Origin of the sequence: Blautia sp. Marseille-P3087, assembly GCF_900120195.1 — a bacterium.
In the GTDB taxonomy this organism is placed as follows: domain Bacteria; phylum Bacillota; class Clostridia; order Lachnospirales; family Lachnospiraceae; genus Blautia_A.
In genome coordinates, this window is the sequence record NZ_LT635539.1 from 403,701 (window position 1) to 461,371 (window position 57,671).

Here is a 57,671-nt window from a genome sequence, read left to right on the forward strand (position 1 = left end):
TCGATCTTCATGCGAAGCGCGATGAGTTCGTGCTTCAGTTCGTACATTTCCTGATCTTTCTGCTGGAGATCCTGTTCGAAGATCTCAGCCTGTTTTTTTGCTTTGAAATAGTCATCTGTGACATTCAGACTCAGTAATGTATGTTTTGTTTCGGCGGACTGACGGGAATATCCCGGCATTTCGCTTAATTCTGCCATTTTATTATTTATATAAGATGCAACTTTCTGGAAATACTCCTCAGATTCGTAACCTCCCAGAGTGAAGATCTTGCCTCCGATTACTACCTGCGCCGTATTTTTGACTGCCATAACAAGCCTCCCGTAAATTTGTAGTTTCTTCCAACCATTATAATCGAATTTTGTAGAAATGTATAGGAATTTTTACGAATTGTTTTCAAAAATGTATTCTGTATTAATCCTGAACGGGTTTCTCAAATCCGAGATGCTCGTAAGCCAGTGCAGACGCGGTACGGCCACGCGGCGTACGGTTCAGAAATCCATTCTGCAAAAGATACGGTTCATACACATCTTCCAGAGTTCCGGCATCCTCTCCGATGGCGGCTGCCAGTGTCTCCAGACCGACAGGGCCACCCTGAAAATTGACGATCAGAGTTTGCAGAATGCGGCGGTCAATCTTGTCGAGACCGTATTGATCTACTTCCAGAAGATCGAGTGCAAATACAGCTACTTCGTAAGTGATCCGTCCATCGTATTTTACCTGTGCGAAATCACGCACTCTCTTGAGAAGGCGATTTGCAAGACGAGGGGTACCTCTGGAGCGTTTGGCGATTTCGGCAGCTCCCCGTGTATCAATTTCCACTCCGAGAACCTCCGCAGAACGAAGTATGATCGTCTGTAGCTCTTTTTGATCATAAAATTCCAGATGATGCATGACACCAAAACGGTCACGCAGAGGCGCTGATAACAAACCGGCCCTTGTCGTGGCACCGACCAGCGTAAATTTCGGGAGATCGAGACGGATGGATCTGGCAGAAGCGCCCTTGCCGATCATAATATCAATTGCAAAGTCCTCCATCGCAGGGTAAAGAACTTCTTCTACCTGGCGGTTCAGACGGTGAATTTCATCGACAAACAAAATGTCACCTTCCTGAAGGTTGTTCAGAATAGCTGCCATTTCACCGGGCTTTTCGATTGCAGGACCGGAAGTGACCTTCATGTGTGTACCCATCTCATTGGCAATGATGCCGGATAAGGTGGTTTTACCAAGTCCGGGAGGACCGTAAAACAGTACATGATCCAGCGCATCGTGCCGTTGTTTTGCTGCTTCTATATAAATTTTAAGTGTTTTTTTAGTTTTTTCCTGACCGATGTATTCATCTAGTGTCTGAGGTCGAAGATTTCCCTCTAGAGGAAGATCTTCTTCGGTCACATCGGTGGTGATCATTCTTTTATCCATTGCTAATCTTTACTCCAATCAGAAGAGTTTCAGGGCGGCTTTCAAAAGACCTTCTACGTCGTCAGGTGAGACATCCGTGACTTTACGGACGGCTTTCATAGCTTCTGTACTGCTGTAACCGAGAGCAACCAGAGCTTCTACTGCTTCTTGTCTGCCATCATGAAGGACAGAACCGGAAAGGTTCGTAGCTTCCTGTTCGTGGGCAAGCTTTTTCTCGAAAGCATCTTCAAGTTTCAGCTTGTCTTTCAGTTCCAGAATCAGTTTCTGGGCGGTTTTCTTACCAATGCCAGGTGCCCGGGAAATTGTCTTAATGTCATCGGAAAGGACAGCAAAACGAAGTTCATCTGCAGTGAGCCCGGCAAGTACTCCGAGAGCTGCCTTAGGGCCGATACCGTTGACGTTCAGAAGCAGCCGGAACATTTCCAGATCATCTCTGGAAAGAAAACCATATAACTGCATGGCATCCTCTCTTACATGAAAATATGTATGAATCTTAACTTCCCCCTCTGAACGTGAGGCCTGTTCGATAGATGAACCTGTCATAAAAATCTCATATCCAATTCCGCCGGCTTCCAGAATAACAGAATTTTCGGTGGTATCGGCTACAAGACCGCGAATAAATGAAATCATGCTGTCTCTCCTGTGATTTATAAAATCCGTAAAACTTACTCTTCCAATGATAACATAGGAAACTGTAAAAAGCAAACATCTATTCGAATAAATCGGTGGACGCGCCAGCATGCAAAAATCCGGCGAAGGGAAAACTCCTCCGCCGGATCATCCAAACTGTATTTAAAGAATAACGTGTCTTGGGCATGCTTCTTTACATGCACCGCAATTTGTACATTTGTCATAATCAATATGTGCACAGAAGTCAGTAACAGTGATCGCACCGTTTGGACAGGTCTTCTCACATTTTTTACATCCGATACATCCGATCTCACAGGCGGTAGTTACTGCTTTGCCCTTTGCATGGGAACTGCATCCTACGAATGTCTGCTGTTCGTATGGCACAAGTTCGATCAGGTGATGCGGACATTTGGCAATACATTTACCACAGGCTTTGCAGGCTTCTCGGTTAACGACTGCAACACCATTTACGATATGGATCGCATCAAACGGACAGGCTTTTACACAGCTTCCGAATCCCATACAACCGTAATTACAGGCTTTGGATCCGCCGCCTGGGATAAATGCCATCATTTCACAGTCTTCTACACCGGTATAAGTGTAATTATCGTTTGTCTTTTCGCAGGTACCGGTACATTTTACAAATGCAGCCATACGGGTGGATTCTACAACTTCCTGTCCCATGATTCCTGCAATCACTTTGCCGACTGCTTCTCCGCCTACCGGACAGGCATTGACAGGTGCTTCGCCTTTTGCGATTGCAGCTGCCAGACCGTCACAGCCGGGATATCCGCAGCCACCGCAGTTGTTTCCCGGAAGGGCTTCACGAACTGCAACTTCACGTTCATCTGTTTCAACAGCAAATTTCTTGCCGGCAACGCTCAGGAAAATACCGATAAAGAGGCCGACGGCTGCAACAACTACGGTTGCGGTAATAATTGCTCCAATATTCATAACGATGCCTCCTTAAATTAATCCTGAAAATCCGAAGAATGCAATCGCCATCAGACCTGCTGTAAGAAGTACAGTAGGGAATCCTTTGAAAGCTTCCGGAATATCATTATACTGAATTTTTTCGCGGATACCGGCCATGAGTGTAATGGAAATCGTAAAACCTACAGCGGTGGCAAATCCGTTGACGGTACCCTGAAGAATATTGTATTCGTCCTGTACGTTTGTAAGTGCAACACCAAGAACTGCACAGTTTGTTGTAATCAGAGGAAGGTATACACCAAGTGCCTTATAAAGAGATGGAACACATTTTTTGAGGAACATCTCTACAAACTGAACCAGTGCGGCAATGATCAGGATAAATACGATTGTCTGCAAATACTCCATACCTGAAGGAACAAGGATGAATTTGTAGATCAGTCCGGTAACGAAGGAAGACAATGTAATAACGAATACAAGGGCTCCACCCATTCCGACTGCAGTCTCGGTCTTTTTGGAAACACCAAAGAAAGGACAGAGACCAAGGAACTGGCTCAGTACTACGTTATGGACAATGGCAGAGCTGACAAGGATAATCAATAATTCTTTCATGCCTGTTTGCCTCCTTTACACATGGTATTGTTGCAGGAATCACAGCCTGAACAGCAGCCACATCCTTCACTTGGATCAATTCCGCGTTTTGCTGCACCGACTTTGAATTTGTTCTGAAGTGCAGCAAGCATGGCAAGTACGAAGAATGCGCCAGGAGCAAGGATAAAAATTGTGATCGGCTCATATCCCATTTTGCCGTCAGCGGCAAGCGGAAGAATCTGCTGTCCGAAGAGCTGGCCTGCGCCGAGAAGTTCGCGGACTGCACCGATACAGGTGATACTTAAGGTGAATCCGAGACCCATTCCAATACCATCAAAGAGCGATGGGATCGGAGGATTTTTGGAAGCATATGCTTCGGCACGGCCAAGGATGATACAGTTTACTACGATCAGCGGGATGTAAATACCGAGTGCGGAATACAGACTCGGAATAAAGCCCTGCAGGAGCATCTGTACGATGGTAACAAAAGATGCTACGACAACGATAAATGCAGGCATACGTACGCCGTCCGGAATGAATTTTCTAAGAAGAGAGATCATCAGGTTGGACATTGCCAGAACTACCGTAGTGGTAAGTCCCATTCCGATACCGTTGATTGCAGATGTTGTAACAGCCAGTGTAGGACACATGCCCAATACCAGCACAAAAGTAGGATTTTCTTTAATAATACCGTTTACAAGACGTTCGGCAGGTGTGTTTGCTTTCATGACTCTGCTCCTCCTTCCACATACCGAAATGCACAGAGACCGGCGTTCACACCGTTTGTCATGGCATTTGTTGTAATGGTTGCGCCGCTGATGGCATCAATCTCGTCATCAGAAGAAGCGCCTGTTTTTGTGTAGGTGAATTTTTCTACGTTTTTGTCTTTAAACTGATTCTTGAAATCATCTGTGGTAGCTTTCATACCAAGACCGGCGGTTTCACTGATGGATAAGATGGAAATTCCATTCAGTGTTCCATCATTCTGAACACCCATTGCGAACTGAATGTCACCGCCGTAGCCTTCAGAATCAGTAATTGTAAATGCATATCCGAGAGTTTCGCCGGAAGCATCTTCTGCTACCATGATCTCATCGATCGTCTGAGCAGAGAATCCGTTATCATTAAGATATCCAACAAGATCTTCTGCCTGACCTTTGTCATCAAGAGAATATTCGCTGAAACCGGAAGCATCTTCGAAAACAGTCTTGTAAGCTTCCTCTTTGGATTTTTCGGCCTGAGCCGCAATCGGTCCGGCTGTGATGTCCTGTACGACACCAAGGGCAAGACCTGCAACCAGAGTGATCACGGTAATGGAAATGGTGTTTTTTAAGATTGTATTCATGCTTTTTTACCTCCTTTTCCAAAGGCAACCGGCTTAGTTGCTTTTTCAATGATCGGAACCAGAAGGTTGCAGAAAATGATCGCATAGGAAACACCTTCTGCGGAACCGCCGAAGAGACGGAAAACGGCAGTTACAATACCAAGGCAGCAGCCATATACGAGCTGGCCCTTTGGCGTGATCGGTGTGGTGACATAATCAGTTGCCATGAACCATGCACCGAGCATCAGACCGCCTCCGAAAAGATGGCTGAGCAGGTAATTTATGTCAAAGCCCATTCCGGAGCCGAGCATGTAAAGGATTACAAATACAGCAAAGCTTCCGATGTATGTAAGCGGTACTTTAAAATCGATTACTTTAAAAGCAAGAAGGATCACTGCACCGATCAGGATCGCAATTGCAGAAGTTTCACCAATTGTTCCGTGAATATTACCAATAAACAGATTTTTGACAGGAATAGAATCTGCTGTAAATCCGCTGTTTTTGAGTTCGGCAAGTGCGGTCGCACCTGTAACGGTATCAATACAGTGATATCCGCTGAGCTTGTCCACTGCGAAATTGGTCATTTTGCCTGCAAAAGAAATCATCAGGAAACATCTTGCAGCAAGTGCCGGGTTCATGAAATTCTGACCGAGACCGCCGAAAAGCTGTTTTACTACGATGATTGCAAAAGCACTGCCAAGTACCGGCATCCACAGCGGAATCTGCGGTGGCATGTTGAGTGCAAGCAGAAGGCCTGTTACTACTGCACTGAAATCGTTGATGGTGTTCTTTTTATGCATCAGACGGTTATACAGCCATTCAAAGAAAACGCTGGATGCAACCGTCACAAGTACAACAAGAAGTGCACGGAAGCCGAAGTTCCAGATACCAAACAGTGTGGTTGGAAGCAGCGCAATCACAACGAGCTGCATGATTCGGCTGGTTGTCATTTTGTCCCTGACATGGGGATTAGATGATACGTTATACATTTGTTCCATTTCTTTTCCTCCCCCTTATTTCTTCCTGCGGCTGGCAAGAACCATTTTACGCATGGATTTGATGCTCTGGGTCAGCGGTCTCTTTGCCGGACAGATATAACTGCAGCAGCCGCATTCGCAGCATTCCATACCATCCATTGCTTCAAAACCTGCCATATCACCACGCTCTGCCAGTTTGGCAAGACGGGCTGGAAGAACGTGGCCGGGACAGACACTTACACAGCGTCCGCAGTTGATGCAGGCTGTCTGGATTTCCTGTGCTTCGGATACAGCATCATGTTCAAGGAACAGGAATGCAGAAGTTGTTTTTGTACATGGTACATGAAGGTCATATAAAGCAAATCCCATCATAGGACCACCGGAAATTGCTTTTGCAATTTTTGCTTTCAGTCCACCGGCAGCATCTACCAGTTCGGACATATCGGTGCCGGAAAGAACGAGAAGGTTCTTTGGCTCTTTGATGCCATCACCGGACATGGTAACAACACGGCTGTTGACCGGTCTTCCGAGAATAACAGCCTTATATACGGAGATTACAGTTTCAACATTGTCTACTACGCATCCTACATCGGCAGGAAGCATGCTGGAGTTGATCTCACGTCCTGTTGCTGCATAGATCAGGGTACGCTCACCACCCTGTGGGTATTTGGTCATGACTTCTTTTACTTCGATACGGTCGATGTCTTTGACCAGTTCTTTCATTTTTGCGATGCAGTCCGGTTTGTTGTCTTCGATACAGATATAACCTTTTGCGGAATCAAAAAGAGTCAGGATAACCTGAAGTCCTTTTACGACTTTTTCCGGTTCTTCGATCATACGGCGATAGTCGCTGGTGATATAAGGTTCGCACTCTGCTCCGTTTACAAGAATATATTCGATCTTGGAAGGATCCTTCGGTGCAAGTTTAACGTGTGTCGGGAAGCCGGCACCACCCATACCTACAACACCGCCTTCTTTGATACGGTTCAGGATTTCTTCCTTTGTCAGATCTTCCAGACGAGTCTCCTGGTACTCAACTTCCTGATACTGCTGGTCGTTTTCGATTACGATACAGTCGACCATAGATCCGGTAGCATTCAGATGCTTCTCAATGCCTTTTACGGTACCGGATACAGATGCATGCAGCGGTACAGAAACAAATCCGCCTGCATCCGCAATTTTCTGTCCGGCAAGAACTGTGTCACCCTTTTTTACACATGGAACCGATGGAGCACCAATGTGCTGAGAAAGTGGATAGACCAGATCACCCTTTGGGAGATACTTCTCAATCGGATGGTCTTTGGATAGTTCCTTACCTTCGTAAGGATGGATTCCGCCCCTAAAGGTCAGTTTTCCCATATATTTTTCCTCCTTATTTTATAAGCATCAGTTCTGCTTATATTCTTTTTCTTTTTCATGTCCGGTCACTGTCAGTTTTGTTCATATTAACAGTAACTCTGACTATACTATACATCTTTTTGGAGAAAAATTCACTATCGAATTTTCAAAATATTGTGTATAATTAAATACAATCACGAAAGGGATAAAAGACTATGATTGTTAAAAAAATACCTATTTTACAAGGATTTCCAGCTCCTGATACCGTTAATTATTTGTCGAATGTCAAAAATGAATTATCAGACAATAATGCGATTTTTTACGATATTGAGACAACAGGACTATCAAGATATACTGCTTCTGTTTATCTGATCGGTGCGGTCCATTATGAGAAAAATCAGTGGATGCTTTACCAGTGGATGGCTGAAAATGAAGAGGAAGAAGCTGCTGTTTTACAGGAATTTTCTGTATTTTTGGAAAATGTGGGGTATACGATACAGTATAATGGAAATCGTTTTGACCAGCCTTTTCTGGAAGAACGCTATCGGAAATACAAAATGGACTCTCCGTTTGTAGAAAAACCATCTGTAGATATCTATCAGTTGTTAAAACCATGTCAGAGTTTACTCAAACTGACCAGAATGAAACAGCCAGACCTGGAAAAAATTGTAGGAATTCATAACAGAAAATACGTAGATGGAGGCCAATGTATCCGTCTTTACAGGAATTTCATAAAAAAAAGGCAGTCGAAAATCGCTGAGGAAGTTATGGGACATAATGAAGAAGATCTTTTGGGGCTTGGAAAAATCTTTCCGATGCTCTCCTTTCGGAAGCTTTATGATGGTGAATATCATCCGAAGCATTGTGAAGTAATCGATCAGGAACTGAAAATGACGCTGGAACTTCCTGTGGCAGTTCCGATAAGTGTTTCATGCGGAAATACTTCCTTTTATTTGACGGTATCTGAGCAGGAGGCAAAAATCCTTGTACATCTGAATCACGGAAAACTGCGTCAGTATTATCGGAATTATAAAGATTATGAATATATTCCGGGCGAAGATACGGCAATGCCAAAATCCATCAGCAAATATATGGATAAAAGTCTTCGCTTTGCAGCAACACCACAGACTTGCTATACCTGGTTCCGATGTGACGAAAGTTTTTTAAACGATCCAGCAAAACAAATGCACTATCTGACACACACGCTCTCGTTTTTTCTTGATAATTTTAATAAATAATCAGAGGACACGCCTCCGGCGTCTCCTTAATCTGCAATGTGAAAAAGCCCCGGCAATTCTGCCGGGGCTTCAAAATTCTTAAATTATTCTTCTGTAGCTTCTTCAGTCGGAGCTTCCAGAGCTTTCATGCTAAGGCTGATCTTCTTGTCTTCGCTGTTGAAGTCAACAACTTTAGCCTGAATTTCCTGTCCGATGGAAAGTACATCAGATGGTTTTGCAACATGTTCTCTGGAAATCTGAGATACATGAAGAAGTGCATCGATTCCAGGTGCAAGTTCAACAAAAGCACCGAAATCTGTCATACGAGCAACTTTACCAGTAACAACATTACCTACAGCAAAATCTTCAGCTGCGGAAAGCCATGGATTCTCTTCCGGGAATTTCATGGAAAGTGCAATCTTGTCACCATTGATTTCTTTGATGAGCACTTTTACTTCATCACCTACATTGAAGACCTTCTTCGGGTTTTCAACTCTGCCCCAGGACATTTCGGAGATATGAAGAAGTCCGTCTGCTCCACCAAGATCGATGAAAGCACCAAAATCTGTAACATTCTTTACAGTACCGGTTACAGTATCACCAACATGGATTTTCTCCATAAGTTCTTTCTGCTTTTCTGCTTTTTCTGCAAGAAGAAGCTGTTTACGGTTACCGATGATACGGCGTCTTCTTGGGTTGAATTCTGTGATAACGAATTCGATTTCTTTATCTGCATATTTAGAAAGGTCTTTTTCATATGTGTCGGAAACAAGGCTTGCAGGAATGAACACTCTTGCTTCTTCTACGTTTACACAAAGTCCGCCATCCAGTACCTGTGTTACAGGTGCTTTCAGTACTTCCTGTGATTCGAAAGCAGCTTCCAGACGTTTGTTGCCTTTTTCTGCAGCGAGTCTCTTGTAAGTCAGGATAACCTGTCCTTCACCGTCATTGACTTTCAGTACTTTTGCTTCCATGCTGTCACCAACATGAACTGCATCTGTGAGTACAAGTGAAGCATCATTGGAATATTCACTCTTAGTGATAATACCGTCTGCTTTATAACCGATATTCAGGATGATCTCATCATCTTTAACATCAATGACTGTACCCTGTACGATCTCTCCATTTCTGATTGTTTTTACGGAATCCTCCAGCATCTGTTCAAAACTCAATTCTGACATGTTCTTGAACCTCCTCAATAATTTTCTTTGGGGTGGATGCCCCTGCTGTGATACCTACATAACTACTGTGATGGAACATTTCAGAATCCAAGTCTACAGGTGTTTGTATATAGTAAGTATTTCCACATTCCTCTTTGCATATTTCAAACAGCTTTTGAGTATTGGAACTATGTCTGCCACCAATGACAAGCATAGTGTCTACCTCTCCGGCTATGTTTTGCGCTTCTTTCTGCCGTTCTTCAGTAGCATTACAAATAGTGTTTAAAATATCGCCCATATTTAAAACACTATTATCATACCTCTTTTTGCATAGAATTTCAACTAATTCTTGAAATTTGTTGTAATTAAATGTCGTCTGTGAAACAACACAGATTTCTTTGCCTTCCGGTGGAAGAAACTGCTCTGTGTCCTCTTTGTTTTTCAGAACGGTGTATGCGCCCTCACACCAGCCGCAGATTCCCTTGACTTCGGGGTGGCCCGGATCACCGAAAATAACGATGTGTTTTCCGACCTGGCTCTGCTTTTCGACAATTCGGTGTATCTTGAGTACGAAAGGACAGGTAACATCAACATAGTCCAGATGATTTGTTTCCAGTTTATCGTAAACTTCCCTGCCTACACCGTGGGAACGAATCACAACTGTTCCTTCGGAAAGAGTATCAAGGTCCTTTTCTTCGATTACCTGAACACCTCTTGCGGCAAGATCAGATACGACTTCTTCGTTGTGGATGATCGGACCGAGTGTATAGATCGGCTGTATACCCTGCTCGATAAGCTGATATACTTTATCTACTGCTCTTTTGACACCGAAACAGAAACCGGCAGTTCTGGCAACTTTAACTTTCATGAGAATCTTCTCCTGTTGTTTTTGATCTGAAAATCTGAAGGATACGGTCTACGACCTGCTGGATTGTAAGATCGGAAGAATCTACAAGCACAGCATCTTCGGCCTGGCGCAGAGGGGAAATCTCACGGCTCATATCACGCTGATCTCTTTCTTCGATATCTTTCTGAATGTCATCCAGATTACAGACAGTTCCTTTTTCCTGAAGTTCGAGATAACGTCTCCTGGCACGGGTAAGGGAACTTGCGGTCAGATAGATCTTTACATCTGCGTCCGGAAGAATCGTTGTACCGATATCGCGGCCATCCATAACAACACTCATATCTTTTGCAAGTTTGCGCTGCAAACTGAGCAGTTTTTCGCGTACACGCGGAACTGCAGAACTTACAGATGCCATATTTCCGACTTCTTCTGTACGCAGGTATGAATTTACATTCTCTCCGTTCAGAAGCACGATCTGCTCTCCATTCTGATATTCGATAGAAATTTCTGCGTCCTGACAGATGTTTCCGATCTGCTCTGTGTCGTCTCTATTGACTTTTCTGCGCAGAAGATAAAGTGCCATGGCACGATACATGGCTCCTGTATCTACATAAATAAATGATAGTTCTCTTGCCACACGTCGGGCAATCGTACTTTTGCCGGCACCTGCCGGTCCGTCAATTGCAATATTGTAGATCATTGTGTATCCTCCTGTTTATTCCTGCATACATCTGTTGCTGCGAGATATGCGGTTGACCATGCAATCTGAAGATTATAACCGCCGGTCACAGCATCAAGATCAAGCACTTCTCCGATAAAATACAGGTTTTTTATTTTTTTTGATTCCATAGTTCCGGGCTGGATCTCTCTGACAGATACTCCGCCACGGGTGATGACCGCTTCCGAAAAGCCGCCAAGACCGGTAATGGTAAATGGAAAAGCTTTTATCAGGGCACCGAAGGCCAAGCGCTCTTCTCTTGAAATGTCGTGAATGACTTTATCTTCCGGAATCGGACCGAGTCCGATGATCACAGGTGTGAGTGACGATGGGAAAAGTACACCGATCACATTTTTGAACTGTTTATTCTGTGCAGAAGAAAACTCGCGGAGAATGCGATCGTCAAGCTGTTCGTGTGATAATGCCGGTTTGAGGTCCAGATAAGCACTCAGTTCCTCTCCTTTTTGGAGAAATTTACCGATTTTGGCACTGGCTGACAGAACAAGCGGTCCGGTAATTCCGAAATGAGTGAACATCATTTCACCAAAATCCTGATAAACTGTCTTTTTGCCACGTTTGATAGTAAGTTCTACATTTCGCAGAGAAAGGCCTTTCATCAGAGGAATATATGCTTCTTTTGTGGTGAGTGGTACAAGAGACGGCATACATTCTGTAACTGTATGTCCTGTTTCAACAGCAAAACGATATCCGTCTCCGGTCGAGCCGGTAGTCGGATAAGATAGACCTCCGGTTGCAACGATCACTGCATCGGCAGTATATACTTTATTATCCGTAAGCTGTATTCCGGTTACTATTCCATTTTCTGTAAGAAGATTTTTAACTTCGCTTCGAAGATGGATCTGTACACTGTATTTTTTCATCAACTGTTCCAGTCCATGAATAATATCCGAAGAATGGTCAGATACCGGAAAAACACGGTTGCCCCGCTCTGTCTTAAGGGAAACCCCGGCATCTTCCAGTAATTGCATCATATCCTGACTGGTAAAAGAATAAAATGCACTGTAAAGAAATTTTGGATTACTCATAACAGCCTGAAGTAATTCTTCGGGATCACAGTTATTTGTAACATTACATCTTCCCTTACCTGTAATATATACTTTCTTTCCGAGCTTTTCGTTTTTTTCGAATAGAGTAACTGCACAGCCGTTTTTTGCTGATATGATGGAAGCCAGCATTCCGGCTGCGCCGCCACCTACAATGATTACTTTGTTCATAAATGCCCTTTCTGCAAAACAGACCCGTCAGATAATCTGACGGGCCTGTACCTTTGTTTTATACCGGATATGCTCCGTTCTTTGTATCTGCTGCTTTTTCGTCTACTTTTTTCTCCTGTGCCTGACGATACTTGAAGAAATCCGTAGCTACCTGTGGGAACAGTGCATAGGATAATACGTCCTCATCCTGCTCTTTGTAAGGAGCAACTTCTTTTTCGAGTTTGTCCAACTCATTGTCAATAAGATCAGCCGGACGGCATGTGATCGGTTCAGCATCACCGATGCATTTTTTCTGTACTTCCGGATTGAATGGCTTAACAGTTGCACCGTATTTTCCTAAGAGAATGTCTTTTGTCTCTTTGGTGACCATTTTGTATCTTTCGCCCATGAGTACGTTGAATACAGCCTGTGTACCAACGATCTGGGAAGACGGAGTAACGAGCGGTGGCTCACCAAGGTCTTTACGTACCTTCGGAACTTCTTCCAGAACATTATAGAATTTATCTTCTGCATGCTGTTCTTTCAGCTGAGATGTCAGGTTGGAAAGCATACCGCCTGGTACCTGATACAGAAGAGTCTTGATGTTTACACCAAGGTTTTTCGGATTGAGAAGTCCGCTGTCAAGTGCATCATCACGGATCGGACGGAAGTAATCAGCAATCTCAGCGAGGAGTTTCTGATCAAATCCTGTGTCATATGGTGTGCCTTTGAAGGTCTCAACCATAACCTCTGTTGCCGGCTGTGATGTACCGAGAGCAAATGGAGACATTGCTGTATCGATGATATCAACGCCTGCTTCTACTGCTTTCAGGTATGTCATGGAAGCAACACCGGATGTGTAATGTGTATGAAGATCGATCGGGATGCTGACAGCATCTTTGAGTGCTCCTACAAGCTCAGTTGCTTTGTATGGAAGCAGAAGACCTGCCATATCTTTGATACAGATAGAATCTGCACCCATCTCTTCGATACGCTTTGCGATGTTTACCCAGTAATCAAGTGTGTATGCATCACCTAATGTATAAGAAAGAGCAACCTGTGCATGTGCTTTTTCTTTGTTGGCAGCTTTTACAGCTGTCTGAAGGTTACGCATATCGTTAAGGCAGTCAAAAATACGGATGATGTCGATTCCGTTTGCAGCAGATTTCTGTACAAAGTACTCTACTACATCGTCTGCGTATGGACGATATCCAAGGATATTCTGTCCACGGAACAGCATCTGAAGTTTGGTGTTTTTGAAGCCGTCACGTAATTTACGAAGTCTTTCCCATGGGTCTTCCTTGAGGAAACGAAGTGAAGCATCGAAAGTAGCTCCACCCCAGCACTCTACTGCATGGTAGCCGACTTTATCCATTTTATCAACGATTGGGAGCATCTGCTCTGTGGTAAGTCTTGTTGCGATCAGAGACTGATGCGCATCACGGAGAACAGTTTCCACAATTTTTACAGGTTTTTTTTCTAATTCAGCCATTATGTTTTCTCCTTATATTTATTATACGGAAGTTCGAATCACTAAATTCAGATTTTGCCAGAGGCTCGTCTTCATCAAGTTCCTCAAATTAAACTCCAAAGATTGCCATAAATGTTCCGGCCGCAACGGCTGTACCGATTACACCGGCTACGTTTGGTCCCATGGCATGCATCAGCAGGAAGTTTGTAGGATCTGCTTCTGCACCGACTTTCTGAGAAACTCGTGCTGCCATAGGAACGGCAGATACACCTGCGGAACCAATCAGAGGATTGATCTTTCCACCGGAGAGTTTGCACATCAGTTTACCAAGCATACATCCACCGAATGTACCGAACGCGAATGCTACAAGTCCGAGAACAACGATTTTCAGAGTATCAACATTAAGGAATGCTTCTGCACTTGTGGAAGCGCCTACAGATGTACCAAGCAGGATAACTACGATGTACATCAGGGCATTGGATGCAGTCTCTGTAAGCTGTTTAACAACACCTGATTCACGGAACAGGTTACCGAGCATCAGCATACCTACCAGCGGAGCTGTTGTAGGAAGAAGTAAGCATACGACGATAGTGATTACGATCGGGAAAAGAATTTTTTCCAGTTTGCTTACCGGACGAAGCTGATCCATTTTGATTTTACGTTCTTTCTCTGTAGTACAGAGTTTCATGATCGGTGGCTGAATGATTGGAACCAGTGACATATAAGAGTATGCCGCCACCGCGATCGGTCCCATTAATGTGGTTTGTCCGAGTTTTCCGGCAAGGAAAATGGAGGTAGGACCATCTGCACCGCCGATAATGGAAATTGCCGCTGCTGCTTTTCCGTTGAATCCAAGGAAGATTGCAAGGAAGTAAGCAACGTAGATACCAAGCTGTGCAGCTGCTCCGAGAAGGAAACTCTTCGGATTGGCAATCAGCGGACCGAAGTCTGTCATCGCACCAACACCCATGAAGATCAGGGATGGAAGGATACTCCACTCATCAAGCAGGTAGAAGTAATGCAGAAGACCACCAACACCGTTGGACATGTCTTCCGGATTTGCCATAATGTCCGGGTAGATGTTTACCAGAAGCATACCAAAAGCGATCGGAACCAGAAGAAGCGGTTCAAATCCTTTCTTGATAGCAAGGAATAAGAATACACACGCCACCGCAATCATCAGGTAGTTTCCCCATGTAAGGTTGAAGAATGCTGTCTGATGGATCAGGTTGGACAAGGTTTCTGTTACATAAGACATTTGATTACCTCCCGTCCTAGTTCATTGTAGCCAGAGTATCTCCGTTTTCTACGGATGCACCTTCGGATGTATCGATGCTGGCTACTGTACCATCCTGTGGAGCAACAACCGGGATTTCCATTTTCATGGATTCCAGAATGATGATATTGTCACCGGCTTTTACTGCCTGGCCGGCAGATGCTACGATTTTGAGAACTTTGCCCGGTACGGAAGCGGTAACTTTGACTGCGCCTGCACCTGCTGCCGGAGCTGCTGCTTTTGGTGCTGCTGCCGGAGCGGCCTTAGGAGCTGCAACTGGTGCTGCTGCCGGAGCGGAAACGCTGCCTGTTTCTTCTACAGTAACTTCATATGCTGTTCCGTTTACAGTGATTGTATAACTTTTCATTTTAAATCCTCCTAATTGTCAATTACCTTTTTTTGCGGTTGATTTTGCGGATGGAACGAACAACAAATCCGTCTGTTGAAGTTCCTTCGGATGCTGCGATAGCTGCTGCGATCACGGCAATCAGTTCTGAATTGTCAGCTTCCTGTACAGGATCTGCTGCAACCGTAGCCGGTGTCGGAGCTGCTGCTGCCTCTTCTGCCGCTTTTTTCTTTGCTTTCGCTTCCTGTGCTCCGGATCCCGGAATAAACTGGAACAGGGAGATCAGGAAAATCAGCATAATAAGAATTACAAATACGGTTCCAAGTCCCATAACTGTATTCAGCGCTGCATTTTTCATAGTAGTAGCAAAAGAATATTTAACATCTACAGAAAGTGATGTAGGTGTCAGGTTCTTGTCGAATACGTAAATGAATTCAGCATCTTCTTTTTCAAAAGTAACAGGTACGGTTGCTGTATATTCATCATTGGAATATTCAATTTCAACAGAGCCTGTCTCTTTCATATCGCCGAGTTCTTCTTTTGCACCATTCCATGCAGTCATAGCATTTTCTGTAAAGTCGTCACCGGATTCCATGTATGCTTCAATCTGCTCATCAGTCAGCGGAATAATGGTTTCGGTCAGTCCCTCAGCGGTTGTTTCGATAGTTGTTTTTGTCTGATCGTCAATTTCACCGTCTGCCAGAACCAGTGATGCACCGGAAAATGTAATGGATGCGGCACATACAACTGCTGTCAGGACGGAGGAAGCTTTTTTAAACATCTGATTCATATGCTCACCTCACTTAGACTGTGCCATGTTTTTTGGATGGACGGTCTTCTCTCTTTGTGAAAAGCATTTCAAAAGCTCCGATTACGTATTTACGTGTATCAGCAGGAGCGATCACTGTGTCAACATAGCCTCTTGCTGCTGCGGATTCTACATTGGACTGAAGTTCTCTGTATGCAGCTGTTTTTTCATTCAGAACGGAAGCTTCTTCACCCGGATACATGATCTTTGCTGCGAGAGAAGCATCCATCATACCGATTTCTGCGTTGTCCCATGCATATACAAGATCTGCACCTACGGATTTGCTGTTCATTGCTACATATGCTGTACCATATGCTTTACCGATCACAACATTTACTTTCGGAACGGTTGCATCAGCAAATGCATGGATCATTTCACCAACTGCTTTTGCAATCATTTTTTCGCTGCAGAGAGTTGCTTTGAATCCTGTAACATTGGTAAGTGTCAGAACAGGGATATCAAATGCATCACAGAATTTTACAAATCCGGCTGCTTTTCTTGCGCCTCTTGCAGAGATGGTTCCGTCGAATTCTTCGGCTTTGTTGCCCTCTGCATCATACACTTCTGTTCTGTTTGCTACTGCACCAACAGTTGCTCCGTTCAGGCGAAGGAAACCTGTAACAACGTCTTTGCCGTAATCTTTCTTTGTCTCGAAAAAGATACCATTATCAGCAATTCTGGAAAGTGCAATGGATGTATCTCCGGCACATGCTGCGATGTCATCGCATGTACGGTTGAGATCATCTGTGCATTCTACGAAAGAATCATTGTCTTCAAAGTTTGAAGGAAGAAGGCCAATCAGCTGGCGGATCTGTCCGAGGATTTCTTCTTCAGAACCTGTGCCGTCGATAAGACCTGTCTCTTCGCTCTGGAATGCTGCTGCGGCTGTATCACATTTTTCAGTGTAGTTGCCGTCCAGTGCGTTCGGGCTGTTTACAAACATTTTGCCATTCTTGGATTCGATGAATGTAAAGTCTGTAAGTGCCGGGATGATTGCCATACCGCCACCGCATGTACCGAAAACTGCTGTGATCTGCGGAATCATTCCGGAAGCCAGTGTCTGTTTCAGGTAAATGGAACCAAATGCCTCAAGAGCATCAGTTGCTTCCTGAAGACGCATACCTGCACAGTCAACAAGACCGATTACAGGAGCTCCTGTCTTCATTGCAAGATCATACAGAGCGGTAATCTTTCTGGCATGCATTTCGCCGACGGTTCCGTTTAATACGGAAGCATCCTGGCTGTATACATATACAAGATTTCCGTCAATTACACCATATCCGGTGATAACACCGTCTGAAGGCGCTTTTGTTTCAGTTAAATTGAAATCAGTGGCTCTGGCTGTTACACTTTTTCCGATTTCAACAAAACTGTTTGCGTCAAGCAAAGAAGTGATTCTTGTGCCTGCTAAGCTTTGTGTTGCATTACTCATTCTTTCTTGCCCTCCATTTTATAAAATTTTAAATATAACCAAAATTTTAGCCGATTATAATTGTAACCTTTTTTGAAGTGGATTTCAACATTTTTCATGTTTTTTTGTTAAAACTTTAACTTCCTGTGTCGTTTAATGTACAGTGTTTGCTTTTCTGCCGATATATTTACAAAAAAACTTCTCCCGGTAAAGGAGAAGTTTTCGATGCTCTATTCTGGATTTCGGATGTTCATTAATGAAAGAAATTTCTGAAAACAAGTTCTGCGCAATACAAAAACGTGATTCTGTCAACGTTCTGTACGGCAAGTATCGGAAAAGATGTAATCTTCTGCCCGTTGAGCATATAAACAACTCTGCCTATCTGCTCTCCTTTTCTGACCGGTGCCTGCAATTCGTTTTTCAGACGTACCTGATATTGCAGGCGGTCATCATTATTCAGAAGAATCTTCTGCTGTTTCTCATCTTCAGTAGCTTTGACCTGACCTCTGATGTAGATGGTGCCATCCGGTAAAAAATCATCTGTATGGGAATCACTCTCCGGGATGCCGCCTTTTACCGGGATATAGGACAGATCTGGCTCCTGCCAGAAACTGCGGTAGTAAAAATTATTTTTGCCGTAATCCAGAAGTTTTAGTGTATCGTGCCATTTGTAAGTTTTGTGTCCGGGCCATCCGGCGGCAAGAAGTGCAATGATAAATGTACGGTCATCTTTTTGAACGGCACAGACATAACAGTATCCGGCATCACCGGTAAATCCGGTTTTTCCGGCGAGCACTCCGTCTGTCATGGAAAATAGTGCATTTGTATTATGAACAGAAAAAGTCCGTTTTTTACTCAGGTCAGAAAAAGAATACTCTTTTGTCTGTGCAATTTTTAAGAATATCTTATTTTTGATGGCATAACGCATGATCAGGGCAAGATCCGATGCAGTTGTGTGATGTGTCCCATCACTGTCTTCGGCATCCAGTCCGTTGGGCGTAATGAAATGTGTATCCATGCATCCGATCTCACGTGCTTTGGCATTCATCATGTCGGAAAATCCCTCTACGGAACCGCCGATATGTTCAGCAATTGCTACGGCAGAATCATTGTGGCTCTGAAGGAGCAGAGAATACAAAAGGTCTTCCAGATAATACTGCTCACCTTTTTGGAGTCCGAGTTTTACCTGTGGCTGGGAAGCTGCATTGGCAGATACCTGCACGTAATCATCACCATCGCTGTTCTCCAGTGCAAGAATGCAGGTGAGTATTTTTGTTGTGCTGGCATTCGGACGGGGCGTTTCCCCCTCTTTTTCATAAAGGATTCTGCCTGAGTCTGCATCCATCAGAACGGCAGACAGTGCATACAGATCATCCGAAAGCTGTGGCACCATCAGAATTGCATGATCCAGAGCCACGGCATGAACCGGGAGCTGACAACACAGATTACATATAAGAATTACATAGATAAACACACTGCATCTGAATTTCATAGTCCACCTCACTTATATGGACTATTTTATGCAGACAGGCAGGCTTTATTCTCAGAGACTGTTATCCGTTATAAGTATGATACCAGCGGTCTGACAGTGGCTGATCGTGTATGGAAAGCTGATACAGTTCAGTAAGCTCTTCCGATGCGGCAAGAAGTGCCTTATCAAACAGTGTGTGTAATTTATGAACCGGTACAGCGCTGCCGGGAAAGGGATCTTTTTCCATAAAGTATTCCATCATTTCAGCAGAAAGTTTTTTGCCCGTGATACGGGATAAAAAGGTAAGAAATTTTTTCCTTCTGCCGTGATTATCATAGACAAGGCAGTTCGTAATCAGTTTCATAAACTTCAGGGATGTATGGATTTCACGGGTACGGATCTTCGGAATTGCACGATGTATTACGCGTGCATAGGTCATACGTGGTATGACACCGCATGACGGATAATAATGATATGGATTTTTGCCTGTCTCAAGCATCAGGGTACGGTCGAACTCCTTTTCAAGGAGAGTATGTGAGATCACTTCTTTTTCTGCCATTTCGTATACATATGGATGACAGGTGCTGTCCAGCAGGTAATGGCATGCAAATCCAAGAAGATATGCCAACAGTTTTTCATCTTTTTTCTGTCGTACAATCGTCATGCCTCTTTCGAAAAAAGGAGCTGCTGCTTCGCGGTGCATAGCAATTCCGGTACCGGTGACTCTGGCATTTGGAATGTCATAAAAAAGAATATCCGGTCCGTGCAGGCCGATTCGAAAAAGATTTTTGTTTTTTCGGATGATCTGTTTAATTTCAGGATTCAGAAAGGCATATGCTTTCTGACCGAATAAATCATGGGCATAGGTAGTGGGCATAGGATACATCCTTTCTTTTTTATGGGTTTGTCGGTTTTATAAAGTAATTTGCCTGTGAAGGTTCAGACATCCAGACGAAGCTGAATCTCCTCTTCAGCTTCTGCCTTAAAATCTTCCAGGCGTACCGGATCTACAGAAGGCAGTTCCTCAAGGCCCTGTACTCCGAAGCAACGTAAAAACTCTTCAGTGGTACCAAAAAGGATCGGACGCCCCGGAGCATCCAGACGTCCAAGTTCTTTGACAAGTTCGTATTCGACCAGTTTGTTGATCGCATGGTCACATTTTACGCCTCGGATCTTTTCGATTTCAGCTTTTGTAACAGGCTGTTTATATGCAATGATAGACAATGTCTCCAGCATGACGTCAGTAAGTGCGGGCTTTTTTGGGTGCATTGCAAGACGTATCAGACACTCATAGTATTCTTTTTTGCTGCACATCTGGTAAGACTGCTCAAGTTCTATGATCTGAATGCCACGATCCTCCTGCTGGTAACGGTCCATCATATTCTGCAGGATTTTCCGTGTTGTTTCTTTGTCCTGCTGGATCGCGTCTGCAATCTGTGCAAGTTCAACGGAATTTCCCATTGTAAATAAGATGGCCTCGATCGCGGCTTCCAATTTCTTTATTTCCATATATTTATCCTCAATTTCTTCTTATTCGTCGGCAAATTCTGTCAGATGCATCCAGGTATCCGGCTCCTGTACGACATCTACCTGAATATCATCAAAAAGTTCTTCCTGACGAATATGAATATATCCCATTTTCATAAGTTCCAGAATGGACAGGAAGGTTACAATCACCTGCACACGGGAAGACTGTTTGGTCAGAAGCTGGCGAAAACTAAATTTACGATGCTGTGCGGCGTAAGTTTTCATGGAGAGCATTTTGTCTGAAAGACTGACTTCTTCCTTTTCAATGGTGCCGAATTTGCTTCGGATCGGGTCTATTTTAGCCTCCTGTCGTTTCAGGATAGACTGATAAATGCTGTTCAGTTTTTGGAGGGTCAGACCTTCAAGAAGCTCTGAAGGATCCACCGGTTCTTTGTATTTCAGTACTTCATCCGGAAGATCGGGAGTTCTGAAATACACACCGGCTGCATTGTCCATATAATCTTTAAGTTCATAGGACATGTACTTGTACATCTTATATTCAAGAAGCTTCTGGACAAGTTCTTCTCGCGGATCTTCCTCTTCTCCCTCATCATTGATTTCCTTCGGAAGGAGCATTTTGCATTTGATGTCAAGCAGGGTTGCTGCCATGACCATAAATTCACTCATGGTGCCAAGGTCTTCTTTTTCCATGGAGTGCAGATACTCCATATACTGATCGGTGATTTCTACGATCGGGATGTCATATATATCAATTTTGTTTTTTTCGATGAGGTGAAGGAGAAGGTCAAGCGGTCCTTCAAATACATTGATTTTAACGGGAATTGCCATTTCCGTGTACCTTTCTGTTTTTGTGTGGATGCCCGGTGTGCTTCCGGGCAGGAACAAGATCAACAAGAATCAGTTCCCGTGGGTTATGGATGCGGACCGGAATCGTGTGTTCTCCAAGTCCGGCACTGACTATCATGTGCTGACTGCCTCTGGTAAATTTACCGCAGCAGTAAGGCGGAAGGAAAAGATACTGTGGGCAGGTAAGTCCATGGTTTTCATTAAGACGAAGAATTCCTCCGTGATAATGACCGGATAGTATCAGATCGGCACCCCATGAAAAATACGTATTACCGTATTTGGGATTGTGCGCAAGCAGTACATTAACTCCCGGCTGCGAAGGCATAGCGATGAGTTCCTCCATAGTGGTAAGACTGAGGGAGGGGGAATTGGGCTTGTGATAATATTCGATTGGAAGTTCGAGCCCGTGAAAAACAAAGTCACTGCCCTGAAGTTCAACTGCCATATGTTCGTTGTGCAAAAAACAGATCCCGGCGCTGGTCAGCAGTTTTTCATAATTCAGATAAAAGTTCCTGGTTTCCGGATTAAGATACATCTTGTATTCATGATTGCCAAGCACATAAAAAACAGGAGCAATCTCGCACAGACGCAAAAAAAGCCCTGCTGCTGCTTCGAGAGTTTCCGTCGATCCGTGAACGACCATGTCGCCCACGACAAGGATGGCATCTGGGTTTGCATCGATGATTGCTTTGTACAGTGTCTGATGATTTTTGCCAAATACAAGCCCGTGCAGATCAGCAAGGACTGCAAAAGTAACTTTACGATGTCCGGTAAGTCCGGCACAGGATATGCTATATGTGCGTGTTCTGAATGTTTTCATGTATCTCCTCTGTTAAAAAATTATTTACCGAATCCACAGGCCGGAAAAGTACAGACATCACAGTTCAGGCAAAGGCCGCCTTCTCCATAGGCACAGATTTCGTCTGCACGAACGGGATCATCCGCCATGATCCGTGGAAGGATCAGATCAAAAACAGTTCTGCGGGCATACATGACACAGCCAGGAAGTCCGATGATCGGAATGGTTCTGCCATCCTTGTGATAATATGCCAGCAGTAACATGGCACCCGGAAGTACCGGTGCTCCGTAGGTGACGATATCAGCGCCGGTATCTTTAATGGCACCCGGGGTGCGGTCATCAGGATCTACGCTCATACCTCCACTACACAGAACCAGATCAGCGCCCGCTTCGATAAAATGAAGAATATCAGAAGTAATCGTCTGGCGGTCGTCACCCGGCAGAGTCTGCCCGATCATCTGGCAGTTGTATTCGGAGAGTTTCTCTTTCAGTACCGGAGTAAAAGTATCTTTGATCAGACCCTTTTGTACTTCACTTCCGGTTGTAACGATACCGGCTTTTTTTGTATGAAAAGGAAGCAGGGAAAAAATCGACTCTTCGCCTGCCGCTTCTACTGCCCGATCCATTTTTCCCTTTTCAATGACAAGTGGAATAATTCGTGTACCGGCAATTTTGGCACCTTTTTTTACCGGGAAATCACCATGTCTTGAAGCAATCATCATTTCGCCGAGACTGTTGACCGCTATAAGTGCATCTCGTCGAATTTTGAGAAGTCCATCGCAGTCTGCAATCAGTTCGATTTTACCTTCTTTGATATCACTTCCGTGCATGTGGGAATCGGCGCAGATGCGGTACAAAATCTCCGCGGCTTCATTCTCATGGAGAACACCCTCCTGCTTTTCCCATACATAGAGATGTTCCTTTCCTACAGAAAGAAGAAGTGGAATATCTTCTTCTTTTACGATGTGGCCTTTTTTGAAGAGAACACCTTTCTTTTCGTCTTTGATGATCTGTGTAATGTCATGACATAATACATGCCCCACAGCATTTTCAGTTTTGATTTCTTTCATTTGTTCTGCATGCTCCTGTCTTCAGATGATCTGCTGAATAACCATTTAGATTTTATTATACCTCGTATGCCATAATCTTGTCAAAATATTTCCGCGTGCACGAGATGCTGTCTGAAACAGCGTTACAGCCCGCTTCGTTCACAGTAACGAAACAGCTACAGACAGAAGGCATCAAAGGTTTGTAAAAGGCAGTCTGAAAAGCGCAAACGTGCAACAGATTCTGCATATAGTATCGGGATTCGACCGAGTTCCTGTCCGTTTCGGGGATGAAGATAGATTATCTCTCCTGCTTTACTGTCGGCGCTAAGAGGTGCCTCAGCCTTATCGGGAAGTTTAAGCTCTTTCCCCGGCGTTGTTATTTTTTCTCCATCTGTACTTACATATCGAAATGTATCTGCATACTTTAAGGACACTTTGGAAGAAATTCCCTTTTGTACTGTAATTTCCGGGAGAGGATCCGGCTGCTCATCAATATACAGACTGCAGCGGGCAAAACCGTAATCCAGAAGAGATGCGGCATCTTTTAACCTTGCTTTATAATCCGGAGCAGCCATTACAATGGAAAGAAGGGAAAGTCCGCCGCGTTCTGCCACTGCTGAAAGACAAAATTTTGCTTTGCTGGTGCTGCCTGTTTTGAGCCCCTTGCATCCCGGATATGTACGGATCAGACGATTGGTATTTGTAAGACCGAATTCCTTTGTTCCTTGTGCAGTAACGTGGGTGATGTTTTCCATCCAGATTGAGGAATATTCAAAAATCTGAGGATGATTTCGAATCAGTTCTCGGCTCATAAGCGCAATATCATAGGCTGTTGTATAATGGGCATCAGAATCAGTCAGACCACAACAGTCGGCAAAATGTGTGTTTTTCATACCAAGTTCCAAAGCGCGCTGATTCATTCGGTCCACAAAGCTCTGCTCACTCCCTGCAATATGTTCTGCCATTGCAACACTGGCATCATTCCCGGAAGCAATGACAATGCATTTGATCATGGTCTCAACGTTTTGCTGTTCGCCCTCTTCAAGAAAGACCTGTGATCCACCCATAGATTTTGCATGTGCGCTTGTGGTGACTATATCGTCCAGAGACAATTTTCCGGATTCGAGTTGTTCAAAAATCAGAAGTAATGTCATGACTTTTGTGACGCTCGCCGGACTTCTTCTGGTATTACTGTCCTTTTCATAAAGGATTTTGCCTGTTTCGACTTCCATCAGAATTCCGCTGGCTGCTGAAATTTCAAGGGAAGTATTTTCGGTTTCTGCTAAGACGGGAAATATTGTTCCCAGAATCATACAGATAGTCAATAGAATTCCTGTGATCCGCAGTTGTTTTCTTTTCATAGTGACCTCACAAAATTCTGCTTGTTATTATTGTAGGGACAGCTTATAAAAAATATGCCTTTTATATAGGGATGAATAAACAAAAACAGAACATCTTCCATGAGAAATATACTTCATGAAAAATATTCTGCAATTATTTCCTGACTGATCAGAGTAAAGGGGCAAAAAGCCGTAAGATGCTCTGAAATGCCCGGACAACAATATTTCTGTTCTTACAGAAGTCAATGCTGATCGGATCACAGTATTTTAAAGTTTGGTTAAAATCATCAAGGATATCCTGAATGACTTTGTTCTTATAGAACCATACCCCATTTTCGAAATGGAGATACAGACTTCGATAATCCAGGTTGATTGTTCCTACGACTGCTATCTCATCGTCACACACAAAAGATTTTGCATGCAGAAAACCAGGCTGGTATTCATAGATGCGGACGCCTGCTTCCAGAAGCTGCTCATAATAAGACTGCGTGAGTAAAAAGACCATCTTCTTATCAGGAATTCCAGGTGTCATAATGCGGACATCCACGCCGCTTTTGGCAGCAAGGCAGAGCGCTGTCATCATTTCATTATCAATAATCAGGTAAGGGGTACAGATATAGACATATTTACGTGCACGGTTAATGATGTTCAGATAAACATTCTCACCTACGATTTCTCCATCCAGAGGGGTATCACTGTATGGCTGCACAAATCCATTGCCTGCAAATGGCTCCTGATGAAACCTGTGCGGCATGTGTATTTCATGATCAATCGGTTCGCTGGAATTGTTGATCACATTCCACATATGCAAAAACATGACAGTCATATTCCAGACAGCCTCTCCCTTTAACATGACAGCAGTATCTTTCCAGTGACCGAAACGCTTCTTCTGATTAATATATTCATCGGCAAGGTTGATTCCGCCGGTAAAACCGGTATGTCCATCAATGACGCAGATCTTGCGGTGATCACGGTTATTCTGTACGATATTGAGCAGAGGGCGGAATGGATTAAATATCCGACACTGAATGCCTTTTTCTTTCAGAAAACGGTCGTAATGATATGGTAAAGTGGTCAGACAGCCGAAACCGTCATAAATCAGACGGACATCAACTCCTTCTGATGCCTTGCGTTCCAGTATATCAAGAATCGTACGCCACATTACGCCATCGTTGATGATGAAGTATTCAATATAAATATAATGCTGTGCCTGTTCAAGTTCGCGGACAAGAACAGGAAACATATCATCTCCCACCTGAAAATACTCTGCGGTAGTATTTTCGTGTACCGGGAAACTGGAATATCGGAGAATGTAGTTGGACTGTACTGCAGCAGACAGTGAATCAGCTTCCAGATGTCTGATTGTTTCTTTTTTAGACTCCATAAACGGAATGCTTTCTTTCTGTACCTGAGCATATTTATTCTGAATTGCCTGAGCGATTCGTGATTTACCAAACAGAAGATACAGCATAACGCCGAAAACAGGGGAAACGAGAATCAGGATCGTCCATCCGAGTTTGTAGGACGGATTGATTTTTTTGTTTACGATCCAGAGCACAACTAAAACACTGATGATAGCAATCGCGTTTGAAATATATTTAGAATATGCTGCCAGTCTCCAGACGGTGATCATCAGCCATGCGAGCTGAAGCATCAGGGCGACGGCAACATAGAAAATTCGATTGAATAATAACTGTAAAATTTTCTTGAAGGTATGAATAATTCGATGCATATAATTCCCTTTAGTTTACTTATACAGTATTGTTAAATAGGTGACGATTGATAATCTTAAAAATCCCTGACGGAATTGTCGTCAGGGATTTTTGCGCACAATTAATTATATTTACGTTTTCTTGCGGCTTCAGATTTTTTCTTACGACGAACGCTTGGTTTCTCGTAATGCTCTCTCTTGCGGATTTCCTGCTGGATACCTGCTTTTGCACAGCTTCTCTTGAATCTGCGAAGAGCGCTATCTAAAGTCTCGTTTTCTTTTACGATAACGTTTGACATAGACTCACACCTAACCTCCCTCCAGTTGTAGATTGTGCTAAAATACAACTGTCTGGGTATTTTTCTTGCACGAGTATTATTATATAACATAGCTGTGACATTCGTCAACATTTTTTGGCTAAATTTAGGAAAAAATTATTTTGCCGAAAAATGCATGATTTTTAGTGAATCTGCTGTTCCAGAATTCCGGCTGCTGCGTCGATTGCTTCCTGAGCTTTTTCAGGATTTTTACCGCCGGCCTGTGCCATGTTCGGACGACCGCCGCCGCCACCGCCTACGATTGCCGCAACACCTTTGATCAGGTTACCGGCATGTGCTCCGGCTTTCTGTGCTGCATCAGTAGCCATTGCAAGAAGATTTACTTTACCTCCGTTTACAGCTGCGAGGACAACAACACCTTCTCCGATCTTTTCTTTGAGCTGATCACCGAGATCACGAAGTCCGTTCATGTCAATGCCTTCTACCCTGGATGCGAGGAGTTTTACTCCTTTGACATCTACGATCTGGTTCATGACATCGCCGAGAGATCCCTGAGCAAGTTTACTTTTGAGGGATTCGTTTTCACTCTGGAGAGCTTTGACATCTGCCTGAAGATGTGCAATTTTTTCTGCAACTTCTGCCGGCTGTGCCTTGAGGGCTTTGGCCGCTTCATGGAGCATGGCTTCCTGTTTCTTATAGTATTCGATAACACCGTTACCTGTCAGTGCTTCGATACGACGTACACCGGCTGCAACACCAGCCTCAGATACGATTTTGAAGAGCATGATGGAGCTTGTATTTTTTACATGTGTACCACCGCAAAGCTCTCTGGAGAAGTCTCCCATGGATACAACACGTACCTTCTGGTCATATTTCTCACCGAACAGTGCCATAGCACCGGATTTTTTGGCTTCTTCGATATCCATAATGTTTGTCTCAACAGGGAGAGCTGCCTGGATCTCTTTGTTTACAAGAGCTTCTGCTTCTGCAATTTCATCAGGAGTCATTGCCTGGAAATGCGCAAAGTCAAAACGAAGTCTGTCCGGTGTTACCAGAGAACCTTTCTGTTCTACATGAGAGCCAAGGACAGTTTTGAGCGCCTTCTGAAGAAGATGTGTTGCGCTGTGGTTTTTCTCTGTATCACGACGAGCCTGCTCATTGACTTTAAGGGAAACGGTTTCTCCTGTGGAGAGCATTCCGGATTCCATATATCCGACATGACCGAATTTGCCGCCGCGAAGTTTGATTGTATCTTCTACTACAAATTTGCCGTTTGCAGTCTCAATCACGCCACAGTCACCTTCCTGACCGCCCATGGTAGCATAGAATGGTGTTCCTTTTACAAATACAGTTCCCTTCTGGCCTTCCATCAGTGAGGTAACGATTTCTTTTTCTGTGGTAAGAACAGTAATCTCTGAATCGTAGGTAAGGTGATCATATCCTTCGAATTCTGTAGTTACGTTGACATCAATCTCATCATATACAGTAGCATCTGCACCCATGTAGTTAGTTACTTCACGAGAAGTACGCGCTTTGACTCTCTGCTCTTCCATTGCTTTCTGGAAACCATCTTCATCAATGGTATATCCCTTTTCTTCAAGAATCTCTTTAGTGAGATCAAGCGGGAATCCGTAAGTATCATAAAGTTTGAATGCATTTTCACCGGAAAGAGTTTTTTCTCCGGCTGCTTTCATCTCTTCTTCCATGTCACCAAGGATGCGAAGACCCTGATCAATTGTTTTGTTAAACTGATTCTCTTCGTTAGTCAGGACTTTGAAGATGAATTCTTTCTTTTCTTCCAGCTCCGGATAGCCGGCTTTGGATCCGTTGATTACTTCCTCACTGAGTTTTGCAAGGAAAGGTCCCTTGATTCCCAGAAGACGTCCATGACGTGCTGCACGGCGGATCAGACGGCGGAGTACATATCCACGACCTTCATTGGTTGGCATGATACCATCGGAGATCATAAATGTAGCGGAACGGATATGGTCTGTGATCAGACGGATGGATACGTCATCCTGATAATTCTTTTCGTATTCTTTGCCGGAAATTTCACAGACAAGGTTACGAAGGGCACAGATTGTATCTACGTCAAAGATAGAATCAACGTCCTGAACAATAACTGCCAGGCGCTCCAGGCCCATACCTGTATCGATATTTTTCTGTTTCAGTGTGGTATAGTTGCCATTTCCGTCGTTTTCAAACTGGGTAAATACGTTGTTCCATACTTCCATGTAACGGTCACAGTCACAGCCTACTGTACAGCCTGGTTTACCGCATCCGTATTTTTCTCCACGGTCATAATAAATCTCAGAGCATGGACCGCAAGGACCTGCGCCATGCTCCCAGAAATTGTCTTCTTTGCCGAAACGGAAGATTCGCTCAGCCGGGATGCCGACTTCTTTGTTCCAGATGTCGAATGCTTCGTCATCATCCTGGTATACAGAAGGATACAGTCTGTCAGCATCGAGACCAACTACTTCTGTCAGGAATTCCCAGGACCAGTGGATTGCTTCAGTCTTAAAGTAATCACCAAAAGAGAAGTTACCGAGCATTTCAAAGAATGTACCATGACGTGCGGTTTTACCGACGTTTTCGATGTCACCGGTACGGATGCACTTCTGGCATGTGGTGACTCTTGTTCTTGGCGGAATCTCTGCACCTGTAAAATATGGTTTCAGCGGAGCCATACCTGCGTTGATCAGCAGAAGGCTCTTATCTCCCTGTGGTACCAGAGAGAAGCTTTTCATTACGAGATGTCCTTTACTCTCCATAAAATCAAGGAACATCTGACGAAGTTCGTTTACTCCGTATTTCTTCATGATTATTTCCTCCTAAAAGTATTTTGTAGCAAATACTTATTTAACATAAACTTTGTTGAATTTCTTTTTGCCTCGTTTGAGGACAACACCATCACCTGCAAGGCTGTCTTTTGCTACAGTATGTTTGATGTCAGTAATCTTCTCACCATCGATGGAAACTCCACCCTGCTCAATCGCACGACGTCCCTCAGAACGTGTCGGAACAAGCCCAGCTTTGATCAGCATAGTGATCAGATCAATAGTATCATCTTCTGTGAAATCCTCTTCTGTAAGCTCTGTGCTGGGCATATGTGCTGTGTCAGCTCCGCCGGAGAACAGTACTCTCGCACCTTCCTGTGCCTTCTTGGCTTCTTCTTCACCATGTACAAGATTGGTCAGTTCATAAGCAAGAATTTCTTTTGCTTTATTTAACTGGCTGCCTTCCCAGGTTGCCATCTCATCAATCTGTTCAAGCGGAAGGAATGTAAGAAGACGCATACATTTGATAACATCTGCATCGTCAACATTCCTCCAGTACTGATAGAAATCAAACGGAGAAGTCTTATTCGGATCCAGCCATACGGCACCGGACTGTGTCTTGCCCATCTTCTTGCCTTCAGAATTCAGAAGCAGGGTGATGGTCATTGCATATGCATCTTTGCCGAGTTTACGACGAATCAGTTCTGTACCACCGAGCATATTGCTCCACTGGTCATCACCACCGAACTGCATATTGCAGCCATATTTCTGATATAACATATAGAAGTCATAGCTCTGCATGATCATGTAGTTAAATTCAAGGAAGCTTAAACCTCTTTCCATACGCTGTTTGTAGCATTCGGCTGTCAGCATACGGTTTACTGAAAAATGCGCACCTACATCACGAAGCATATCAACATAGTTCAGATTCAGAAGCCAGTCAGCGTTGTTGACCATCAGAGCTTTGCCGTCAGAAAAATCGATGAAACGGGACATCTGTTTCTTGAAGCAGTCAATGTTGTGCTGGATGGTTTCTTTGGTCATCATCTGACGCATATCTGTTCTTCCGGACGGGTCACCGATCATACCTGTACCACCGCCGAGAAGTGCAATCGGGCGGTTGCCTGCCATCTGAAGACGTTTCATCAGGCAGAGTGCCATGAAATGTCCTACATGAAGGCTGTCTGCGGTAGGGTCAAAGCCGATATAGAAAGTAGCTTTGCCGTTGTTTACCATTTCTTTGATTTCATCTTCGTCTGTTACCTGGGCAATCAGGCCTCGCGCCTTAAGTTCTTCCCATACTGTCATAATTCAATTCCTCCTGTATAAAAAGCCCGGTTCCTGTCCGCTTAGGACGAGAACCGGGTCCCGTGATACCACCTAAATTCGCAGGAAAAGATTCCCACCTCATTGAGCACGATAACGAGTGCCGATCCGTCGCAGCCTACTGAAAAAATTCGGTGCGAAGCTCCGGGATGTATTCACAAAAGTTCTGCACGCGCCTCTCACCATCCGGCAACTCTCTGTGTGTGTTCCTTATGCTACTTCTTCCCTTCAAAGCCTATGTAATATACTTCTAAAAGTATACAAAGTGAAAAAATGTTTGTCAAGGGTGATTTTGGCATTTGAAGGAAAAGACAGTCACACATAGATGTCTCTCTTCATAATATGAAGTGTGAACAAAATCTGGAGGATTTTACCATGAGTGATTTAGCTGCTACAAACTGTGGATGCGGAAATGACGGCTGTGGTTGCAACAATAACTGTGGATGTGGATGCGGTAATGGAAACAGTCTTTTCGGAGATAATTCCTGTAGCTGTATTCTCTGGATCATCTGCCTGATGTGTCTCTGTGGAAACAATGGCTGTGGAAATGGCTGTGGCTGCGGTAATGATTCATGCTGGATCATCATTGTACTGCTCCTGCTCTGCGGTGGCGGATGTGGATGTGGAAACAACGGCTGTGGCTGCTGAAATCCAATGCCGGGCAGAGGTTAATCCCTCTGCCTTTTTTGCATTGTATATCGAGGCTTCACCGGTGGCGTGCCTTTTGATTGGTGTTGGTGTTCCTGGTCCGACCGCTCTTTTTGGGGCTTTTGCTTCTGATTCTGCTTTTTTTGTATACACTGCAGATCTATTTCATAAAAAGAATTGCCATCTATGACAAGCCGTTCATTTTTTGAAGTGTCCATATCATTCTGCCTTTCTAAAGGAAGTCTAATTTATCATATGTCAAAACAGCGTGGCCGGACATAAAATATTAAGCAAAAGCATATAGTTTCGAAAAAGGAGGCGTTTGATGGAAATGGAACAGGGTGTAATTTCTCAGACAGCTCTGGATCAGCTTGTATGCAGTGAACAGTCTCAGATGCTGAAAGCATTAATACCATATACTTCCTCCAAAAGTCAGCAGTTTCTTGCATTGTATGCCAAGCTCACGGAATTGCAGAATACACTCGCACTGTTTCGTGGCGCGCAGAATGACGTGCAGATCTGCAGCATGAAAGAAAAAACAGATCCTTTGGAGATGCTGGAGGATATTCGACAATTCAGTTACGGAAAAAGCCGTCAACAGCTTAACCAGATCAAAGATATGCTTGTAATGCTGCAATTATTAAAAACGATCAGTGAGTAAAAAGAATTCATATAAGAAATAAAAGATTCCTGATATTTATAGAAAGGTAAAAATATGGCCGAAAACAGAAATGAAGACTGGAAGAAGGATCCAAAACTTGAAGATATTGATGCCGCAAAACTGGATATGCTTCAGAAACTCGCAGAAAAAGGAAGCGGAAAATCCGCTTCCGATATGCTTCCTTTTCTTATGAGTGCCGCTGCCTCCGGTAAGAAGAATGGACTCAATTTTTCACAAAATGAAATCTCTGCCGTTCTCGAAGTGATGAAGACCGGAAAATCTCCGCAGGAAATAGCCAAAATTGACAAAATCGTTAACCTTATGCGAATGATCCGCTGACAGATTTTATCATTGTATTTTTGATTGTATTACTCCTGCATGGAGAGAACAGATTTGTTCTGCCAGATATATGTGACCAGTGAAATAATGGTCAGTGCAAGTGACAGCCAGATAAAGATCTGTTCCAGTATAACGAAGATTCCGCCAAAGTGAAGAATCAGTAAAATGATCATGATCATCTGGGAGACAGTTTTGAACTTGCCCCAGTAGTTTGCTGCAATTACAATGCCGTTTTCGGCTGCAATCAGACGGAATCCGCTGATGATAAATTCACGGCCGATAATGATGATTACAAACCATGCCGGCAGGCGGTTAAGTTCGATCATGCAAATCATCGCAGAGCAGACAAGAAGTTTATCCGCAAGAGGATCCATAAATTTACCAAAATTTGTAACAAGATTATTTTTGCGTGCCAGATATCCGTCAAACCAGTCGGTAACGCTGGCACCTACAAATAATGCAAGTGAGATGTAACGGTTTGCATCACCGCCCCATCCGGTAAGAAGAAAAACAACAAGGAACGGAACGATAATCATTCTGGCAACTGTAAGTTTATTTGGTGTATTCATCAGTCAACTCTCCTATCAAATCGTATTCCAAAGCTCCTGTAACGGTTACTTTTGCAAAATCACCGGTAACAAGCAATTCTCCTGTCTGTACAAATATATATCCGTCTACTTTCGGGGCGTCCCCATAAGTACGGCCAATATAAGCGCTTTCACCGGAAACTTTTCCTTCAATCATAACCAGAACTTCCTGTCCGATACGGTCATTTCCTTTATCGAAGGAAATTTCCTGCTGAAGCTCCATGATCTCGTCACGGCGTGCTTCTTTTACTTCTTCGGGAACCTGACCTTCCATAGTCTCGGCAGGTGTACCTTCTTCCGGGGAATACGTAAATACACCCAGACGGTCAAATTCAATCTCATCAACAAATTCCATAAGTTCCTGATGATCTTCTTCTGTTTCACCCGGGAAGCCGGTAATCAGGGAAGTACGGAGCACAATATCCGGAATTTCGTGGCGAAGTTTGGTGATGATATCAATAAGCTGCTGTTTAGAAGTACGGCGCCCCATGCGGCGAAGAATTTTGTCACTTGCATGCTGAATCGGAAGATCCAGATAATGACAGATCTTAGGCTCTTCTTTCATAACCTGAATCAGCTCGTCGTAAATTTCCTCCGGATAGCAGTAAAGCACCCGAATCCATCGGATTCCCTTGATCTGACAGAGTTTCTTAAGAAGCAGGTGCAGAGTTTTTCTGCCGTAAAGGTCTGTGCCATATACGGTGGTTTCCTGTGCTACCAGAATCAGCTCCCTGACACCCTGAGATGCCATATATTCGGCCTGTTTCAGAAGGCGTTCTTCCGGTACGCTGCGGAATTTGCCACGAAGGGAAGGGATAATGCAGTAAGTACAGTGCTTATCACAGCCTTCGGCAATCTTGAGGTAGCCGAAATGTCCTCCCGTGGTGATTACTCTGCGGCCGCAGTCTTCCGGGAGTTCATTGATATCGCGGAATTCCTGGAAGATATTACCTGCCTGCACTTCGTTTAAAGCCTTGACGATATCTCCATAGGAAGTTGTTCCGAGTACGGCATCAACTTCCGGAATTTCCTGTATGATTTCCTCTTTGTATCGTTGTGCCATACATCCTGTTACAATCAAAACCTTACAGATTCCGGATTTTTTATATTCTGCCATTTCAAGGATGGTGTTGACGCTCTCTTCTTTGGCGTCATGAATAAAACAACATGTGTTAATGACAATGGCATCGGCTTCCTCTTCGGAATCGACAATTTCGTGTCCGTTTGCTGTGAGCAGTCCAAGCATTTCTTCAGAATCAGCAAGGTTTTTGTCACAACCCAGTGATATAAATAATATTTTCATAAAATCTCCTGACAATACATAATCAGAAGACGAACGCCTTCTGATCATGGGTTTTAACTGATATAAATATTAGACAAACCTTACTCGTTATCGTCAACAGGCGTTTCTTCAACTGTTTCCGGTGCTTCTTCTGTTGCCGGAGCAGTTGTTTCTTCATCGCTTTCAGCGGCAACGATTTTTACTTCCCCTTTATAAAGTTCATCAATAGCAACGGAGAGAGGTTTTTTATCAGCAGCATTCGGTACAAGCGGTTCTGCACCCGCAATGAGCTGTCTTGCTCTTTTGCTGGTTGCAAGTACCAGAGAATAACGGCTGTTCAGCATCATGGTGTTATCGTCTTCCTCTGCGTTATTATTAATTGCCTGAATAAGTTCTGAATATGATGGATGTAACATCTTATTTATCTCCTTTCATAAAGATCCGAGCTTCCTGCTGGATCGTGTTGATGAATTCTTCATTGCGCTGTGCCTTTGCACGTTCGCTTAAAATAATCTGGTGAAGACGGTCTACACAGTCTTCCACCTGATCATTGACTAAAATATAATCATAAGAAGGCATTCCTTCAGCTTCTTCTGATGCACGTTTGAGACGGGACTCGATTACATCGGCAGTTTCAGTACCACGTCCTACAAGACGATTGCGGAGCTCTTCAAAACTCGGTGGTGTAACAAAGACCAGAACAGCCTCCTGATTCTTTGCTTTGATCTGCATAGCTCCCTGAATCTCAATCTCAAGAATCACGTTTTTGCCTTTGGCAAGCATTTCTTCTACATAAAAACGAGGAGTACCATAATAATTGTCTACATATCTGGCGTACTCGAGAAATTCATCATTCTCGATCATGGCTTCTACTTCTTCTTTTGTTTTAAAGAAGTATTCGATGCCATCCCGTTCTCCTTCACGGGGGTTTCTCGTAGTAACAGAGATTGATAATGCATAATCATCATATTTCTGTATAAGACGTTTCATAACGGTACCTTTGCCGGCTCCCGAGAAGCCGGAAACAACTGTTAAAACACCTTTACTCATGCTCATCTTCCTTTTCTTCGTAATCATATGCTTCTGCAAAACGTCTGGCAATCGTTTCAGGCTGTAGTGCAGAAAGGACAAGGTAATCATCGGAAGTTACAATAACTGCTTTTGTCTTACGTCCCTGTGTTGCATCGATCAGTTCCCGTGTACCCTTGATGCTCTGGATCATCCGTTTTACCGGGGCAGCATCCGGACTTACAACCGCAACGATCTTGCGGGAATTTACGACATTTCCAAATCCGATGTTGATCAGTTTAGCCAAAACTCCCCTGCCTCCGTTATTCTATATTCTGAATCTGTTCGCGAATCTTTTCGATTTCTGTTTTCAGATCAATTGCAATGTCCGAAACTTCGAGGTCACTGGATTTGGAGAGAATCGTATTGGCCTCGCGGTTCATTTCCTGAGCCATAAAATCCATCTTACGTCCAACACCTTCTTTTTCTTCGAGAATCTTCTGCATTCCGTGAATATGGCTGTGCAGACGAACCGTTTCTTCATCATTACAGATCTTATCGGAAAAAAGAACAACTTCCGCTGCGATGCGATTGTCGTCAATCTGTGAATCTTCAAGAAGCTCGTGTACCTTCTGTTCCAGCTTCTCACGATATTCCTGAACAACTTTCGGTGAGCGTTCTTCTACTCGGTTTACCTTTTCATCCAGACCTGCGAGCTTGTCAAGAAGATCTTCTTTCAGATGTTGTCCCTCTCTGGTCCGTGTCTCAACAAAACGAACACAGGCTTCGTTAAGTGGTTCTTCGAGAAGTTTCCATAACTGTTCTTCATCCACAGACTGTTCTTCCATGGTCAAAACTTCAGGATATCTGGACAAGGTGGTCGCGCGGACATCATTTTCAAGATGAAACTCTTCTGCCATCTGATTCAGATAAGAAAGATATTCTGCGGCCAGTTCTTTATTGTATTTGAGTGTGTAATCATTTGAAGTATAATCTTCATAAGTAATGAATACATCTACCTTACCGCGCTGCATATACTGCTTCATAAGATTACGTACCTGACCCTCCAGCATATTGAAACGCCGTGGCATTTTAATATTCAGATCCAGGTACCTGTGATTGACAGATTTCATTTCTACCGTAATACGGCACTGTTCTGTCACTTTTTCTGCATGGCCGAAGCCTGTCATACTTTTTATCATAAGTTTTCTCTCTTTGCAAGTCTCATTTTCTACATACAGATTTATTATAGAGCATTCTAAAAAGGTAGTCAATTTCTTTTTATGACATGGAGTTGTTTTTTTGTATGAATACACTTTCTTATGCTAAATGGTTACATTGACACATTGCCATGTCACGAGGTACAATATCAGCGAGTCATTCAGAAGGGAATTACATATAAAATGAAAGAAAAATTAAAACACTTTTCGCTTCTGACTGCAAGTACGCTGATCATGGCAGTCGGAACATACTTTTTTAAATTTACAAACAATTTTACGTTTGGAGGAATCACCGGTCTTGCGGTTTTGGTTGCAGATAAGACATCTATTTCTGCCAGTGACTTTTCCTTCATTGTAAATATGCTGCTTCTGGTACTCGGATTTGTGGTACTTGGTAAAAAATTTGCCGCAAAGACAGCATATTGCAGTATTCTTCTTTCAGTTGCACTTTCTACACTGGAACGTGTCTGTCCGATGGATCATCCGCTGACAGATCAGACCATGCTGGAGCTCTGTTTTGCGATTGCACTTCCGGCACTTGGTTCTGCGATCCTGTTTAATATCGGTTCATCAAGCGGCGGTACGGACATCATTGCAATGATACTTAAGAAATACAGCAGTTTTGATATCGGGAAGGCACTTCTTGTGACTGATATTATGATCACTGTTGCGGGATGTTTTGTTTTTGATATCAAAACAGGACTGTATTCTTTCCTCGGTCTTACGATCCGCTCTTTTATGATCGACAACTTTATTGAGGGATTTAATCTTTCGAAATATTTCAATGTTGTCTGTGATGAGCCGGAACCGATCTGCAATTTCCTTGTTCATGAGCTGAAACGAAGCGCGACGATCGTTCATGCGCAGGGAGCTTTTTCAGGAAAAGACAAATATATCGTATTTACCGTACTCAGCCGTCCTCAGGCAGTACGTCTTCGTAACTTTATTAAAGAAAACCAGCCGAGTGCATTTATGTTGATTTCTAATACAAGCGAAATCATCGGTAAGGGATTCCACAGCATCTGATACAAACTAAAGGAGAAATAAAATGGCATTTGATGGCATCACCATTTCTGCAATGGTACAGGAATTACATAAAAATCTGGATAACGGCCGTTTTAACAAAATTGCACAACCAGAGGCGGATGCCCTGATGATCACCGGAAAGGGGGCAAACGGACAGTGCAGGTTATTTATTTCTGCAAGTCCTTCTCTCCCGTTGATCTATTTTACAGGCAAAAACAAACCAAGTCCCCTGACCGCACCAAACTTCTGTATGCTGCTCCGCAAGCATCTGGGAAGTGCAAGAATCGGAAAAATCATGCAGCCGGGACTGGAACGTGTGGTAGAGTTTGAACTGGAACATTTAAACGAATTGGGCGATCCATGTAAAAAATATCTGATCGTTGAACTGATGGGGAAATACAGCAACATCATCTTCTGTGATGAGAACAGGATGATCCTTGACAGCATCAAGCATGTGTCTTCGCATATGAGTTCCGTCCGGGAAGTTCTTCCGGGGAGAGATTATTTTCTTCCGCAGACCCAGGAAAAACAGGATCCTCTGATGATCACGGAAGAAATGTTTAAAGAATCTGTATGTAAAAAGCCGTGTAATATTGCAAAGGCAATCTATACAACACTGACCGGAATCAGTCCTCTGATTGCGGAAGAAATCTGCTATCGTGCTTCCATTGACGGAAGTGATGCGGCACAGTCACTTGACGAAAATGCAGCAACACATCTCTATCATACTTTCCACCGTCTGATCGAACAGGTGCAGGAGGGAGATTTTACTCCGAGCATTATTTACAGAGATGATGAGCCGGTAGAATATGCTGTTCTTCCACTCACGCAGTACGGACCGGAATATCACAGCCAGACATTTGAATCTGTTTCAGAAATGCTGGAAACTTACTATGCATCGAAAGAGATTCTGACGAGGATCCGTCAGAAATCTTCTGATCTTCGAAGAATCGTGCAGACAGCTCTTGAGCGAAACCGTAAGAAACTGGTTCTCCAGCAGAAGCAAATGAAAGATACTGCCAAAAAGGACAAATATAAAGTATACGGAGAGTTAATCAATACGTATGGTTATGGGCTGGAAGACGGATGCAAATCATTCAAAGCGCTGAATTATTATACAAATGAAGAAATAACAATTCCTCTGGATAAGACAATGACACCGGGTGAAAATGCGAAGAAATATTTTGATCGTTACGGTAAGCTGAAACGCACCGAAGAGGCGTTGACAGAGCAGATCGCGGATACTGAAGCTGAAATCGAGCATCTGGAATCTATATCAAATGCACTGGACATTGCACGTGCAGAGAGCGATCTTGCCCAGATCAAAGAAGAACTGACAGAATATGGTTATATAAAGAAACACTATACAAATAAAAAAGGTCAGAAAGCGCAGACAAAATCAAAACCGTTCCATTATATTTCCAGTGATGGATTTGATATCTTTGTAGGAAAAAACAATTATCAGAATGATGAGCTGACATTTAAAATGGCAACCGGCAATGACTGGTGGTTTCATGCCAAAAAAATGGCGGGTTCCCATGTTGTTGTGAAGACTCCGGACGGAGAACTTCCGGACCGTACTTTCGAGGAGGCCGGACGTCTTGCTGCCTACTATTCAAAAGGCAGAACCGCTCCTAAAGTAGAGATTGATTATATTCAGAAAAAACACGTCAAAAAACCAGGCGGCGCCAAACCGGGATTTGTAGTCTATTATACAAACTACTCTCTTATGGCCGCACCTGATATCTCAGACATCAAAGAAGCCCCCCGGTCATAAACCGGAGGGCTTTTTTTGATACTTCTCTTATAAATCCTGATACTTTTTATTTGGCAACAAAGTTGACAATCTTATTTGGAACATAGATTTCTTTGATCAGGTTTTTGCCTTCAATGAAAGATGCAATTCTCTCATCTGCTTTTGCAATCTCGAATGCTTTTTCTTTATCGCAGCCGTTCGGGATTACAATAGTTCCTCTTACTTTGCCATTAACCTGAACACCGATTTCAACAGTCTTGGCAACAGTCTTACCTTCATCGTATACCGGCCATGGAGCAACTGCAAGCAGTCCCTCACCACCGAGAAATTCCCAGATTTCTTCGCAGAGATGCGGAGCAAACGGGCTTAAGAGCTTGATAAAGATGCCTAAATCTTCTTTGCCGATATGACCTTCTGCAGTGATCTCATTGATCAGAGTCATGAGACTTGCGATTGCAGTATTGAATTTCAGGTTTTCTATGTCGGAAGAAACTTTCTTGATGGTACGGTGAATCTTCATCTCCAGTTCGTCGGAAACAGGTGCTTCGGAAAGGATATCAGTCAGACCTGCAACACGATCAAGGAATTTTTTACAGCCTTTTACAGAGCTGTCACTCCACGGAGTTGCTGCGCCATAATCACCCATAAATAATACATAAGTACGAAGGGTATCTGCACCGTACTCTTCTACAATGTCAAGCGGATCGACAACGTTTCCTTTGGATTTGCTCATCTTGTCTCCGTCCGGTCCGAGGATCAGTCCCTGGATAGAACGTTTTGCGTATGGCTCCGGAGTATTGACAACACCGAGATCATACAGGAAATGATGCCAGAATCTGGAATAAATCATATGTCTGGTAACGTGTTCCATACCACCGTTGTACCAGTCAACAGGCATCCAGTATTTGAGTTTGTCCATATCAGCCAGTGCCTGTGTGTTGTGCGGATCAGTGTATCTTAAGAAATACCAGGAAGATCCCGCCCACTGAGGCATGGTATCTGTTTCACGTTTTGCCGGCGCACCACATTTCGGGCATGTGCAGTTTACGAAGGAATCAATCTTTGCAAGTGGTGACTGTCCATCTTCACCCGGCTCAAAATCTTTGACATCTGGCAAACGAAGCGGAAGTTCTTCTTCTGGAACAGCTACAACACCACATTTCGGGCAATGGATAAGCGGAATAGGCTCGCCCCAGTATCTCTGACGGTTGAATGCCCAGTCTTTCATCTTGTACTGAACACCGGCTTTACCGATACCTTTCTTTTCAAGTTCTTCAAGCATACGCTCGATAGAATCCTTTTTCTTTGTATAGCCGTTAAGAAATTCAGAGTTGACCATTTCTCCGTCACCAGTATAAGCTTCTTTGGAGATATCGCCACCTTTGATAACTTCGATGATATCAATACCGAATTTCTTTGCGAAATCATAGTCACGCTGATCATGTGCCGGAACTGCCATAATTGCACCTGTACCATAGCCCATCATTACATAGTCTGCAATGTAGATCGGAATCTTCTTACCGTTGACAGGGTTGATTCCTTCCAGTCCCTGAATACGCACACCGGTCTTGTCTTTGACAAGCTGTGTTCTCTCGAACTCGGTTTTTTTTGCACATTCATTACGATATGCAGTAATCTCGTCCATGTTAGCGACTTTGTCTTTGTATTTGTCGATGATCGGATGTTCCGGAGCGATTACCATAAAAGTAACACCGAACAGGGTATCCGGTCTGGTTGTATAGATTTCAAGTTTTTCATCAATGCCATCAATGTCAAAGTTTACGAATGCACCCTTTGATTTGCCGATCCAGTGAATCTGCTGCTGTTTTACATTGTCAGGATAATCAACATCTTTCAGACCTTCCAGAAGCTTATCAGCATACTGAGTGATACGCAGATACCATACGTCTTTAGATTTCTGTACAACTTCGCTGTGACAGATATCACATTTACCGCCCTGGCTGTCTTCATTGGAAAGTACAACCTTACAGTGCGGGCAATAGTTTACGAGAGTTCTGTCTCTGAATACAAGACCTTTTTCGAACATTTTGAGGAAGATCCACTGTGTCCATTTGTAGTAATCCTCGTCTGTAGTATCGATGACACGGTTCCAGTCAAAAGAAAATCCGACTTTTTTTAACTGGTTGGAGAATTTCTTGATATTCTCGTCAGTGATGATACGTGGATGTGTACCGGTCTTTACGGCATAGTTCTCAGTAGGAAGACCGAATGCATCAAATCCGATCGGGAAAAGTACATTGTATCCTTCCATACGACGTTTACGTGAAATAACCTCAAGGCTTGAGTATGCTTTGATGTGACCGACATGCATACCGGCACCACTTGGATATGGGAATTCTACAAGACCATAGAATTTTGGCTTGTCGCTGTTGTCTTTGGCTTCGAAGACTTTGCTTTCTTCCCATTTTGCCTGCCACTTGGGCTCGATCTTTTTAAACATGTATTTCATTTCTATGTTTCCTCCAACATTGTTATCTAAAAATCAATTCTAATTCAATACGTTCCGTTTGTCAATGCTTCTGTTGCGGTACTGGAGAGGCGTCTTATCTCTGTGATGGATCTTTTTTATATACCGAAAGCCCTTCACCTCAATTTAAAGTGAAGGGCTTTCTATGTGATTTGATGTTATAGATGCAGATTATTCAGCAGCATCAACTTTACTTGCTCTTGCTTCGATTTCTTTTGCCTGGATATCACTCGGAGCCTGTTCATAACGGGCAAATTCATAAGAGAAGTCTCCGCTTCCGCCGGTCATGGAACGAAGCGTTGTAGAATATCCGTAAATCTCAAGCTGCGGAACATCGGCTTCAATGATGGTATTACCTTCGTGATCCGGATTCATGCCGAGTACACGGCCGCGACGTTTGTTCAGGTCACCCATAACATCACCTGTATATTTATCCGGAACGATTACCTTCATGGAAACAATTGGCTCAAGAAGTACAGGAGATGCATCCATGAAACCTTTCTTGAAGGCAAGGATCGTTGCCATCTTAAATGCCATTTCTGAAGAATCAACCGGATGGAAAGATCCATCATAAAGAGTAGCTTTTACACCAACTACCGGATATGCAGCCAGAGGTCCTTTCTGAACGCATTCCTGCAGACCTTTTTCAACAGCCGGGAAGTAGTTCTTCGGTACAGCACCACCAACTACTACCTGTTCAAATACATATGGAGTCTCCAGATCACCGGACGGCTCAAAACGCATCTTAACATGTCCATACTGTCCATGTCCGCCAGACTGCTTCTTATGTTTGCCTTCTACGTCAGAGTTTTTACGGATGGTTTCGCGGAAGGCAACCTTCGGTTTGGAAAGTTCAATCTCTACTTTGTAGCGCTCTTTCAGTTTGCTGACTACGATGTCAAGATGCTGATCACCCATACCGTAAAGGAGTGTCTGTCTGTTGGCTGAATCATTTACTACACGGAGGGTTTTATCCTCGCTTGCCATTTTTGCAAGAGACTGTGAAATCTTGTCTTCGTCACCTTTCTTGACAGCTTTATATCTCTTATAGGTATACGGTGTAGAGATTACTGCTTTCGGATAAAGCACCGGTGCAGATTTAGCTGCAAGGCTGTCACCTGTCTGCACGCTTGCAAGTTTGGCAATTGCACCGATATCGCCTGCATGAAGCTCCGGAACTTCGATCGGTTTGGAGCCTTCGAGCACATATAGTTTGTTCAAACGTTCTTCAACACCCTTTTCTACGTTGAGCAGAGTATCATCGGATTTGATAACACCGGAGGCAACCTTAATAAGAGAATATTTGCCAAGGAACGGATCTGCGATCGTCTTCCATACATATGCAGATTTTGTTTTTGCAAAATCATAATTGGCTTCAAAAATTTCATTGGTCTTCTGGGAAATACCGTTGCAGGAACGTTTGTCCGGGCTCGGGAAATATCCGCAGATATCATCGAGAAGGTTGGATACACCACGAAGATTGATCGGGGAACCCATGCATACCGGAACGATGCTTGCGTCCTGTACATTTGTTGCAAGTGCTGCGGAAACTTCTGTTACGGAGAACTCATCTCCTTCGAAGTAACGATCCATAAATTCTTCGCTGGTCTCTGCTACAGATTCCATAAGGATATCATGGTATTTTTCCAGATATTCATCCAGGTACTCCGGAACATCACATGGTTCCTTGCCTGCTTTGTCAATATATTTACGACCTGCCTGTTTGACAACATTTACGTAACCGACAAATTTACCGTCTTCACGGATCGGGAAATGAAGCGGTGCGATCTTTTTGCCATAAAGTTCGGTCAGTTCTTCCACTACTTTTCGATAGCTGACGTCATCCACATCCATGTCTGTTACGAAGAACATACGCGGAAGTTTATATTTTTCACAGAGGTTCCATGCTTTCTGAGTACCTACCTGTACACCGGCTTTACCGGAAACAACGATGATTGCCGCATCTGCTGCGCTGACAGCCTCTTCTACTTCCCCCACAAAATCAAAATATCCCGGTGTGTCAAGTACATTGACTTTTACTTTATCCCATGGTACCGGAATCAAAGTAGTCGAAACAGAAAAATGTCTTTTGATCTCTTCTTTATCAAAATCACTAACGGTATTTCCATCCTCTACTCTGCCAAGGCGGTTAGTCATTCCTGCCAGATAAGCCATTGCCTCTGCTAATGTGGTCTTTCCGGATCCCCCATGACCTAAAAGAACCACATTGCGGATTCGGTCAGTTCTATAAACGTCCATATGTAATACCTCCCTGTTTGTCTAATATGTTCATATTTTACTAAAAATTCTTGCACTTTTCAAGTATTTTATATAATTTTAACAACATTTTTTATTCGAATTGTGTATAATTTTAACGAATTTACCGATTTTATCGCTTTATTTGACATTTATAGTATATTCTTTTAAAATAAGAACATAGTTTTTATTAATGTGACTTGGGAAAGGATACAAAACATCATGAAAACCATTGGTTTTATCGGGCTTGGCCTTATCGGAGGATCTATCGCAAAAACGATCCGCAAATTTCATCCAGATTATCATATTCTGGCATACGCAAAACACAAAGAAACTCTGGCTGCAGCACTCAGCTGTAATGCCATCGACGCTGTACTGGAAGAAAAGGATGAGCGATACCGTACCTGCGATTATATTTTCCTCTGCGCACCGGTAGAATACAATATAGAATATCTGAAATACTTAAAGGATGTGATTTCTGATGACTGCATCATCACTGATGCCGGCAGCGTAAAAGGACCGATCCACAAAGCAGTTGAGGAGCTTGGCATGGAACACTGCTTCATAGGTGGTCATCCGATGGCAGGTTCTGAACAGTCCGGATTTGAACATTCTTCTGACCATCTGCTTGAGAATGCATATTACATACTGACTCCGGGCGGTGAAGTCCCGCTGGAAAAACTGACGAAATTTTCAGAACTGATTGATTCGCTTGGTTCCATTCCGATGGTCCTTACTGCAGAAGAACATGATTTTATTACTGCAGGTGTCAGCCATCTTCCGCATATTATTGCTTCTTCTCTCGTTAATCTGGTCAATACGTTGGATAATGAAGCAGAATATATGAAAACGATCGCTGCCGGAGGTTTCCGAGATATTACAAGAATCGCTTCTTCTTCCCCGGTTATGTGGGAACAGATCTGCGTGGAAAATCACGAAAATATTTCCACAGTGCTTGATGAGTATATCCGTATGCTGATTCAGATCCGTTGTTCTATCGATAATCAGGAATCTGAAAATCTTTACGATATGTTTGCACGTTCCAGAGATTATCGTGATTCAATCGATGCAACATCCTCAGGTCTGATCAACAAGACCTATGTGCTGTATATTGACATTGTAGATGAAGCTGGTGGCATCGCAACGATTGCAACAATCCTTGCTATGGAAGGCATCAGTATCAAAAATATCGGCATCATTCATAACCGTGAATTTGAACAAGGTGTCCTGAAAATCGAATTCTACGAACAGGGTGCGATGCAGAAAGGCTGTGCACTTCTCAAAAAACGTAATTACATTGTATATGAACGGTAGGTAATTATATGGAAATCAAAAAACAGACCAATTTAAGAGGTATGCTGATGGTACCGGGGGATAAATCCATCTCCCACCGTGCAGTTATGTTTGGCTCTCTTGCAAAAGGAACTACTCGTATTTCACATTTTCTGGAAGGTGCCGACTGTCTGTCGACAATTGCATGTTTTCGCAAAATGGGTATTGATATCGAACGAAATGCTTCTGAGATTCTGGTACACGGTAAGGGCCTTCACGGTCTCTCTGCTCCGGATGGTATTCTGGATGTGGGCAACAGTGGTACAACAACCCGCCTGATCTCAGGTATTCTTGCCGGACAGAATTTTACTTCAGAACTGGATGGCGACGATTCTATTCGCACCCGGCCAATGAAAAGAATCATGACACCTCTTACTTCTATGGGAGCAGATATCACAAGTAAACGGGATAATGGCTGTGCACCGCTTGTTATTGATGGAAAAACGCTTCACGGAATCCACTATGATTCTCCGGTCGCTTCTGCGCAGGTAAAGTCCTGTGTACTTCTTGCCGGTATGTATGCAGATAGTATTACAAGTGTTACGGAGCCGTTTCTTTCCCGTAACCATACAGAAATCATGCTGAACTATTTCGGTGCAAAAGTTACTTCCGAAGGAACTACTGCTTCCATCGTACCGGAACCGGCACTGAACGGCCGCGAGATTCAGGTACCTGGAGATATTTCCTCCGCTGCTTATTTCATTGCAGCAGGACTTCTTACTCCGGGCAGTGAGATTCTTCTGAAAAATGTCGGCATTAACCCGACAAGAGCTGGTATTTTGAAAGTCTGCATGGATATGGGGGCAGATATCACACTCCTTAATGAGAGTACTGAGGGTGAGCCGACAGCGGATCTTCTTATCCGCACAAGCAATCTGAAGGGAACAACGATTGAAGGCGGAATCATCCCGACTCTGATCGACGAGATTCCGATGATCGCAGTTATGGCCGCGTTTGCAGATGGTACAACGGTCATCCGTGATGCACAGGAATTGAAGGTTAAAGAATCTGATCGTATTACAGTTATGGTTGACAATTTGAAACGTATGGGTGCTGACATTGAAGGCACTGAGGACGGGATGATCATCCATGGAGGCAAACCAATGCATGGCGCAGCTATCGATTCTCATCTGGATCATCGCGTGGCAATGTCCTTTGCGGTTGCAGGTACGATCTGTGATGGTACCATGGATATCCTGAATGGAGACTGTGTAAATATATCATATCCGGAATTTTATAATGATCTTTACAGCTTAGGAAAATAATAAAATGAGAATAAAGCCTGTCATTGCATGAAAATGTGATGACAGTTTTTTTATGTTTCGAAAATGTATACTCTCCTGCCTCAGAAGACATCCTAAAAATAACTCAAATATCGGTTTCTATTGTATTAAAGTACAGGAGGTATCTATGAAAATTTTATTTTACGGTGCAAAAGATTATGATCAACAGTTTTTTGACAAACTGAGGCCGGAATATCCGGATATTGAATTTGTATTTATTGAATCCAACTTATATAAAGAAACCACTTCCCTTGCCGCTGGATATGACGGAATCTGCGCTTTCGTAAATGCAGACCTCAGCGCAGATGTAATCGAAGAACTACGTCATCAGGGAGTCCGTCTGATTCTGATGCGCTGTGCCGGATATAATAATGTTGATCTTGCAAAGGCAAAAGAATGTGGAATTCCTGTGTTGCGCGTACCGGGGTATTCACCAGAAGCCGTTGCAGAGCATGCAATGGCACTTGTCCTGACGGCAAACCGCCATACGCATAAAGCATATATTAAATGTCGTGAAAATAATTTTTCATTGAATGGTCTTATGGGAATCAATCTTTACGGGAAAACAGCCGGGATCGTCGGTACAGGAAAAATCGGTCTTGCAATGGCACGGATATGTCAGGGATTTGGTATGAAAGTTCTGGCATATGATCCGTTCCCAAATGAAAAAACAGGACTTCCCTATGTTTCTCTGGGACAGCTTTTTTCGTCCAGTGACCTGATCAGTCTGCATTGTCCTCTCACACCGGAGACACATCATATAGTTAACCGGGAATCTATTTCTCATATGAAAGAGGGAGTCATTCTTGTAAACACTTCCAGGGGAGGCCTGATCTGTACAGAAGATCTGATTGCCGGCATTCGTGATCATAAGTTTTTTGCGGTCGGGCTGGATGTGTATGAGGAAGAATCAGATTTTGTTTACGAAGACATGTCGGAATATATCCTGAAGACCTCTACAGTGCAGAGACTTCTCTCTTTCCCGAATGTTGCACTGACTTCTCATCAGGGATTTTTTACAGAGGAAGCACTGACCAATATTGCAGAAACAACACTGAAGAATGCAGAGGCCTTCAGGACAAACATGGAATTAAAGAATGAGGTATCTTTGTAAAAATTATTTTGAGTAAGCTTCTCTTAATAAAGAGATTTCTTTTGTCCATCCTTCGTCATCGTTTGGCGTTTCAAGGATAAAAGGAATCTCTTTTAATTTTGGATGACGAATCACACGCACAAGAGCATCCAGACCGATTTTACCCTCTCCTATCCGTGCATGGCGGTCTTTGTGGCTTCCAAGGTCATTAAGACTGTCGTTTAGATGAACAGCTTTTAATTTATCCAGTCCGATGATATGATCAAATTCATCAAGAACACCATCCAGATCATTCACAATATCATAGCCGCCATCCCATACATGACAGGTATCCAGACAGACTCCTATTTTATCATTCATATGTACAAGATCAATAATTTCTCTGAGCTCTTCAAAATTCCGCCCTACTTCACTGCCCTTGCCAGACATGGTCTCAAGCAGAACTGTAGTGGTCTGTCCTTCGGTAAACACATCATTGAGGATTTCAGCTATCTTCTGAATTCCAGTCTCTGCTCCCTGTCCTACATGACTGCCCGGATGAAAGTTATAATAATTTCCCGGGATGTATTCCATTCTTCGAAGATCATCCGCAAATGTCTCTCTTGCAAAATCCCGGAGATTTTCTTTTGCAGCGCAGGCATTTAATGTGTATGGCGCATGTGCAACAATTTTTCCGAAGTGATAGGATTCTGCAAGTTCGAGAAACTTATGTATGTCTTTTTCGTCGATGGCTTTTGCCTTTCCTCCGCGAGGATTTCTTGTAAAAAATGCAAATGTATTTCCACCATTTGCAATCATCTGTTTCGCCATGGCAGTGTATCCTTTTGAAGATGAAGTGTGGTTTCCAATATATAAAGTTGTCATAAAAAAATCTCCTTTATTAGTTTCTGAAAAGTTATTGACGGAAGCCCCCAAAGTTCTTATACTTTCCTTAAATGACAAATATTGACATTTTTTGAGAAAATATGTTACAGGGGAGAAGGGGAAAATATATGAAACAGTCTGTCCATAAAAAGCGTCCGGTTCATAACAAAGCGGTGCACAAAAAGAGTAAAATATTAAAAAAATCGCAATATTACAGACAACAACAGCTTCGATACAGAATTTTCGGTGTTGCTGCCATTCTGGTTATTGTGTTACTGATCCTTCTGATCAAAAGCTGCGCTTCTGGTAAAGCGAAACCGGCTTCGTCTGGTCAGGTACAGACTGAAGAAAAGATTACTGTTACACCGGAACCTGCTATGGATCCGGTATCACTTACAATCAGTGTTGTCGGTGACTGCACACTTGGCACGGATGAAGAATTTGATTATGATACAAGTCTGAATGCATATTACGATAACAATGGTCCGGACTATTTCTTTGCAAATGTAAAAAATATTTTTGAGGCGGATAACCTTACGATTGCAAACTTTGAAGGTACACTTACGGATTCTGAGGATCGTGAAGATAAGCAGTTTGCATTTAAAGCGCCTGCGTCTTATGCTGATATTCTTACTGCCGGCTCTGTTGAAGCAGTCAATACTGCAAATAACCACAGTCATGATTATGGAGACCAGAGTTTTGATGATACTTTAAGTGCTCTGGACGCAGCAGGTATCATTCATTTTGGCTATGATGAAACCGCGGTCACTGAGGTAAATGGTATCAAAGTCGGTATGGTCGGTATTTATGAACTTAATGATCATCTCGGCAGAGAGGAACAGTTGAAACAAAATATTGAAAAGGTTAAAAAAGATGGTGCACAGCTGATCATTGTTATCTTCCACTGGGGAAACGAAAAAGAAGAAGTCCCGGACAGTAATCAGACTACGCTTGGACATCTTGCAATTGATCTTGGTGCCGATCTTGTATGTGGACACCATCCTCATGTCCTTCAGGGAATTGAGGAATACAAAGGCAAAAACATTGTTTACAGTCTCGGCAACTTCTGTTTTGGAGGAAACGCTTATCCGAGTGATATGGATACAATGATCTTTCAGCAGACCTTTACAATTGATTCAAATGGTGTAAAAGCTGACAATGTTACAAATATCATTCCGTGTTCTATTTCATCCGATTCTGACTACAATAATTACCAGCCGACACCGGCCAGTGGCGAGGAAGCAGACCGTATCCTGCAGAAGATTCAGGAACGCAGTTCCTGGATTGGAAGCGGATCTACGGAAAATTCTGAAGGGAACGATACCTACGAAGATTCAGAAGGTATTGACTCTGAAGATTCATCCGAAGATTATTCGGGCGATGAGGATCTCACGGATTCTTACGACGAAATGTAAGATCGAGAAGTCGGATTTCCGGGATATTACCTACCGTCTTCAATAATTCATTCAGGAAATCGTCAATCAGTGGATGTTCGCTTCTCTGGTCATTCATAATTGCATAGCAAGTACGATACTCCGGACCGTTTTCAATGGAAACGATCCGGCAGTTTTCTTTTTCGGCAAGTTTTCGACCAAGAGTTGCCGGCATGATCGCCCATGCATTTTTCAGATCCAGAAGCTGTCTGAGCAGTGCCATATTGTCCAGCATGACTTTTACTTTGGGGTCATTGCCAAACCAGTAATCGTGCCACATAAGGAAGGTATTGCTCCATGGAATATAGATTTCATCCGCACTGTCAAGCTGTGAAGGAAGAAGTCCATCCTGGTATGGCGCCTCTTCTCCGCATACAAAGACAAGCTGCTCTTCAAAGAGAGGAATTGTTTGTACTTTCTTAAAAAAATGCGGATTTGTGATCAGACCAAGATCCGCATCTTTGTTTTCGACTGCTTTATAAGAAAGATTAGACTGCATGGTATTGATATGCAGGCTGCATTTTGGATGTTCCTCAAGGAAATTACCAATGACTTGTGGCATAAAATAAAAGTTCATACTGTCAACATTCACAATTCGAAGCTGTGTCGAAGGCTGTTCAAATTTGATTTTTCCTGTCTCAATCCATAACTGCTCCCATTTGCGCGCAATCGGGACAAAACGCTGTCCGGCTTCGGTAAGCTCCAGTGTACGGGAACCTTTTTTGCGTATGATCAGTTCTGTTCCGAGCTCTTCTTCCAGCGCAGACAGACGATGGCTGAGGGCAGGCTGTGATACAAACAGGCTCTCAGCCGCTTTAGAAAGGGACGGACTGGATGCAATGGTAAGAAAGGTATGTATGTCTGTGTAATTCATGAAATTCCTCCATATATAAAAGTGATTTATATTATATAGATAAAATATTAATTTTACAATATATATATGCAAGATTATAATAAATCCAGTGAATTTAAGAAAAGGAATGATTTAAATGGATGAAGCGACACTAGAAAGGCATCTGCATCTTACGATGACGTTGATTGGTGGTTTTATGGGTGGCTATGCAATCCTTAACCGTCATGATGTATTTGGCTCTGCACAGACAGGAAATATGATTTCTCTTGCAATGGATGCCGTGGGACATCCGGATGAACAGTGGTTTTTCCGTGTACTGGCATTGGTGATCTACATTGTTTCCATGGCAGCAACTGTAGTAATCTCTCATAAAATATCAAAAATAAATCAAAAAAGACTCAGCATCCTGATTGATGGAGCAGTATTACTGATCCTTGGATTTTATCCCAAGGAAATGAATCCGTTTGTTGCATTGTTTCCGATATTTTTTGCTACTGCTTTTCAGTGGTGTTCTTTTAAGGGTACCGATGGTTTTGCAAGTTCCAGTATTTTTTCTACAAATAATCTGCGTCAGTGTGTTACAGGATTTACCGAATATCTGTGCAGCAAAGATACAGAATCTCTTCGAAGAGGAATCTATTTCGGAAAGGTACTGATCTGCTTTTACGGAGGAGCTGCAATTGCTTTTCTTTCCTGCAAACTTCTTGATCTGAAAGGATCCTGGATCGCAATTTTACCGACAGTTGCAGCATTCGTTATGTGTAATGCAGAATATGTTTTATATGACGTTAAAAAAAAGGATATCCTCAAGGCATCTGCCTGAGGGTATCCTTTTTACTGTTCTTATACATAAGAGTCCAAGTGGCTCTCTTTTATTTATGCTGCATCATCTGCTGCTTTTGTCTCACCATCTGCGCTGCTGTCTGTTGCGCTTGTATCCTGATCTTCATCTGTTGCGGTCATGCTTTCAACTGCTGAGGTAAGGATAGTCTCAAGCTGTGTTGCAAGTTCATCCGGAACACCGGCTGCCTTAATATTTGCAAGGAAAGTATCCCAGTTGATATTTGCTACATATTCAGTCATTGCTGCATCATCAGAACCATCATAAGTCTTATCCAGAGAAGTCAGATCCGGAATATCTACGCCATCTCCATATCCGCTGCTTATTGTAAGTGTAGCGATCGGTGCACCGGATGTTGTAACAGTCAGACCTATAGAACTTGCATCTGTAGACGCATCAGACTCAAGATTGATCACCATACCAAATCCTGCCAGCGGGTTGGATGCTGCTTCGCTTTCTTCGTCTGTGGTTGTATCATCAGCTTCTGCGGCCGGGAAGGTTACATTTAATGTTCCATTATAGTAGCCTGCTTTTTCTGGTTTGGTCTCGAGGTTTTCAACGTTAATATCAGCTGCCTCTGTTCCGTCTATTGCGAAGATATAATCTCCATTCAGAAGTCCATCACTGGTTGTGCCGCTTCCGGTCAGTGTAAGGGAAGAATCCTCTGCCGTAATTTCAAGAAGTAATGCGGAAGTATCACCATCAGATGGTGCTTTCCATGTGAATACAGGAGTAGTTTCTGCTCCGTCTATGACGGCAAATTCACGTCCGACGATTCTATTGTCTGCATTTACCCATACTTTTGAGGAAAATACAGGATCTTCGGAAACTTCTCCGTCAGCAGATCCGATACTGTCAAGCGCATCTGCTACAGCATCCTCAAACTGCTGATACTGGTTTTCTCCATCGGAGGCACCTGCCCACTGTTCAAATAAACCTTTGATCTCAGCATCATCTTTGGCTGCAGTCAGGATTCCCTCTGCCATAGCTGTAACAGCTTTTTCAGAAACAGTTCCCTCATATGCAGTACAGTCTTCGCTGATGCCATCTACAGATACAGACTCTTCAACAGAAGATCCTTCTTCGATATTATCAATGATAATATTTCCGTAGCGGTCAAGAAGTGTTCCGAGTGTATCAGAATCCGGAAGTGCAGAAGAAAGATCTGACAGTGCATTCATGTAGGTGCTCATGATTTCCTGAGAGTTCTCTGCAACACCATTGGTGGTGGTGACTGTACTCTGAATCGGTGCTGTAATATATCCCTCGGACAGCTGTGGAATCTGAATATACTCAGCCATGTTTGCAAGATCCATGTAGAGATTCAGATCACACAGTTTGGTGTCGTTCAGAAGTAATCCACTGGCAATGGCTTCCACACCATCTTTGATGGTAATATCACTGTCAAAAGTAAAACTCTGAAGCCAGGAAACATCGGTGCCTCCCATAAGCGCACCGGCAAGTGCCCGTCCAGTATCTTCTACAGTCAGTGTAAATGTGCCTTTTGTTCCTTTGCAGGCTTTCTGGTAATTCTCAAGATAGCCGTCCCATGCTTCCGGTAATTTACTTACTACATTTGCAAGTGCAGTTTTTTCTGTTTCCTGATAGGAACCTGCTGCGAATACGGTGCTGCTGCCGGAAACAACCAGAGAAGCTCCCATTGCTGTAACAACAGCCTTTTTTAAAATCTGTCTGGTACGATTCATCATAAATTTTCCTCCATTTATTGTGATGATTGTATAGATATAGACAGTTTACCATGCTTTTGTCGAATATACAATATTTTTGAAGAATTATGGCACGATTGACTTTTTATTCTGTATTGTTGTATTATATATTCACATAAGAATCTTAAGACTTATCGAAAAGAGGAAATTTTCATGACAGAGACAGAGATTAAAACGCTGATTGAAAATCAGAGAAACTTTTTTCATACCGGTGATACTTTTCCGGTAAAAAAACGTATCGAGAAGCTTCGTAAATTAAAAACGGCTGTTTTGCAGCACGAGACAGAGATTAATGAAGCATTGAAAAAAGACCTTGGCAAAAGTGCTTTCGAAAGTTATATGTGCGAAACAGGACTTGTCTTAAGTGAACTTACACATATGCTCCATCATGTAAGAGAATATGCCGAGAGACAGGATGTACCGACACCGATGGCACAGTTTGCTGCGCACAGTTATAAGAAACCGGTTCCTTACGGTGTAGTTCTTATTATGAGTCCATGGAACTATCCGCTTCTGCTTTCTCTGGATCCTCTGATCGACGCGATTGCCGCCGGTAATACGGTAATCCTGAAACCAAGTGCCTTCTCTCCTGCCACAACCGCAGTTGTCAAAGCGATTCTTGCAGAATGTTTTGATCCTTCTTATGTGGCGGTGGTCGAAGGAGGACGTGAAGAAAATACAGCTCTTCTGAGCGAACGATTTGATTATATCTTTTTTACGGGAAGTCAGCATGTCGGCAGAGAGGTTATGACAAAGGCCGCTGTACACCTGACTCCGGTCACGCTGGAATTAGGAGGAAAAAGTCCATGTATCGTTGACCGCCGATGCAATTTGAAACTGGCAGCCAGACGTATCGTGTTTGGTAAACTTCTGAACTGTGGACAGACCTGCGTTGCCCCGGATTATATTTACTGCGACCGTAAAATCAGGGACAAACTGGTACGGCAGATCATCCGGCAGATTAACCGGCAATATACGACGGAACCACTTAAAAATCCGGATTATGGAAAAATCATCAATGAGAAACATTTTCGTCGGCTGCTCGGACTGATCAATAAAGAAAAAGTTGCTGCCGGTGGAAATTATAATGAGGAAACGCTGCAGATTGAGCCTACGGTACTTGATAACGTAACCTTCGAAGACGCAGTCATGCAGGAAGAAATTTTTGGTCCGCTTCTTCCGATCGTTACCTATGATTCAATCGATGAAGCAATCGAAAAAATCAATTCCATGGCACATCCGCTGGCAGTTTATGTATTTACTTCCAGAGGAAGACTTGCAAACAAAGTGATGGAACGCTGTGATTTTGGCGGTGGCTGTATCAATGATACACTGGTACATCTTGCAACTTCCGAAATGGGATTCGGCGGATTTGGCGAAAGCGGAATGGGAGCATATCATGGCGAAGAAGGTTTCCGCACCTTTACACATTACAAGAGCATTGTAAATAAAAAGACCTGGCCGGACCTTTCCATACGGTATCAGCCATATACCCCTAAGAACGAAAAGAAACTCCGGAAGTTCCTGAAATGACCAGGAGCTCTCCGGAGCTTTTTCTTACAGATACTTTTTATCTGCAGATAATATCGTTTTGTGTACTTTTTTTCTGACAAAATAGAAACAGATTACCTGCATAAGGATTGTCAGAATCCAGGATACAGGGTAAGAAATAAACAAAAATGACAGGGATCTGTGGTTCGGAAAAAGTCCGAAGATCCATACAATTCTTGTTCCTACAGTACCAATGATAGAAAGGATCATAGGCACACCGGAATGACCCATTCCGCGAAGTGCACCCGGAAACAGATCCATCAGTCCGCAGCAGAAATACGGCACTGTTGTATAGGCAAGTATTTCAATCCCGCACTGAATAACCTTTGGATCACTGGTATATAATCGTAACAGTTCATTTCCAAAGAAGTATGCGCCACACCCAAGTGTAAACGAAAAAACAAAAGATAGGATTATGCAGTCAATGAGAATTTTATCCATACGTTTTGTCTTCCGCACTCCGTAATTCTGACTGGTGAAACTCATGCATGACTGTGTAATGGAGTTTACAGAAATATATAAAAAGCCGAAGATATTGTTGGCTGCTGTATATCCTGCCATTGCAGTTGAACCGAATGAATTGACAGAGGACTGTAATAATGCATTGGAAAGATTGATAACTGTGCTCTGGATTCCGGCAGGTACACCAACCTGAAAAATCTGCTTCAGATAGAAGCTTTTGATGGTCAGTTTTGAAAAGCGGAGCTGATAACTTCCTTCCGAATGATGCAGACAGCGAAGAACAAGCACACAGGATATAAACTGTGATACAACGGTTCCTATCGCAACACCGGCAACTCCCATATCAAAAACAATGACCAGAAGTAAATTTAATCCTGCATTTGCAAGTCCTGAGATGATCAAAAAAATCAAGGGTCTTTTTGTATCTCCTACTGCTCTTAAAATGGCGGCGCCGTAATTGTACAGCATAAAGAATGGCATACCAAGAAAATATATTCTCATATACAGGGTGGACTGGTCAATGACATTATCCGGTGTACTCATAATTTCCAGAGCAACTTTCGAAAACAGAAGTCCTACAAAAGCCATAATGATACCGCTAATAAGTGCCAATGTGATCGAGGTATGTACTGTCTCCGACATTTCTTTATATTTGCCGGAAGCATAAAAACGTGCTGCAAGCACATTTGCACCGAGTGATATACCAATAAATAAGTTGGTAAAAACTGCAATCAATGCAGTAGTCGATCCGACAGCAGCCAGAGCCTGGCTTCCGGTAAACTGTCCGACAACGATAATGTCAACTGCGTTAAACATAAGCTGCAGAATACCGGAAAGCATCAAAGGCAATGAAAAAGAGATCAGCTTGTCCATGATTGATCCATTGCACATATCAATTTCATATTTGTTATTTTTCAAAACTACTCCCCCACTTTGTAACGTAAATTTCCATATGCCATTATACGAGGCTGTGTTTTGTTTTTCAACCTCTTTTTAGTGTGGCTGGATTTTTTATCTTTAGTAAATATAATGTTGGCAAGTGTTTCCAGCGCCTGATCCCGGATGATAATATCTGTTTTTTATGATATCTTCAAGGTTGCAGACAGCTTCGTCCAGTTTTGTCTGTCCGCTTTCGATTCTGCTGATTTCAAGAATTCCATTCCCCATATACATATTCATATTCCCATCCAGAAAAAAATATATATTAACGTTCAAACATATCGCCCTGCATTTTCTGAAGTCTCATGTATAAACTTTCTTTTCATATATGTATATGTTTCTGCTATATTCATATGTAATTCTCCCGAATACCATGAAATGATTACCTAAAATCACTAAAAATATTTCAAATTTATTATACTCTTTTAAACAATATGCTGTCAAATTCTTTAACAAACGGGTTTTCAAAGAAAAAACTATAAAAAAGACCCCCACGATACAGTTTCCTGTAAAGTGAGGGTCGGTACTACTCCGTTGGGACACAAATATCAGGTTAACTTAATAGCCTTATAAACTGCTGTTAAGCGTTCTTTTCTGCGATAGCTGCCTGTGCTGCTGCAAGACGAGCGATCGGTACACGGAACGGTGAGCAGGATACATAGTTCAGACCAATCTTATGGCAGAACTCTACGGAAGACGGATCTCCACCATGCTCTCCACAAATACCTACATGGAGGTTCGGGTTAACCGGTCTGCCCAGTTCGATAGCCATCTTCATGAGTTTGCCAACGCCAACCTGATCAAGTTTAGCAAATGGGTCATTCTCGAAGATCTTAGCATCGTAGTAAGCGTTCAGGAATTTACCTGCATCATCACGGGAGAAGCCATATGTCATCTGTGTAAGGTCGTTTGTACCGAAGCAGAAGAAGTCAGCTTCTTTAGCAATATCGTCAGCAGTAAGAGCTGCTCTCGGAATCTCGATCATAGTACCAACTTCATACTGAAGGTCGGAACCAGCTGCTTTGATCTCAGCGTCTGCAGTTTCTACTACGAATTTCTTAACATATTTAAGCTCTTTGATATCGCCAACAAGCGGGATCATGATTTCCGGTTTGATTGCCCAATCCGGATGAGCATTTTTAACTTTGATTGCTGCACGGATAACTGCTGTTGTCTGCATCTTGGCAATTTCTGGATAAGTAACTGCAAGACGGCATCCACGATGACCCATCATTGGATTGAACTCATGGAGAGAATCAA

The 57,671-nt window shown here is 43.2% G+C and carries 55 protein-coding genes and 1 other annotated feature (2 of these 56 cut by a window edge); of the genes, 12 read left to right on the top strand and 43 right to left on the bottom strand.

Translation table 11 applies throughout. The annotated features are described in order from the left end of the window. The 9 genes from zapA to rsxC form a co-directional block, all read right to left on the bottom strand. On the bottom strand, nucleotides 1-308 hold the 5' portion of the coding sequence (zapA, locus tag BQ7344_RS01875) for a cell division protein ZapA (RefSeq protein ID WP_072521183.1). Its footprint begins 100 nt before the window's first position; the window shows 308 of its 408 coding nt (coding positions 1-308); its start codon is at nucleotides 306-308; the stop codon falls past the left edge of the window. A 103-nt stretch (nucleotides 309-411) separates the two neighbouring features. Beyond that, nucleotides 412-1,416, bottom strand: coding sequence for a Holliday junction branch migration DNA helicase RuvB (ruvB, locus tag BQ7344_RS01880; RefSeq protein ID WP_072521184.1), 1,005 nt, complete (start codon nucleotides 1,414-1,416; stop codon nucleotides 412-414). Between the two features lie 18 nt (nucleotides 1,417-1,434). Next, entirely contained in the window at nucleotides 1,435-2,046 is a 612-nt protein-coding gene (ruvA, locus tag BQ7344_RS01885) for a Holliday junction branch migration protein RuvA (RefSeq protein WP_072521185.1), read from the bottom strand. Nucleotides 2,047-2,208: 162 nt separating this feature from the next. Further along, complete coding sequence (locus BQ7344_RS01890) at nucleotides 2,209-3,000, bottom strand: RnfABCDGE type electron transport complex subunit B (RefSeq protein ID WP_072521186.1); 792 nt, start codon at nucleotides 2,998-3,000, stop codon at nucleotides 2,209-2,211. Nucleotides 3,001-3,012: 12 nt separating this feature from the next. Then, nucleotides 3,013-3,588 (bottom strand): electron transport complex subunit RsxA, encoded by a 576-nt coding sequence (gene rsxA, locus BQ7344_RS01895; protein WP_072521187.1) that lies wholly within the window; start codon nucleotides 3,586-3,588, stop codon nucleotides 3,013-3,015. Further along, nucleotides 3,585-4,295, bottom strand: coding sequence for an electron transport complex subunit RsxE (rsxE, locus tag BQ7344_RS01900; RefSeq protein ID WP_015542646.1), 711 nt, complete (start codon nucleotides 4,293-4,295; stop codon nucleotides 3,585-3,587). The genes rsxA and rsxE overlap by 4 nt, the downstream gene beginning before the upstream one ends. Continuing rightward, a complete protein-coding gene (locus tag BQ7344_RS01905; protein WP_072521188.1) occupies nucleotides 4,292-4,912 on the bottom strand; it encodes an RnfABCDGE type electron transport complex subunit G in 621 nt (206 codons plus the stop codon). Before BQ7344_RS01905 ends, rsxE begins: the two co-directional genes overlap by 4 nt. Then, nucleotides 4,909-5,889 carry an RnfABCDGE type electron transport complex subunit D gene (locus BQ7344_RS01910; RefSeq protein ID WP_072521189.1) on the bottom strand — a complete coding sequence of 327 codons (981 nt, stop codon included), beginning with the start codon at nucleotides 5,887-5,889 and terminating at the stop codon, nucleotides 4,909-4,911. The genes BQ7344_RS01905 and BQ7344_RS01910 overlap by 4 nt, the downstream gene beginning before the upstream one ends. A gap of 15 nt (nucleotides 5,890-5,904) precedes the next feature. Beyond that, a complete protein-coding gene (gene rsxC / locus BQ7344_RS01915) occupies nucleotides 5,905-7,227 on the bottom strand; it encodes an electron transport complex subunit RsxC (protein WP_072521190.1) in 1,323 nt (440 codons plus the stop codon). Nucleotides 7,228-7,421: 194 nt separating this feature from the next. Between rsxC and BQ7344_RS01920 the strand changes: the two genes are divergently transcribed. After that, nucleotides 7,422-8,444, top strand: coding sequence for a ribonuclease H-like domain-containing protein (locus BQ7344_RS01920; protein WP_072521191.1), 1,023 nt, complete (start codon nucleotides 7,422-7,424; stop codon nucleotides 8,442-8,444). Between the two features lie 83 nt (nucleotides 8,445-8,527). On the opposite strand, the gene rpsA is transcribed toward BQ7344_RS01920, so the two are convergent. The 20 genes from rpsA to tyrS form a co-directional block, all read right to left on the bottom strand. Continuing rightward, on the bottom strand, nucleotides 8,528-9,604 hold the full coding sequence (rpsA, locus tag BQ7344_RS01925; RefSeq protein WP_072521192.1) for a 30S ribosomal protein S1: 1,077 nt from the start codon (nucleotides 9,602-9,604) through the stop codon (nucleotides 8,528-8,530). Next, nucleotides 9,585-10,451 carry a 4-hydroxy-3-methylbut-2-enyl diphosphate reductase gene (gene ispH, locus BQ7344_RS01930; RefSeq protein ID WP_072521193.1) on the bottom strand — a complete coding sequence of 289 codons (867 nt, stop codon included), beginning with the start codon at nucleotides 10,449-10,451 and terminating at the stop codon, nucleotides 9,585-9,587. Before ispH ends, rpsA begins: the two co-directional genes overlap by 20 nt. Then, a complete protein-coding gene (gene cmk, locus BQ7344_RS01935; RefSeq protein WP_072521194.1) occupies nucleotides 10,441-11,130 on the bottom strand; it encodes a (d)CMP kinase in 690 nt (229 codons plus the stop codon). Before cmk ends, ispH begins: the two co-directional genes overlap by 11 nt. Next, nucleotides 11,127-12,383 carry a BaiN/RdsA family NAD(P)/FAD-dependent oxidoreductase gene (locus tag BQ7344_RS01940; RefSeq protein WP_072521195.1) on the bottom strand — a complete coding sequence of 419 codons (1,257 nt, stop codon included), beginning with the start codon at nucleotides 12,381-12,383 and terminating at the stop codon, nucleotides 11,127-11,129. Before BQ7344_RS01940 ends, cmk begins: the two co-directional genes overlap by 4 nt. 58 nt (nucleotides 12,384-12,441) lie before the next feature. Continuing rightward, complete coding sequence (locus tag BQ7344_RS01945; protein WP_015542637.1) at nucleotides 12,442-13,854, bottom strand: oxaloacetate decarboxylase subunit alpha; 1,413 nt, start codon at nucleotides 13,852-13,854, stop codon at nucleotides 12,442-12,444. Between the two features lie 88 nt (nucleotides 13,855-13,942). Continuing rightward, complete coding sequence (locus BQ7344_RS01950; protein WP_005424527.1) at nucleotides 13,943-15,091, bottom strand: sodium ion-translocating decarboxylase subunit beta; 1,149 nt, start codon at nucleotides 15,089-15,091, stop codon at nucleotides 13,943-13,945. Between the two features lie 16 nt (nucleotides 15,092-15,107). Then, entirely contained in the window at nucleotides 15,108-15,476 is a 369-nt protein-coding gene (locus tag BQ7344_RS01955; RefSeq protein WP_015542636.1) for a biotin/lipoyl-binding carrier protein, read from the bottom strand. 22 nt (nucleotides 15,477-15,498) lie between these two features. After that, on the bottom strand, nucleotides 15,499-16,245 hold the full coding sequence (locus tag BQ7344_RS01960; RefSeq protein ID WP_072521196.1) for an OadG family transporter subunit: 747 nt from the start codon (nucleotides 16,243-16,245) through the stop codon (nucleotides 15,499-15,501). A 13-nt stretch (nucleotides 16,246-16,258) separates the two neighbouring features. Further along, a complete protein-coding gene (locus BQ7344_RS01965) occupies nucleotides 16,259-17,695 on the bottom strand; it encodes an acyl-CoA carboxylase subunit beta (protein ID WP_072521197.1) in 1,437 nt (478 codons plus the stop codon). Between the two features lie 232 nt (nucleotides 17,696-17,927). Beyond that, nucleotides 17,928-19,166, bottom strand: a complete 1,239-nt coding sequence (locus BQ7344_RS01970; RefSeq protein WP_072521198.1) for a D-alanyl-D-alanine carboxypeptidase family protein — start codon at nucleotides 19,164-19,166, stop codon at nucleotides 17,928-17,930. A gap of 61 nt (nucleotides 19,167-19,227) precedes the next feature. After that, a complete protein-coding gene (locus tag BQ7344_RS01975; RefSeq protein ID WP_072521199.1) occupies nucleotides 19,228-20,022 on the bottom strand; it encodes a zinc dependent phospholipase C family protein in 795 nt (264 codons plus the stop codon). A 62-nt stretch (nucleotides 20,023-20,084) separates the two neighbouring features. Next, on the bottom strand, nucleotides 20,085-20,654 hold the full coding sequence (gene scpB, locus BQ7344_RS01980) for an SMC-Scp complex subunit ScpB (RefSeq protein ID WP_072521200.1): 570 nt from the start codon (nucleotides 20,652-20,654) through the stop codon (nucleotides 20,085-20,087). A gap of 21 nt (nucleotides 20,655-20,675) precedes the next feature. Then, a complete protein-coding gene (locus BQ7344_RS01985; protein WP_072521201.1) occupies nucleotides 20,676-21,461 on the bottom strand; it encodes a segregation and condensation protein A in 786 nt (261 codons plus the stop codon). Next, nucleotides 21,445-22,299 (bottom strand): metallophosphoesterase, encoded by an 855-nt coding sequence (locus BQ7344_RS01990; protein ID WP_072521202.1) that lies wholly within the window; start codon nucleotides 22,297-22,299, stop codon nucleotides 21,445-21,447. Before BQ7344_RS01990 ends, BQ7344_RS01985 begins: the two co-directional genes overlap by 17 nt. A gap of 20 nt (nucleotides 22,300-22,319) precedes the next feature. Then, nucleotides 22,320-23,348, bottom strand: coding sequence for a molybdopterin-binding protein (locus BQ7344_RS01995; protein ID WP_072521203.1), 1,029 nt, complete (start codon nucleotides 23,346-23,348; stop codon nucleotides 22,320-22,322). Nucleotides 23,349-23,503: 155 nt separating this feature from the next. Further along, nucleotides 23,504-24,688, bottom strand: a complete 1,185-nt coding sequence (locus BQ7344_RS02000; protein ID WP_072521204.1) for a D-alanyl-D-alanine carboxypeptidase family protein — start codon at nucleotides 24,686-24,688, stop codon at nucleotides 23,504-23,506. 148 nt (nucleotides 24,689-24,836) lie between these two features. Further along, on the bottom strand, nucleotides 24,837-26,399 hold the full coding sequence (cls, locus tag BQ7344_RS02005) for a cardiolipin synthase (protein WP_072521205.1): 1,563 nt from the start codon (nucleotides 26,397-26,399) through the stop codon (nucleotides 24,837-24,839). A gap of 101 nt (nucleotides 26,400-26,500) precedes the next feature. After that, nucleotides 26,501-26,677 carry a 30S ribosomal protein S21 gene (gene rpsU / locus BQ7344_RS02010; RefSeq protein ID WP_004222305.1) on the bottom strand — a complete coding sequence of 59 codons (177 nt, stop codon included), beginning with the start codon at nucleotides 26,675-26,677 and terminating at the stop codon, nucleotides 26,501-26,503. Nucleotides 26,678-26,838: 161 nt separating this feature from the next. Further along, nucleotides 26,839-29,478 carry an alanine--tRNA ligase gene (gene alaS, locus BQ7344_RS02015; protein WP_072521206.1) on the bottom strand — a complete coding sequence of 880 codons (2,640 nt, stop codon included), beginning with the start codon at nucleotides 29,476-29,478 and terminating at the stop codon, nucleotides 26,839-26,841. A gap of 36 nt (nucleotides 29,479-29,514) precedes the next feature. Further along, nucleotides 29,515-30,744, bottom strand: a complete 1,230-nt coding sequence (gene tyrS / locus BQ7344_RS02020; protein WP_072521207.1) for a tyrosine--tRNA ligase — start codon at nucleotides 30,742-30,744, stop codon at nucleotides 29,515-29,517. Between the two features lie 39 nt (nucleotides 30,745-30,783). Continuing rightward, nucleotides 30,784-31,003 (bottom strand) — a binding site (T-box leader). A gap of 134 nt (nucleotides 31,004-31,137) precedes the next feature. Between tyrS and BQ7344_RS02025 the strand changes: the two genes are divergently transcribed. The 3 genes from BQ7344_RS02025 to BQ7344_RS02040 all read left to right on the top strand — a co-directional run bounded on the left by BQ7344_RS02025 (nucleotide 31,138) and on the right by BQ7344_RS02040 (nucleotide 32,410). After that, entirely contained in the window at nucleotides 31,138-31,410 is a 273-nt protein-coding gene (locus tag BQ7344_RS02025) for a hypothetical protein (protein WP_072521208.1), read from the top strand. 325 nt (nucleotides 31,411-31,735) lie between these two features. Further along, complete coding sequence (locus tag BQ7344_RS02035; protein ID WP_083585464.1) at nucleotides 31,736-32,071, top strand: hypothetical protein; 336 nt, start codon at nucleotides 31,736-31,738, stop codon at nucleotides 32,069-32,071. Nucleotides 32,072-32,125: 54 nt separating this feature from the next. Then, nucleotides 32,126-32,410 carry a hypothetical protein gene (locus tag BQ7344_RS02040; protein WP_072521210.1) on the top strand — a complete coding sequence of 95 codons (285 nt, stop codon included), beginning with the start codon at nucleotides 32,126-32,128 and terminating at the stop codon, nucleotides 32,408-32,410. A 29-nt stretch (nucleotides 32,411-32,439) separates the two neighbouring features. Here the strand turns inward: BQ7344_RS02040 and pgsA are convergent, their stop codons facing one another. From pgsA to BQ7344_RS02070, 6 genes are all read right to left on the bottom strand, one after another. Further along, a complete protein-coding gene (gene pgsA, locus BQ7344_RS02045; RefSeq protein WP_072521211.1) occupies nucleotides 32,440-32,979 on the bottom strand; it encodes a CDP-diacylglycerol--glycerol-3-phosphate 3-phosphatidyltransferase in 540 nt (179 codons plus the stop codon). Further along, on the bottom strand, nucleotides 32,963-34,300 hold the full coding sequence (gene rimO, locus BQ7344_RS02050; protein ID WP_072521212.1) for a 30S ribosomal protein S12 methylthiotransferase RimO: 1,338 nt from the start codon (nucleotides 34,298-34,300) through the stop codon (nucleotides 32,963-32,965). Before rimO ends, pgsA begins: the two co-directional genes overlap by 17 nt. 80 nt (nucleotides 34,301-34,380) lie before the next feature. Further along, nucleotides 34,381-34,695 carry a DNA-directed RNA polymerase subunit omega gene (gene rpoZ, locus BQ7344_RS02055; protein ID WP_072521213.1) on the bottom strand — a complete coding sequence of 105 codons (315 nt, stop codon included), beginning with the start codon at nucleotides 34,693-34,695 and terminating at the stop codon, nucleotides 34,381-34,383. 1 nt (nucleotide 34,696) lies between these two features. Continuing rightward, entirely contained in the window at nucleotides 34,697-35,329 is a 633-nt protein-coding gene (gene gmk, locus BQ7344_RS02060) for a guanylate kinase (RefSeq protein ID WP_072521214.1), read from the bottom strand. After that, complete coding sequence (locus BQ7344_RS02065; RefSeq protein WP_072521215.1) at nucleotides 35,322-35,594, bottom strand: DUF370 domain-containing protein; 273 nt, start codon at nucleotides 35,592-35,594, stop codon at nucleotides 35,322-35,324. The genes gmk and BQ7344_RS02065 overlap by 8 nt, the downstream gene beginning before the upstream one ends. A gap of 16 nt (nucleotides 35,595-35,610) precedes the next feature. After that, nucleotides 35,611-36,489 (bottom strand): YicC/YloC family endoribonuclease, encoded by an 879-nt coding sequence (locus tag BQ7344_RS02070; protein WP_072521216.1) that lies wholly within the window; start codon nucleotides 36,487-36,489, stop codon nucleotides 35,611-35,613. Between the two features lie 201 nt (nucleotides 36,490-36,690). Between BQ7344_RS02070 and BQ7344_RS02075 the strand changes: the two genes are divergently transcribed. Both BQ7344_RS02075 and BQ7344_RS02080 read left to right on the top strand, forming a co-directional pair. Further along, on the top strand, nucleotides 36,691-37,533 hold the full coding sequence (locus BQ7344_RS02075) for a YitT family protein (RefSeq protein ID WP_072521217.1): 843 nt from the start codon (nucleotides 36,691-36,693) through the stop codon (nucleotides 37,531-37,533). A gap of 22 nt (nucleotides 37,534-37,555) precedes the next feature. Continuing rightward, on the top strand, nucleotides 37,556-39,310 hold the full coding sequence (locus tag BQ7344_RS02080; protein ID WP_072521218.1) for an Rqc2 family fibronectin-binding protein: 1,755 nt from the start codon (nucleotides 37,556-37,558) through the stop codon (nucleotides 39,308-39,310). Nucleotides 39,311-39,356: 46 nt separating this feature from the next. On the opposite strand, the gene leuS is transcribed toward BQ7344_RS02080, so the two are convergent. Next, nucleotides 39,357-41,759, bottom strand: coding sequence for a leucine--tRNA ligase (gene leuS, locus BQ7344_RS02085; protein ID WP_072521219.1), 2,403 nt, complete (start codon nucleotides 41,757-41,759; stop codon nucleotides 39,357-39,359). Between the two features lie 189 nt (nucleotides 41,760-41,948). Beyond that, on the bottom strand, nucleotides 41,949-44,036 hold the full coding sequence (locus BQ7344_RS02090) for an elongation factor G (protein ID WP_072521220.1): 2,088 nt from the start codon (nucleotides 44,034-44,036) through the stop codon (nucleotides 41,949-41,951). Between the two features lie 219 nt (nucleotides 44,037-44,255). Here BQ7344_RS02090 and BQ7344_RS02095 point away from each other — a divergent pair, with 219 nt between their 5' ends. The 3 genes from BQ7344_RS02095 to BQ7344_RS02105 all read left to right on the top strand — a co-directional run bounded on the left by BQ7344_RS02095 (nucleotide 44,256) and on the right by BQ7344_RS02105 (nucleotide 47,762). Continuing rightward, nucleotides 44,256-45,347 (top strand): prephenate dehydrogenase, encoded by a 1,092-nt coding sequence (locus BQ7344_RS02095; RefSeq protein WP_072521221.1) that lies wholly within the window; start codon nucleotides 44,256-44,258, stop codon nucleotides 45,345-45,347. An 8-nt stretch (nucleotides 45,348-45,355) separates the two neighbouring features. After that, entirely contained in the window at nucleotides 45,356-46,630 is a 1,275-nt protein-coding gene (gene aroA, locus BQ7344_RS02100) for a 3-phosphoshikimate 1-carboxyvinyltransferase (RefSeq protein WP_072521222.1), read from the top strand. A gap of 145 nt (nucleotides 46,631-46,775) precedes the next feature. Beyond that, nucleotides 46,776-47,762, top strand: coding sequence for a 2-hydroxyacid dehydrogenase (locus tag BQ7344_RS02105; protein ID WP_072521223.1), 987 nt, complete (start codon nucleotides 46,776-46,778; stop codon nucleotides 47,760-47,762). A 3-nt stretch (nucleotides 47,763-47,765) separates the two neighbouring features. On the opposite strand, the gene BQ7344_RS02110 is transcribed toward BQ7344_RS02105, so the two are convergent. Continuing rightward, on the bottom strand, nucleotides 47,766-48,605 hold the full coding sequence (locus BQ7344_RS02110; RefSeq protein WP_072521224.1) for a deoxyribonuclease IV: 840 nt from the start codon (nucleotides 48,603-48,605) through the stop codon (nucleotides 47,766-47,768). A 128-nt stretch (nucleotides 48,606-48,733) separates the two neighbouring features. Here BQ7344_RS02110 and BQ7344_RS02115 point away from each other — a divergent pair, with 128 nt between their 5' ends. Further along, entirely contained in the window at nucleotides 48,734-50,020 is a 1,287-nt protein-coding gene (locus tag BQ7344_RS02115) for a CapA family protein (protein WP_072521225.1), read from the top strand. On the opposite strand, the gene BQ7344_RS02120 is transcribed toward BQ7344_RS02115, so the two are convergent. Continuing rightward, the gene (locus BQ7344_RS02120) at nucleotides 49,995-50,912 is read right to left on the bottom strand and encodes a LysR family transcriptional regulator (protein ID WP_072521226.1); all 918 of its coding nucleotides are present in this window, start codon (nucleotides 50,910-50,912) and stop codon (nucleotides 49,995-49,997) included. The two genes, BQ7344_RS02115 and BQ7344_RS02120, sit on opposite strands and share 26 nt — an antisense overlap. 115 nt (nucleotides 50,913-51,027) lie before the next feature. Between BQ7344_RS02120 and BQ7344_RS02125 the strand changes: the two genes are divergently transcribed. Beyond that, nucleotides 51,028-51,714, top strand: coding sequence for a YoaK family protein (locus BQ7344_RS02125; protein WP_072521227.1), 687 nt, complete (start codon nucleotides 51,028-51,030; stop codon nucleotides 51,712-51,714). Between the two features lie 53 nt (nucleotides 51,715-51,767). On the opposite strand, the gene BQ7344_RS02130 is transcribed toward BQ7344_RS02125, so the two are convergent. After that, nucleotides 51,768-53,441 carry a hypothetical protein gene (locus tag BQ7344_RS02130; protein WP_072521228.1) on the bottom strand — a complete coding sequence of 558 codons (1,674 nt, stop codon included), beginning with the start codon at nucleotides 53,439-53,441 and terminating at the stop codon, nucleotides 51,768-51,770. 171 nt (nucleotides 53,442-53,612) lie between these two features. On the opposite strand from BQ7344_RS02130, the gene BQ7344_RS02135 reads away from it, so the two are divergent. Continuing rightward, nucleotides 53,613-54,992: an aldehyde dehydrogenase gene (locus tag BQ7344_RS02135; protein ID WP_072521229.1), complete on the top strand. Its 1,380-nt coding sequence runs from the start codon at nucleotides 53,613-53,615 to the stop codon at nucleotides 54,990-54,992. A gap of 24 nt (nucleotides 54,993-55,016) precedes the next feature. On the opposite strand, the gene BQ7344_RS02140 is transcribed toward BQ7344_RS02135, so the two are convergent. The 3 genes from BQ7344_RS02140 to ppdK form a co-directional block, all read right to left on the bottom strand. After that, on the bottom strand, nucleotides 55,017-56,363 hold the full coding sequence (locus BQ7344_RS02140; protein ID WP_072523324.1) for an MATE family efflux transporter: 1,347 nt from the start codon (nucleotides 56,361-56,363) through the stop codon (nucleotides 55,017-55,019). 126 nt (nucleotides 56,364-56,489) lie between these two features. Then, nucleotides 56,490-56,651 (bottom strand): hypothetical protein, encoded by a 162-nt coding sequence (locus BQ7344_RS16110; protein ID WP_159431346.1) that lies wholly within the window; start codon nucleotides 56,649-56,651, stop codon nucleotides 56,490-56,492. 340 nt (nucleotides 56,652-56,991) lie between these two features. Beyond that, on the bottom strand, nucleotides 56,992-57,671 hold the end of the coding sequence (gene ppdK / locus BQ7344_RS02150) for a pyruvate, phosphate dikinase (RefSeq protein ID WP_072521231.1). 1,951 nt of this gene lie beyond the right edge of the window; 680 of the gene's 2,631 nt are visible here — the last part of the coding sequence; the start codon falls outside the window, past its right edge — the gene reads right to left on this strand; it ends in the stop codon at nucleotides 56,992-56,994.

Excerpts from the sequence above, each read along its gene's own strand:
- BQ7344_RS01955 (WP_015542636.1), bottom strand. The coding sequence starts at position 15,476 with ATGAAAAGTTATACAATCACTGTAAACGGAACAGCATATGAAGTTACT.
- rsxE (WP_015542646.1), bottom strand. The coding sequence starts at position 4,295 with ATGAAAGCAAACACACCTGCCGAACGTCTTGTAAACGGTATTATTAAA.
- rimO (WP_072521212.1), bottom strand. The coding sequence starts at position 34,300 with ATGAAAATATTATTTATATCACTGGGTTGTGACAAAAACCTTGCTGAT.
- scpB (WP_072521200.1), bottom strand. The coding sequence starts at position 20,654 with ATGGAAATAAAGAAATTGGAAGCCGCGATCGAGGCCATCTTATTTACA.
- BQ7344_RS02000 (WP_072521204.1), bottom strand. The coding sequence starts at position 24,688 with ATGAAAAGAAAACAACTGCGGATCACAGGAATTCTATTGACTATCTGT.
- cls (WP_072521205.1), bottom strand. The coding sequence starts at position 26,399 with ATGCATCGAATTATTCATACCTTCAAGAAAATTTTACAGTTATTATTC.
- BQ7344_RS02105 (WP_072521223.1), top strand. The coding sequence starts at position 46,776 with ATGAAAATTTTATTTTACGGTGCAAAAGATTATGATCAACAGTTTTTT.
- leuS (WP_072521219.1), bottom strand. The coding sequence starts at position 41,759 with ATGAAATACATGTTTAAAAAGATCGAGCCCAAGTGGCAGGCAAAATGG.
- BQ7344_RS01990 (WP_072521202.1), bottom strand. The coding sequence starts at position 22,299 with ATGAAAACATTCAGAACACGCACATATAGCATATCCTGTGCCGGACTT.
- aroA (WP_072521222.1), top strand. The coding sequence starts at position 45,356 with ATGGAAATCAAAAAACAGACCAATTTAAGAGGTATGCTGATGGTACCG.
- rpsU (WP_004222305.1), bottom strand. The coding sequence starts at position 26,677 with ATGTCAAACGTTATCGTAAAAGAAAACGAGACTTTAGATAGCGCTCTT.
- BQ7344_RS02130 (WP_072521228.1), bottom strand. The coding sequence starts at position 53,441 with ATGATGAATCGTACCAGACAGATTTTAAAAAAGGCTGTTGTTACAGCA.
- pgsA (WP_072521211.1), bottom strand. The coding sequence starts at position 32,979 with ATGAATACACCAAATAAACTTACAGTTGCCAGAATGATTATCGTTCCG.
- tyrS (WP_072521207.1), bottom strand. The coding sequence starts at position 30,744 with ATGACAGTATGGGAAGAACTTAAGGCGCGAGGCCTGATTGCCCAGGTA.
- BQ7344_RS01965 (WP_072521197.1), bottom strand. The coding sequence starts at position 17,695 with ATGAGTAATGCAACACAAAGCTTAGCAGGCACAAGAATCACTTCTTTG.
- BQ7344_RS02125 (WP_072521227.1), top strand. The coding sequence starts at position 51,028 with ATGGATGAAGCGACACTAGAAAGGCATCTGCATCTTACGATGACGTTG.
- BQ7344_RS01975 (WP_072521199.1), bottom strand. The coding sequence starts at position 20,022 with ATGCCCACTACCTATGCCCATGATTTATTCGGTCAGAAAGCATATGCC.
- BQ7344_RS01960 (WP_072521196.1), bottom strand. The coding sequence starts at position 16,245 with ATGAATCAGATGTTTAAAAAAGCTTCCTCCGTCCTGACAGCAGTTGTA.
- BQ7344_RS01940 (WP_072521195.1), bottom strand. The coding sequence starts at position 12,383 with ATGAACAAAGTAATCATTGTAGGTGGCGGCGCAGCCGGAATGCTGGCT.
- BQ7344_RS01970 (WP_072521198.1), bottom strand. The coding sequence starts at position 19,166 with ATGAAATTCAGATGCAGTGTGTTTATCTATGTAATTCTTATATGTAAT.
- rsxC (WP_072521190.1), bottom strand. The coding sequence starts at position 7,227 with ATGGGAAAACTGACCTTTAGGGGCGGAATCCATCCTTACGAAGGTAAG.
- BQ7344_RS01910 (WP_072521189.1), bottom strand. The coding sequence starts at position 5,889 with ATGGAACAAATGTATAACGTATCATCTAATCCCCATGTCAGGGACAAA.
- ruvA (WP_072521185.1), bottom strand. The coding sequence starts at position 2,046 with ATGATTTCATTTATTCGCGGTCTTGTAGCCGATACCACCGAAAATTCT.
- BQ7344_RS02120 (WP_072521226.1), bottom strand. The coding sequence starts at position 50,912 with ATGAATTACACAGACATACATACCTTTCTTACCATTGCATCCAGTCCG.
- rsxA (WP_072521187.1), bottom strand. The coding sequence starts at position 3,588 with ATGAAAGAATTATTGATTATCCTTGTCAGCTCTGCCATTGTCCATAAC.
- BQ7344_RS02090 (WP_072521220.1), bottom strand. The coding sequence starts at position 44,036 with ATGGACGTTTATAGAACTGACCGAATCCGCAATGTGGTTCTTTTAGGT.
- rpoZ (WP_072521213.1), bottom strand. The coding sequence starts at position 34,695 with ATGTTACATCCATCATATTCAGAACTTATTCAGGCAATTAATAATAAC.
- rpsA (WP_072521192.1), bottom strand. The coding sequence starts at position 9,604 with ATGTCAGAATTGAGTTTTGAACAGATGCTGGAGGATTCCGTAAAAACA.
- BQ7344_RS02110 (WP_072521224.1), bottom strand. The coding sequence starts at position 48,605 with ATGACAACTTTATATATTGGAAACCACACTTCATCTTCAAAAGGATAC.
- BQ7344_RS02115 (WP_072521225.1), top strand. The coding sequence starts at position 48,734 with ATGAAACAGTCTGTCCATAAAAAGCGTCCGGTTCATAACAAAGCGGTG.
- BQ7344_RS02140 (WP_072523324.1), bottom strand. The coding sequence starts at position 56,363 with ATGTGCAATGGATCAATCATGGACAAGCTGATCTCTTTTTCATTGCCT.
- BQ7344_RS02095 (WP_072521221.1), top strand. The coding sequence starts at position 44,256 with ATGAAAACCATTGGTTTTATCGGGCTTGGCCTTATCGGAGGATCTATC.
- BQ7344_RS01985 (WP_072521201.1), bottom strand. The coding sequence starts at position 21,461 with ATGGCAATTCCCGTTAAAATCAATGTATTTGAAGGACCGCTTGACCTT.
- BQ7344_RS01890 (WP_072521186.1), bottom strand. The coding sequence starts at position 3,000 with ATGAATATTGGAGCAATTATTACCGCAACCGTAGTTGTTGCAGCCGTC.
- BQ7344_RS02025 (WP_072521208.1), top strand. The coding sequence starts at position 31,138 with ATGAGTGATTTAGCTGCTACAAACTGTGGATGCGGAAATGACGGCTGT.
- BQ7344_RS02075 (WP_072521217.1), top strand. The coding sequence starts at position 36,691 with ATGAAAGAAAAATTAAAACACTTTTCGCTTCTGACTGCAAGTACGCTG.
- ruvB (WP_072521184.1), bottom strand. The coding sequence starts at position 1,416 with ATGGATAAAAGAATGATCACCACCGATGTGACCGAAGAAGATCTTCCT.
- BQ7344_RS01945 (WP_015542637.1), bottom strand. The coding sequence starts at position 13,854 with ATGGCTGAATTAGAAAAAAAACCTGTAAAAATTGTGGAAACTGTTCTC.
- BQ7344_RS01995 (WP_072521203.1), bottom strand. The coding sequence starts at position 23,348 with ATGAAAGAAATCAAAACTGAAAATGCTGTGGGGCATGTATTATGTCAT.
- BQ7344_RS16110 (WP_159431346.1), bottom strand. The coding sequence starts at position 56,651 with ATGAATATGTATATGGGGAATGGAATTCTTGAAATCAGCAGAATCGAA.
- BQ7344_RS02080 (WP_072521218.1), top strand. The coding sequence starts at position 37,556 with ATGGCATTTGATGGCATCACCATTTCTGCAATGGTACAGGAATTACAT.
- cmk (WP_072521194.1), bottom strand. The coding sequence starts at position 11,130 with ATGATCTACAATATTGCAATTGACGGACCGGCAGGTGCCGGCAAAAGT.
- BQ7344_RS02035 (WP_083585464.1), top strand. The coding sequence starts at position 31,736 with ATGGAAATGGAACAGGGTGTAATTTCTCAGACAGCTCTGGATCAGCTT.
- BQ7344_RS01920 (WP_072521191.1), top strand. The coding sequence starts at position 7,422 with ATGATTGTTAAAAAAATACCTATTTTACAAGGATTTCCAGCTCCTGAT.
- gmk (WP_072521214.1), bottom strand. The coding sequence starts at position 35,329 with ATGAGTAAAGGTGTTTTAACAGTTGTTTCCGGCTTCTCGGGAGCCGGC.
- alaS (WP_072521206.1), bottom strand. The coding sequence starts at position 29,478 with ATGAAGAAATACGGAGTAAACGAACTTCGTCAGATGTTCCTTGATTTT.
- BQ7344_RS01950 (WP_005424527.1), bottom strand. The coding sequence starts at position 15,091 with ATGTCTTATGTAACAGAAACCTTGTCCAACCTGATCCATCAGACAGCA.
- BQ7344_RS02040 (WP_072521210.1), top strand. The coding sequence starts at position 32,126 with ATGGCCGAAAACAGAAATGAAGACTGGAAGAAGGATCCAAAACTTGAA.
- BQ7344_RS01905 (WP_072521188.1), bottom strand. The coding sequence starts at position 4,912 with ATGAATACAATCTTAAAAAACACCATTTCCATTACCGTGATCACTCTG.
- BQ7344_RS02070 (WP_072521216.1), bottom strand. The coding sequence starts at position 36,489 with ATGATAAAAAGTATGACAGGCTTCGGCCATGCAGAAAAAGTGACAGAA.
- ispH (WP_072521193.1), bottom strand. The coding sequence starts at position 10,451 with ATGAAAGTTAAAGTTGCCAGAACTGCCGGTTTCTGTTTCGGTGTCAAA.
- BQ7344_RS02135 (WP_072521229.1), top strand. The coding sequence starts at position 53,613 with ATGACAGAGACAGAGATTAAAACGCTGATTGAAAATCAGAGAAACTTT.